This is a genomic window from Cupriavidus sp. 207A1 (genome assembly GCF_057798955.1).
Genome location: NZ_JBYOJO010000019.1, coordinates 1 through 56,324, shown reverse-complemented (window position 1 = coordinate 56,324; position 56,324 = coordinate 1). Strand labels below are relative to the sequence as shown.

General features: G+C 68.0%; 51 protein-coding genes (1 of these 51 running past the window's edge). 30 read left to right on the top strand and 21 right to left on the bottom strand.

Going from position 1 to position 56,324, the window contains the following annotated elements:
• Positions 1-2,036: the 3' portion of a DUF6600 domain-containing protein gene (locus AC3FMM_RS27505; RefSeq protein ID WP_488687744.1), read on the top strand. Its footprint begins 589 nt before the window's first position; 2,036 of the gene's 2,625 nt are visible here — the last part of the coding sequence; its start codon lies beyond the left edge, outside the window; its stop codon occupies positions 2,034-2,036.
• A gap of 94 nt (positions 2,037-2,130) precedes the next feature.
• Here AC3FMM_RS27505 and AC3FMM_RS27500 read toward each other — a convergent pair whose 3' ends face one another.
• The 6 genes from AC3FMM_RS27500 to AC3FMM_RS27475 all read right to left on the bottom strand — a co-directional run bounded on the left by AC3FMM_RS27500 (position 2,131) and on the right by AC3FMM_RS27475 (position 7,120).
• Positions 2,131-3,303, bottom strand: coding sequence for an ABC transporter substrate-binding protein (locus tag AC3FMM_RS27500; protein WP_326348264.1), 1,173 nt, complete (start codon positions 3,301-3,303; stop codon positions 2,131-2,133).
• A gap of 217 nt (positions 3,304-3,520) precedes the next feature.
• On the bottom strand, positions 3,521-4,228 hold the full coding sequence (locus tag AC3FMM_RS27495; protein ID WP_115713715.1) for an ABC transporter ATP-binding protein: 708 nt from the start codon (positions 4,226-4,228) through the stop codon (positions 3,521-3,523).
• Positions 4,215-4,979, bottom strand: a complete 765-nt coding sequence (locus AC3FMM_RS27490) for an ABC transporter ATP-binding protein (protein WP_012356559.1) — start codon at positions 4,977-4,979, stop codon at positions 4,215-4,217. The genes AC3FMM_RS27495 and AC3FMM_RS27490 overlap by 14 nt, the downstream gene beginning before the upstream one ends.
• Positions 4,972-6,003, bottom strand: a complete 1,032-nt coding sequence (locus AC3FMM_RS27485; RefSeq protein WP_115713714.1) for a branched-chain amino acid ABC transporter permease — start codon at positions 6,001-6,003, stop codon at positions 4,972-4,974. The genes AC3FMM_RS27490 and AC3FMM_RS27485 overlap by 8 nt, the downstream gene beginning before the upstream one ends.
• 10 nt (positions 6,004-6,013) lie before the next feature.
• Positions 6,014-6,877: a branched-chain amino acid ABC transporter permease gene (locus tag AC3FMM_RS27480; protein WP_488687743.1), complete on the bottom strand. Its 864-nt coding sequence runs from the start codon at positions 6,875-6,877 to the stop codon at positions 6,014-6,016.
• Between the two features lie 111 nt (positions 6,878-6,988).
• On the bottom strand, positions 6,989-7,120 hold the full coding sequence (locus tag AC3FMM_RS27475; protein WP_277343545.1) for a hypothetical protein: 132 nt from the start codon (positions 7,118-7,120) through the stop codon (positions 6,989-6,991).
• Between the two features lie 374 nt (positions 7,121-7,494).
• Between AC3FMM_RS27475 and AC3FMM_RS27470 the strand changes: the two genes are divergently transcribed.
• Together AC3FMM_RS27470 and AC3FMM_RS27465 are read left to right on the top strand one after the other, a co-directional pair.
• Complete coding sequence (locus tag AC3FMM_RS27470) at positions 7,495-8,574, top strand: glycosyltransferase family 4 protein (protein WP_115713713.1); 1,080 nt, start codon at positions 7,495-7,497, stop codon at positions 8,572-8,574.
• A gap of 32 nt (positions 8,575-8,606) precedes the next feature.
• Positions 8,607-10,817 (top strand): amylo-alpha-1,6-glucosidase, encoded by a 2,211-nt coding sequence (locus AC3FMM_RS27465; protein WP_488687742.1) that lies wholly within the window; start codon positions 8,607-8,609, stop codon positions 10,815-10,817.
• A 48-nt stretch (positions 10,818-10,865) separates the two neighbouring features.
• Here the strand turns inward: AC3FMM_RS27465 and AC3FMM_RS27460 are convergent, their stop codons facing one another.
• Positions 10,866-11,816: a LysR family transcriptional regulator gene (locus AC3FMM_RS27460; RefSeq protein WP_488687741.1), complete on the bottom strand. Its 951-nt coding sequence runs from the start codon at positions 11,814-11,816 to the stop codon at positions 10,866-10,868.
• Between the two features lie 126 nt (positions 11,817-11,942).
• Here AC3FMM_RS27460 and AC3FMM_RS27455 point away from each other — a divergent pair, with 126 nt between their 5' ends.
• The 3 genes from AC3FMM_RS27455 (at position 11,943) to AC3FMM_RS27445 (ending at position 15,321) form a co-directional block, all read left to right on the top strand.
• Positions 11,943-13,772 (top strand): gamma-glutamyltransferase family protein, encoded by a 1,830-nt coding sequence (locus AC3FMM_RS27455; RefSeq protein WP_488687740.1) that lies wholly within the window; start codon positions 11,943-11,945, stop codon positions 13,770-13,772.
• Positions 13,773-13,838: 66 nt separating this feature from the next.
• Positions 13,839-14,807 (top strand): Bug family tripartite tricarboxylate transporter substrate binding protein, encoded by a 969-nt coding sequence (locus AC3FMM_RS27450; protein ID WP_439897375.1) that lies wholly within the window; start codon positions 13,839-13,841, stop codon positions 14,805-14,807.
• A 1-nt stretch (position 14,808) separates the two neighbouring features.
• Positions 14,809-15,321 carry a GAF domain-containing protein gene (locus AC3FMM_RS27445; protein ID WP_488687739.1) on the top strand — a complete coding sequence of 171 codons (513 nt, stop codon included), beginning with the start codon at positions 14,809-14,811 and terminating at the stop codon, positions 15,319-15,321.
• A gap of 33 nt (positions 15,322-15,354) precedes the next feature.
• On the opposite strand, the gene AC3FMM_RS27440 is transcribed toward AC3FMM_RS27445, so the two are convergent.
• Positions 15,355-16,371 (bottom strand): hypothetical protein, encoded by a 1,017-nt coding sequence (locus tag AC3FMM_RS27440; RefSeq protein ID WP_473704869.1) that lies wholly within the window; start codon positions 16,369-16,371, stop codon positions 15,355-15,357.
• Positions 16,372-16,671: 300 nt separating this feature from the next.
• Between AC3FMM_RS27440 and AC3FMM_RS27435 the strand changes: the two genes are divergently transcribed.
• Positions 16,672-16,926, top strand: a complete 255-nt coding sequence (locus AC3FMM_RS27435; RefSeq protein WP_111516891.1) for a cytochrome c-type biogenesis protein — start codon at positions 16,672-16,674, stop codon at positions 16,924-16,926.
• 9 nt (positions 16,927-16,935) lie between these two features.
• A complete protein-coding gene (locus AC3FMM_RS27430; protein WP_326348258.1) occupies positions 16,936-17,322 on the top strand; it encodes a hypothetical protein in 387 nt (128 codons plus the stop codon).
• A gap of 34 nt (positions 17,323-17,356) precedes the next feature.
• Here the strand turns inward: AC3FMM_RS27430 and ppk2 are convergent, their stop codons facing one another.
• Entirely contained in the window at positions 17,357-18,268 is a 912-nt protein-coding gene (gene ppk2, locus AC3FMM_RS27425) for a polyphosphate kinase 2 (protein ID WP_115713706.1), read from the bottom strand.
• Between the two features lie 338 nt (positions 18,269-18,606).
• On the opposite strand from ppk2, the gene AC3FMM_RS27420 reads away from it, so the two are divergent.
• From AC3FMM_RS27420 to AC3FMM_RS27410, 3 genes are read left to right on the top strand one after another with little or no spacing between them, the layout of a single operon-like run.
• Positions 18,607-19,977: a DUF3300 domain-containing protein gene (locus AC3FMM_RS27420; RefSeq protein WP_488687738.1), complete on the top strand. Its 1,371-nt coding sequence runs from the start codon at positions 18,607-18,609 to the stop codon at positions 19,975-19,977.
• An 18-nt stretch (positions 19,978-19,995) separates the two neighbouring features.
• Positions 19,996-20,913, top strand: a complete 918-nt coding sequence (locus AC3FMM_RS27415) for a DUF2950 domain-containing protein (protein ID WP_326348257.1) — start codon at positions 19,996-19,998, stop codon at positions 20,911-20,913.
• A 20-nt stretch (positions 20,914-20,933) separates the two neighbouring features.
• On the top strand, positions 20,934-21,332 hold the full coding sequence (locus AC3FMM_RS27410) for a hypothetical protein (RefSeq protein ID WP_240991358.1): 399 nt from the start codon (positions 20,934-20,936) through the stop codon (positions 21,330-21,332).
• Positions 21,333-21,378: 46 nt separating this feature from the next.
• Here the strand turns inward: AC3FMM_RS27410 and AC3FMM_RS27405 are convergent, their stop codons facing one another.
• A complete protein-coding gene (locus AC3FMM_RS27405; protein ID WP_116314759.1) occupies positions 21,379-21,726 on the bottom strand; it encodes a hypothetical protein in 348 nt (115 codons plus the stop codon).
• A gap of 221 nt (positions 21,727-21,947) precedes the next feature.
• On the opposite strand from AC3FMM_RS27405, the gene AC3FMM_RS27400 reads away from it, so the two are divergent.
• Entirely contained in the window at positions 21,948-23,699 is a 1,752-nt protein-coding gene (locus AC3FMM_RS27400) for a SulP family inorganic anion transporter (RefSeq protein WP_414248668.1), read from the top strand.
• Positions 23,700-23,804: 105 nt separating this feature from the next.
• Here the strand turns inward: AC3FMM_RS27400 and AC3FMM_RS27395 are convergent, their stop codons facing one another.
• Complete coding sequence (locus AC3FMM_RS27395) at positions 23,805-24,581, bottom strand: DsbA family oxidoreductase (protein ID WP_488687737.1); 777 nt, start codon at positions 24,579-24,581, stop codon at positions 23,805-23,807.
• 230 nt (positions 24,582-24,811) lie between these two features.
• Between AC3FMM_RS27395 and AC3FMM_RS27390 the strand changes: the two genes are divergently transcribed.
• The 9 genes from AC3FMM_RS27390 (at position 24,812) to fabI (ending at position 35,526) form a co-directional block, all read left to right on the top strand.
• Positions 24,812-25,831, top strand: coding sequence for an AraC family transcriptional regulator (locus AC3FMM_RS27390; RefSeq protein ID WP_488687764.1), 1,020 nt, complete (start codon positions 24,812-24,814; stop codon positions 25,829-25,831).
• A 276-nt stretch (positions 25,832-26,107) separates the two neighbouring features.
• Positions 26,108-26,572: a MaoC family dehydratase gene (locus AC3FMM_RS27385; RefSeq protein WP_115701686.1), complete on the top strand. Its 465-nt coding sequence runs from the start codon at positions 26,108-26,110 to the stop codon at positions 26,570-26,572.
• A gap of 125 nt (positions 26,573-26,697) precedes the next feature.
• On the top strand, positions 26,698-28,416 hold the full coding sequence (locus AC3FMM_RS27380; RefSeq protein WP_488687763.1) for an alpha/beta fold hydrolase: 1,719 nt from the start codon (positions 26,698-26,700) through the stop codon (positions 28,414-28,416).
• An 84-nt stretch (positions 28,417-28,500) separates the two neighbouring features.
• A complete protein-coding gene (locus AC3FMM_RS27375) occupies positions 28,501-28,941 on the top strand; it encodes a phasin family protein (protein WP_115713699.1) in 441 nt (146 codons plus the stop codon).
• 63 nt (positions 28,942-29,004) lie between these two features.
• Entirely contained in the window at positions 29,005-29,838 is an 834-nt protein-coding gene (phaZ, locus tag AC3FMM_RS27370) for a poly(3-hydroxyalkanoate) depolymerase (protein WP_116314761.1), read from the top strand.
• Positions 29,839-30,141: 303 nt separating this feature from the next.
• A complete protein-coding gene (locus tag AC3FMM_RS27365) occupies positions 30,142-32,457 on the top strand; it encodes a DUF3141 domain-containing protein (protein ID WP_488687736.1) in 2,316 nt (771 codons plus the stop codon).
• A 75-nt stretch (positions 32,458-32,532) separates the two neighbouring features.
• On the top strand, positions 32,533-33,471 hold the full coding sequence (locus AC3FMM_RS27360) for a phosphate acetyltransferase (protein WP_115713697.1): 939 nt from the start codon (positions 32,533-32,535) through the stop codon (positions 33,469-33,471).
• A 4-nt stretch (positions 33,472-33,475) separates the two neighbouring features.
• Entirely contained in the window at positions 33,476-34,666 is a 1,191-nt protein-coding gene (locus AC3FMM_RS27355) for an acetate/propionate family kinase (protein WP_115713696.1), read from the top strand.
• Positions 34,667-34,743: 77 nt separating this feature from the next.
• The gene (gene fabI / locus AC3FMM_RS27350; RefSeq protein ID WP_488687735.1) at positions 34,744-35,526 is read left to right on the top strand and encodes an enoyl-ACP reductase FabI; all 783 of its coding nucleotides are present in this window, start codon (positions 34,744-34,746) and stop codon (positions 35,524-35,526) included.
• Between the two features lie 30 nt (positions 35,527-35,556).
• Here fabI and AC3FMM_RS27345 read toward each other — a convergent pair whose 3' ends face one another.
• Positions 35,557-36,108 carry a GNAT family N-acetyltransferase gene (locus AC3FMM_RS27345; RefSeq protein ID WP_115713694.1) on the bottom strand — a complete coding sequence of 184 codons (552 nt, stop codon included), beginning with the start codon at positions 36,106-36,108 and terminating at the stop codon, positions 35,557-35,559.
• 165 nt (positions 36,109-36,273) lie between these two features.
• Here AC3FMM_RS27345 and AC3FMM_RS27340 point away from each other — a divergent pair, with 165 nt between their 5' ends.
• Positions 36,274-37,815, top strand: a complete 1,542-nt coding sequence (locus AC3FMM_RS27340) for an MltF family protein (RefSeq protein ID WP_116314124.1) — start codon at positions 36,274-36,276, stop codon at positions 37,813-37,815.
• A gap of 72 nt (positions 37,816-37,887) precedes the next feature.
• On the opposite strand, the gene AC3FMM_RS27335 is transcribed toward AC3FMM_RS27340, so the two are convergent.
• A complete protein-coding gene (locus tag AC3FMM_RS27335; RefSeq protein WP_488687734.1) occupies positions 37,888-39,366 on the bottom strand; it encodes a DASS family sodium-coupled anion symporter in 1,479 nt (492 codons plus the stop codon).
• A gap of 56 nt (positions 39,367-39,422) precedes the next feature.
• A complete protein-coding gene (locus tag AC3FMM_RS27330; protein WP_488687733.1) occupies positions 39,423-40,370 on the bottom strand; it encodes a lactate/malate family dehydrogenase in 948 nt (315 codons plus the stop codon).
• Between the two features lie 529 nt (positions 40,371-40,899).
• Here AC3FMM_RS27330 and AC3FMM_RS27325 point away from each other — a divergent pair.
• The 8 genes from AC3FMM_RS27325 to AC3FMM_RS27290 all read left to right on the top strand — a co-directional run bounded on the left by AC3FMM_RS27325 (position 40,900) and on the right by AC3FMM_RS27290 (position 49,093).
• A complete protein-coding gene (locus tag AC3FMM_RS27325) occupies positions 40,900-41,253 on the top strand; it encodes a cyclophilin-like fold protein (RefSeq protein ID WP_326348248.1) in 354 nt (117 codons plus the stop codon).
• Positions 41,254-41,330: 77 nt separating this feature from the next.
• Positions 41,331-41,831, top strand: coding sequence for a (R)-mandelonitrile lyase (locus AC3FMM_RS27320; protein WP_488687732.1), 501 nt, complete (start codon positions 41,331-41,333; stop codon positions 41,829-41,831).
• Positions 41,832-41,931: 100 nt separating this feature from the next.
• Entirely contained in the window at positions 41,932-42,612 is a 681-nt protein-coding gene (locus tag AC3FMM_RS27315; protein WP_488687731.1) for a carboxymuconolactone decarboxylase family protein, read from the top strand.
• Between the two features lie 191 nt (positions 42,613-42,803).
• Positions 42,804-45,134 carry an FdhF/YdeP family oxidoreductase gene (locus AC3FMM_RS27310; RefSeq protein WP_488687730.1) on the top strand — a complete coding sequence of 777 codons (2,331 nt, stop codon included), beginning with the start codon at positions 42,804-42,806 and terminating at the stop codon, positions 45,132-45,134.
• 129 nt (positions 45,135-45,263) lie between these two features.
• Positions 45,264-46,109, top strand: a complete 846-nt coding sequence (gene fdhD / locus AC3FMM_RS27305; protein ID WP_473704781.1) for a formate dehydrogenase accessory sulfurtransferase FdhD — start codon at positions 45,264-45,266, stop codon at positions 46,107-46,109.
• Positions 46,103-47,314 (top strand): molybdopterin molybdotransferase MoeA, encoded by a 1,212-nt coding sequence (locus tag AC3FMM_RS27300; protein WP_115713685.1) that lies wholly within the window; start codon positions 46,103-46,105, stop codon positions 47,312-47,314. The genes fdhD and AC3FMM_RS27300 overlap by 7 nt, the downstream gene beginning before the upstream one ends.
• A 71-nt stretch (positions 47,315-47,385) precedes the next feature.
• The gene (locus AC3FMM_RS27295; protein WP_115714280.1) at positions 47,386-48,831 is read left to right on the top strand and encodes an aminotransferase-like domain-containing protein; all 1,446 of its coding nucleotides are present in this window, start codon (positions 47,386-47,388) and stop codon (positions 48,829-48,831) included.
• A gap of 1 nt (position 48,832) precedes the next feature.
• Entirely contained in the window at positions 48,833-49,093 is a 261-nt protein-coding gene (locus AC3FMM_RS27290; RefSeq protein WP_115683408.1) for a helix-turn-helix domain-containing protein, read from the top strand.
• Between the two features lie 26 nt (positions 49,094-49,119).
• Here the strand turns inward: AC3FMM_RS27290 and moaA are convergent, their stop codons facing one another.
• The 7 genes from moaA to AC3FMM_RS27255 form a co-directional block, all read right to left on the bottom strand.
• Entirely contained in the window at positions 49,120-50,232 is a 1,113-nt protein-coding gene (gene moaA / locus AC3FMM_RS27285) for a GTP 3',8-cyclase MoaA (protein ID WP_488687729.1), read from the bottom strand.
• 111 nt (positions 50,233-50,343) lie between these two features.
• Positions 50,344-51,165, bottom strand: coding sequence for an HlyD family secretion protein (locus AC3FMM_RS27280; RefSeq protein ID WP_116314132.1), 822 nt, complete (start codon positions 51,163-51,165; stop codon positions 50,344-50,346).
• Entirely contained in the window at positions 51,162-51,374 is a 213-nt protein-coding gene (locus AC3FMM_RS27275; RefSeq protein ID WP_116314133.1) for a DUF1656 domain-containing protein, read from the bottom strand. Before AC3FMM_RS27275 ends, AC3FMM_RS27280 begins: the two co-directional genes overlap by 4 nt.
• Positions 51,361-53,433 carry an FUSC family protein gene (locus AC3FMM_RS27270; RefSeq protein ID WP_488687728.1) on the bottom strand — a complete coding sequence of 691 codons (2,073 nt, stop codon included), beginning with the start codon at positions 53,431-53,433 and terminating at the stop codon, positions 51,361-51,363. Before AC3FMM_RS27270 ends, AC3FMM_RS27275 begins: the two co-directional genes overlap by 14 nt.
• A 4-nt stretch (positions 53,434-53,437) precedes the next feature.
• The gene (locus tag AC3FMM_RS27265; protein WP_116314135.1) at positions 53,438-53,587 is read right to left on the bottom strand and encodes a DUF2474 family protein; all 150 of its coding nucleotides are present in this window, start codon (positions 53,585-53,587) and stop codon (positions 53,438-53,440) included.
• Positions 53,587-54,594 (bottom strand): cytochrome d ubiquinol oxidase subunit II, encoded by a 1,008-nt coding sequence (gene cydB / locus AC3FMM_RS27260; RefSeq protein ID WP_116314763.1) that lies wholly within the window; start codon positions 54,592-54,594, stop codon positions 53,587-53,589. Before cydB ends, AC3FMM_RS27265 begins: the two co-directional genes overlap by 1 nt.
• Before the next feature lie 13 nt (positions 54,595-54,607).
• Entirely contained in the window at positions 54,608-56,062 is a 1,455-nt protein-coding gene (locus tag AC3FMM_RS27255) for a cytochrome ubiquinol oxidase subunit I (protein WP_115713679.1), read from the bottom strand.
• Positions 56,063-56,324 lie beyond the last annotated feature (262 nt).

The following is a 56,324-nucleotide window of genomic DNA, read 5'->3' as shown; positions in this document are numbered from 1 at the left end:
TGGTCTACGGCGACAGCCGCACCATCGAGCTGCAGCGCGGCGACCGCATGCGCTTTGCCGGCACCGACCTGGCCGATGCCGGCGGCGGAGCGGTGCCCGAAGACGCGTTCGACCGCTGGACCGCGGCGCGCGACGCGCGCGAGGACGCTTCGCAGTCGGCGCGCTATGTGCCGCGCGAGATGCCGGGCTACGCCGCGCTGGACGGCTATGGCGACTGGCAGGAAGACCCGGGCTACGGCGCGATCTGGTTCCCGCGCGTGGTCAGCGCGGGATGGGTGCCGTACAGCGCCGGCCATTGGGCCTGGATTGCGCCCTGGGGCTGGACCTGGATCGATGATGCGCCGTGGGGGTTCGCGCCCTCGCACTATGGCCGCTGGGCGTATGTGGGCTCGCGCTGGGGCTGGGTCCCCGGGCCGCGCGTGCGCCCCTGCTATGCCCCGGCGCTGGTGGCCTTTGTCGGCGCCGCCGGCCCCAACTGGAGTGTGCGCGTCGGCAGCGGACCGGGCGTGGCCTGGTATCCGCTGGGACCGCGCGACGCCTACCGGCCGGTCTATCGCGCCAGCCCGACCTACGTCGCCCGCATCAACCGGGTTACGGTCAACAATTTCGTGATGGGCGACCGCCGCCCGCCGCCTTATGCCAACCGCAGCGTGCCCGGCGCCATCACCGGCATGCCGGCGCGCAATTTTGTCGAGGGACGGCCGGCGCGTGGCCTGCACCGCCCCGAATGGCGCAACGTGCCGGCGGGCGAGGCCCACGGCGCGCCGCCGGTGGCGCCGGTCAAGGGCAGCCTGGTGGGCGCGGCGCCGCCGCGGCCGCTGCCGCCGCAGGCGCGCCACGGCTTCGAGCGCCAGGCCATCGCCGCGCGCGCGCCCGGCCGCCCGGCCCCGGAAGACCTGGCGCGGCGCCTTGCGCGCGAGGGCGGGGTCGTGCCCGGGGCGGGACCGGCCTGGCGCGGCGGCAACGAACGCCGGCCCGGCCGCGACGCACGACCGGTGCCGGACGTGCGCATGAGCCAGGCCGCGATCGCATCGCGCGACCACGCCCCAGTCCAGCAGCGCCCCGGGCGTATCGATGCCGACGGCGACGGCCGCGTGGATCGCAACGATGCGCATGCGCGGGGCGAGCCGTGGCGTGGTCCTGGCCGCGGCCAGAGCACCCGGCCCGACGAGGCGCGCGGCTTTGCCGGGCAGCCGGACGTGCCCGGCGACGCCCAGCGGCAGCAACAGGCCATGCAGCGCGAACAGCAGCGCCAGCAGATGGAGCAGCAGCGCGCGCTGCGCGAGCAGCAACGGCAGCTGGAAGAGCAGCGCCAGCAGCGCATGCCGCCGCGCCAGTGGGCCGACGGGCAGGAACGCCCGGATCCGGCGCGGCAATCGCAGGAGATGCAGCGCCAGCGCTTCGAACAGCAGCGCCAGATGCAGGAAGCGCAGCAGCGCCAGGCCGAACAGCAGCCGCGGCAGATGCAGGAGCAGCAGCGCGCGATGCAGGAGCAGCAGCGCCAGCAAGCCATGCAGCGGCAGGCGGACCAGCAGCGCCAGATGCAGGACCAGCAGCGCGCGGTGCAGGAGCAGCAGCGCCAGCAGGCGATGCAGCGGCACGCGGAGCAGCAGCGCCAGATGCAGGACCAGCAGCGCGCGGCACAGGAACAGCAGCGCCAGCAGGCGATGCAGCGGCAAGCGGAGCAGCAGCGCCAGATGCAGGACCAGCAGCGCGCGGCGCAGGAACAGCAGCGCCAGCAGGCCATGCAGCGCCAGGCCGAGCAGCAGCGCCATATGCAGGAGCAGCAGCGGGCCATGCAGGAGCAGCAACGCCAGCAGGCCATGCAACGGCAGGCCGAGCAGCAGCAGCGCCAGCAGGCCATGCAGCGCCAGGCCGAGCAGCAGCAACGGCAGATGCACGAGCAGCAACGCCAGATGCAGGAGCACCAGCGCCAGCAAATGGACCAGCAGCGGCAGATGCAACAGCAGCAGCGCGCGCAGCACGAGCGTGGCCAGATGGAGGCGCGCCAGGGCCGCGACGGCGATCGCCGCTAGTCACGCCTGGCCGTCGCAATGAAAAACCCCGGCATGCCGCGAGGCATGCCGGGGTTTGTGCTGGCGCGGTGCCGTACCGGCAGCGTGTGCCGCCTTACTTCGCCAGTTCGGACAAGCGGACCTGCGAGATCTTGCCGTTCTGCACCCAGCCGACCACGGTGTCGGCCATCGAGCCGCCCTTGGCGTCGATGCCGTCGACTTCGTTGGGATTGACCTCCTTGGCCAGGCCCTTGACCGCATCCGGCATCTTCGCGCGGATCGCCGCGGCGTCGCTGGTGGTGCCGGCCAGCTTCATTGCCCCGGCCAGCGCATACACCATGGTGTAGTTCAGCGACATCTCGGTGGTGGCATCGCGCCCGTCGTGCAGCTTCTTGTACCGGGCGTTGAAGGCCTGCGTGGCGGGGCGGCTGTCGTTGACCAGCGGCAGCACGCCGATCGAGCCCTCCAGCATGCCCAGGCCGTTGGTGACGCGGGCCATCTCGTCCATCTTGGCCTGGTCCATCACGATAAAGCCGCCCTTGAAGCCCAGCTCGCGCGCCTGCTTGACCACCAGCGCGGTCGGCTCCGACGGACCGCCGACGAACATCACGTCCGGCTTCTCGCTGATGGCGCGCGACACGCCGCTGTAGAAGTCGGTGGCCTTGGTGTACGACATCGGGTTGTTCGCCACCACCTTGCCGCCGGCGGCTTCCCACGCCGGCAGGAAGGCCTGCACCCAGGCCTTGGCGTAGTCGTGGTCGGCCGGGGCCAGCGCCACGTTCTTTCCGTAGCGCTTCATCTGCGCCTTGATGAACGGCTCGATATAGCCGGTATAGGCCGGCGGGATGCGGATGGTCAGCTTGTTGCCGGCATCGGTGATGCGCGGCACGCTGGAATAGGCCATCACCAGGAACTTCTCCTGCTCGTTGAAGGCCTGCAGCGCGAAGATGCCGCCCGAATGCGGCACGAACACCGCCGGGGTCTTGTGCTGCTGCACCAGGCGGCGCCCGTTGATGGCGGCCTCGGCGGGCGAGTACTTGTCGTCCAGCGCCACCACCTCCAGCTTGACCTTCTTGCCCTTGACTTCCAGGCCGGAGGCATTGATCTCGTCCACCGCCATCTGCACGCCCGACAGCACGTTCTTGCCATACAGCGCGGCGCCGCCGGACAGCGGTCCGGTATAGCCGATCTTGACCACTTCCTGCGCCAGCGCGGCGCCCGAAGCCAGCATCGCGGCCACGGCGGTGGCGGCCAGCGGGATGATGCGGCGCATGAGGTTGTGTTGCATGGTGTTGTCTCCTGAAAGTACTGCGCTTGTCTTGTCTGCTGTGTAGTGCTCGACCGCCTGTTTGCTCCCCTCTCCCGCTCGCGGGAGAGGGGCAGGGGGTGAGGGCAGGCAGTGGTCATGCCAACGCGAAACTTCGTTGCGACGCCGGCCCTCACCCCAACCCTCTCCCGCAAGCGGGAGAGGGAGTACCCAATCGGGATGGAAAAGGCCTTCGCTTCTATCCCCCGATGTACGCCTTGCGAATCCCTTCATCCTTCAGCAACGCATCCCGATCCCCCTCCATCACGATCCTGCCGCTCTCGATCACGTAAGCGCGATGCGCAATCCCCAGCGCCGCATAAGCGTTCTGCTCAGCCAGCAGCACCGTGGTCCCCGCGCGGTTGATGCGCTGGATGATCTCGAACATCTGCTTGACCACCAGCGGCGCCAGCCCCAGCGACGGTTCGTCGAGCAGCAGCGCGCGCGGGCGGCTCATCAGCGCGCGTCCCAGCGCTACCATCTGTTGCTGCCCGCCGGACAGCGAGCCGGCCGCATCGTCTTTTTTCTGCCGCAGGATCGGGAACAGTTCATAGACCTCTTCCAGCGTCCTGCGGATGCCCGCGCCGTCGCGCCGGTGCACATACGCGCCCAGCACCAGGTTCTTCTCCACGCTCATGGCCGGGAACAGCTTGCGTCCCTCGGGGCAATGCACCAGTCCCGCCTGCACGATCTGCGACGGCTTCATGCCGGACAGCTCGCGCCCGTCGAAGCGCATGCTGCCGCCGCTGATGCGGTGGATCGCGCTCATCGCCAGGAAGATCGAACTCTTGCCGGCGCCGTTGGCGCCCAGCAGCACCACCAGTTCGCCGGCGCCGGCGTGCAGGGTGATGTTGTCCAGCGCGCGGAAGCTGCCGTACGACAGCGAGACGCGTTCAAGCTGCAACATGGTCGGCTCCCAGGTAGGCCTCGATGACATGCGGATCCTGCTGGATCTGCGCGGGCGTGCCTTCGGCGATCTTCTCGCCGTAGTTCAGCACCATGATCTTGTCGGCCAGGCGCATGATCATGTCCATCTTGTGTTCGATCAGGCAGACGGTCTTGCCATGGCGCACCATCTTGCGGATCAGCTCGGCCAGGCCGACGGTCTCTTCGGGGTTGACGCCGCCGGCGGGCTCGTCGAGCAGCAGCAGTTCCGGGTCCGTCGCCAGCGCCAGCGCGAACGCCACGCGCTTGCGCGCCTCCTGCGTGATGTCGGCCGCGACCTCGTGCGCCAGGTGCGACAGGCCGACGAAGTCGAGCGCGGCCTCGGCCTTGTCGCGGCACAGCCGCTCTTCCTCGCGCAGGCGGCGGGTGTTGAACAGCACGTCGCCCAGCCCGGAACGGGTGCGCAGCCGGTGGCCGACGATCAGGTTGTCGAGCACGGTGGCGCGGTCGAACAGCGCCGTCGCCTGGAAGGTGCGGGCCACGCCGAGGCGCGCGATCTGGTCGGCGCGCAGGCCGGCCACGTCCTGGCCCTTGAACAGGATCTGGCCGGAGGAGGGCGCATGGGTGCCCGCGACCAGGTTGAAGAAGGTGGTCTTGCCGGCGCCGTTGGGGCCGATGATGGCGTTGATATGGCCCTGCTCGAAGGTCACCGAGACATCGTGCACGGCGGTCAGGCCGCCGAATTTCTTGGTCAGGTTGCGGATCTCAAGCATGGTCGGCTCCGGCGCGGGTGGTCGGTACAGCGGCGGTGTGGCTCGCGGCAGCGGGCTGGGCCAGCTTGCCGCGGCGCTCGGCGGCGGCCTTGCGCGCCTGCTTCTTCAGGTAAGAGCCGACGATGCCGTCGGGCACGAAGATGATCAGCAGCACCAGCACCGGCCCGAACACCAGCATGCGGTAGTCCTGCATGAACTGCAGCGACTGCGTGATCCACGGCACCAGCACCGCGCCCAGCAGCGGCCCGAACAGCGTGCCGATGCCGCCCACCAGCATCGACATCACCATGTCGAAAGTCAGGTCGGTGCGGGCGATGTCCGGGCCCAGGAAGCGCACCTGTCCCGCGTACAGCGCGCCGGCAAAGCCGGCATAGCCCACCGACAGCACGAACGACAGCACCTTGGTGCGCATCAGGTTGATGCCCAGCGCCTCGGCCAGCGCGTCGCTGTTGCGCACGGCCATGAAGCTGCGGCCCAGCAGCGAGGTGACGATACGGTGCATCAGGAACACGCCGACCGCCAGGAAGGCCAGCACCAGGTAATACTGCGCCTGCACGCTGTCGAAGCCGAGCGGCCCGATCGCCGCCGGCACCGGGATGCCGATCAGCCCCACCGTGCCGTGCGTCAGGCTTTCCCACTTCTCGATCAGCAGGTAGATGATGTAGCCCACGCACATGGTGAAGATCGAGAAGTAATGGCCCTTCAGGCGCAGCGACACCACGCCGACCACATAGCCCAGCACCATGCACAGCACCCCGGCCAGCACGAAGGCCAGCCAGAACGGCACCTGGTAGTCGACGGTCAGGATCCCCAGCGTGTAGGCGCCGATGGCCATGAAGCCGCCGTGCGCCAGGTTCAGCTGACCGGTATAGCCGGTGATCAGGTTCAGCCCGAGCGTGGCAATGGCATAGATGAAGGCCAGCGTCATCACGGTCAGGTAGTAGCTGTTGGGCGTGACCAGCGGGAACGCGATCGCCAGCGCCAGCAACAGCATCCAGCCGGTCTTTCCTTGCAGTGCTTTCATGTCTTGCTCCTCAGGCTGCCTTGCCGGCAAACAGGCCCTGCGGCCGGATCGACAGGATCACCACCAGCAGCACGAAGGCGATGATGTCCTTGTAGTCGGTGGAAACGTAGAAGCCGCCGAAGCTCTCGGCCATGCCGATGATCAGCCCGCCGACGATGGCGCCGGGGATGCTGCCCATGCCGCCGAGGATGATGATGACGAAGGCCTTGGTGATCACCAGGTTGCCCATGCTGGGGTAGACCAGGTTGATCGGCGCGTACAGCGTGGCGGCGATCGCGGCCAGCGCGCCGGAGATGGCGAACACCAGCAGCGTTACGCGCGTGGCGTCGATGCCGACCAGCGCCGCGCCTTCACGGTTCTGCGCCATCGCCATGATGGTGGCGCCGGTCATGGTGCGGGTCAGGAACAGGTGCAGCAGCACCATCAGCGCAAAGGCGGCGCCGATGATCAGCAGGCGCTGCAGCGGCGCGGTCAGGCCGAACACATCGACGATCTGGCCATAGGGCGTGGGCATGCGGTGGAAGTCCGCGCCCCACAGCGCCTGCGCACCGGCCTCCAGGAACAGCAGGATGCCGATGGCGGCGATCATGTCGTGCAGCTCGGGCGAATTGCGCAGCGGGTGGAACACCAGCCGGTCGGCCAGCATCGACAGCACCGCCACCACCAGCGCCGCGCCCAGCATCGCCAGCCAGTAGTTCACGCCCAGCGCCGTCATCAGGTAGTACGACACGTAGGCGCCGGCCATGTAGAAGGCGCCGTGCGCGAAATTGGGCACGTGCAGGATGCCGTAGACCAGCGTCTGGCCAAGCGCCACCAGGCTGTACACGCCGCCCAGCGTCAGGCCGTTCAGGAACTGTTGAAGGAACAATGCCACGGGGGTACCTCTTACGGTTCGGGAAAGCAGGCACGCGCCGGCAATGGCCGTGCGTGTTCCGTCGCGGCGACGCCAGGTGCGGCCGCGCAGGTGAAACTCGGGCGCTGTGGGTCAGGCCGACGGCAGCGCGGGTTGTCGTGCCGGAGTGCGTGCGACGGTGCGGGCGTTGTTGCGCGGAAGCGCCACGTCCACGTGCGGGTCGAGGCAATGGTGGTGCGCAATGCGGTGCTGCGGATGCTGCATGGCGGTGTCTCCTGTGCGATGCGGCGCGATGGCCGCCCGGCAAGCCGGACGACCTTGCCGTCCGGTGACGCCGTGTCGGGAAAGCGTTCCCGCACGATCGTTCGTTTTCGCCGACTTTTGCATAGGCGCGCGGGCACCGTCAAGGAAAGCGGCCCGCTATTCCGCACCGCGAAATAGCAGCGGCCGCGCCTCCGGGTAAGCCCTGACGGGCAGGGCCGTCATCATCGCTGCGCTACATGGTTTCCATGCCGCGCCTGCATGGTCCGGACCAGCTTGAAAAAGCCCCCGCCGCTTTCTATGGTGCCTTCATCAGCCCCAAGGCACTGTCGCGGCTATCCACCCTGCAGTTTGCTGATGACCAGGGGGGAGAGCCGATGAAGATTGCGCAGATTGCACCACTAGCCGAACGCTGCCCGCCCAGCCTGTATGGCGGCACCGAGCGCATCGTTTCGTACCTGACGGAAGAACTGGTGTGCCAGGGCCACGAGGTCACGTTGTTCGCCAGCGGCGACTCGGTCACCGGCGCCGAACTGGTGCCGTGCTGCGACATGGCGCTGCGCCTCGATGCGGACGTCGGCGACCATCTGCCCTACTACGTGATGATGCTGGACCGCGTGATGGCGGCCGCCGCGCGCTTCGATGTCCTGCATTTCCATATCGACATGCTGCAATGCCCGCTGCTGCGGCGCCTGCCGGTGCGCGCGGTGACCACCTTGCACGGGCGGCTGGACTTGCCGGAGCTGCAGCCCTTCTATGCGCATTTCCCGCAATTCCCGCTGGTGTCGGTCTCCGACGCGCAGCGCGCGCCGATGCCGCCGGTGAACTGGGTAGGCACGGTGCACCACGGCATCCCGGCGACGCTGCTGGACTACTGCGCCAATCCGGCGGGCGACTACCTGGCATTCCTTGGCCGCATCTCGCCGGAAAAGCGGCCCGACCATGCCATCGAGGTGGCCGCGCGCGCGGGTTTGCCGCTGAAGATGGCGGCCAAGGTCGACCGGGTCGACCGCACCTACTGGCAGGAAGTGATCCGCCCGCTGGTGGCGGCGCATGCCGAAGTCGAATACATCGGTGAAATCGACGAGTCTGCCAAGTCGGCGTTCCTCGGCAATGCGCGCGCGCTGCTGTTCCCGATCGCCTGGCCCGAGCCGTTCGGCCTGGTGATGATCGAGGCCATGGCGTGCGGCACGCCGGTGATTGCATTCGACTGCGGTTCGGTGCCCGAGGTGATCGAGCCGGGCATCAGCGGCTATATCGTGCACAGCGTCGACGAAGCGGTGGCCGCTGTCGCCAGCGCGGCGACGCTGCCGCGCGCCGGCGTGCGCGCCGCGTTCGAAGCGCGCTTTACCGCGGAGCGGATGGCGCGCGACTACGTGCGCATCTACCAGGGCTTGCCCAACCCCGGCGACGCGGGCGAGACACATGGCGAGGCCGACGGACTGGCGCTCGCATAACCGCACACGACCACTGCTGGAGAGACCCCCTCATGCCTGCAGAATCCTCGGAACATCCCAACCGCTCGGTGGCGGTCGCCGGCGCCGGCGACGTCGCGCAGTTCTATATCCCCGCGGCGGCGTCGCTGCAGGAGCGGCGCCCGCGCACGCTCAAGCATGGCGACACCTTCGCGCTGTTCGACCATAACGGCGACGCGATCGGTGCGCCGGGCAGCCCCGAGGGGCTGTTCCATTTCGACACGCGCCACCTGTCCTTCCTGCGGCTGACGGTGGAAGGGCAGCGTCCGATGCTGCTGTCGTCGACGCTCCGCGACGACAATGCCGCGCTGACGTGCGACCTGACCAACCCGGACCTGTTCGACCAGGAGGGCGCGTTGTGGCTCGAGCACGACCTGATCCACCTGCGCCGCTCGCGCTTCCTGTGGAACGGCGCCTGCTATGAACGCCTGAGCGTGCGCAACTTCGACGACCGGCCGCGGCGCGTGTGCATCGACATCGCCTTCGATGCGGACTTTGCCGACCTGTTCGAAGTACGCGGCACGCAGCGGCTGCGGCGCGGCACCCTGCACCCGCCGCAAGTCGACGGCGCCGCGGTCACGCTCAGCTATACCGGCCTGGACGAGGCGCGGCGCGAAACCCGGCTCTCGTTCGATCCGAAGCCGCAGGAGCTGAGCGGCAGCCGCGCCAGCTTCACGCTGCTGCTCAAGCCGTCGTGCATGCAGCTGCTGCGCATGGAGATCCGCTGCCAGTCGGTGGAGCATGAAGAGCGCGGGGCCCAGTCCTTTCTCGGCGCGCTGCTGCAGTCCCGGCGCGAGCTGCGGCGCTCGTCCGGGCGCGCGGCGTCGATCACCACCTCGAACGAGCTGTTCAACGAAGTCGCGCGGCGCAGCATCTCCGACCTGTACATGCTGCTGACCAACACCGTGCACGGACCTTACCCGTATGCCGGCATCCCGTGGTTCAGTACGGTATTCGGCCGGGATGCGCTGATCACCGCGTTGCAGACGCTATGGCTCGATCCCGAGATCGCGCGCGGCGTGCTGCAGTACCTTGCCGCGATGCAGGCCGAGACCGTCGATCCTGGCGCCGATGCCGAGCCCGGCAAGATCCTGCACGAGATGCGCCATGGCGAAATGGCGCGGCTGGGCGAGGTGCCGTTCGCGCTCTACTACGGCAGCGTCGATGCCACGCCGCTGTTCGTGCTGCTGGCCGGCGCCTACCTGCGGCGCACCGGCGATGTCGACACCGTGCGCGCGCTGTGGCCCCGACTACAGGCCGCGCTGGACTGGATCGGCGAGTACGGCGACCGCGATGGCGACCTGTTCGTCGAATACGGCCGGCAGTCGCCGGAGGGCCTGATCAACCAGGGCTGGAAGGACAGCCGCGATTCGGTGTTCCACGAGGACGGGCGGCTCGCCGCCGGCCCGATCGCGCTGGCCGAGGTCCAGGCCTACACCTACGGCGCCTGGCAGGCCGCGGCGCAGATCCGCGCGGCGCTGGACGACAGCGAGGGCGCCGCTCGCTATGCCGCCAGGGCGGAAGTGCTGCGCGACGCCTTCGACAAGCACTTCTATGACCCCGCGCTGGGCACTTACGTGCTGGCACTGGATGGCCAGAAGCAGCCGTGCCGCATCCGCGCCTCCAACGCGGGGCATACGCTGTTTACCGGCATCGCGCTGCCGGAGCGCGCGCCCTCGGTCGTGGGCACGCTGATGCAGAGTACGTCGTTCTGCGGCTGGGGTATCCGCACCGTCGCCGCGGACGCGGCGCGCTTCAACCCGATGAGCTACCACAACGGCTCGGTCTGGCCGCATGACAATGCCCTGATCGCGGCGGGCATGGCGCGCTACGGCTACCACCCCGAAGCGAGCCGCATCTTCGAGGGCCTGTTCGCGGCCTCGAGCTATATCGACCTGCGCCGCCTGCCCGAACTGTTCTGCGGCTTCGCGCGGCAACGCAGCCAGGGACCGACCTTCTATCCGGTGGCGTGCGCGCCGCAGGCCTGGGCCGCGGCCGCGCCGCTGCTGATGCTGCAGGCCTGCCTGGGCCTGGACTTCGACACGCAGGAACCGGCGATCACGTTCGAGAACCCGTCGCTGCCGCCTTTCCTGGACGAGGTGGTGTTCCGCAACCTCGGCGTCGGCGGCGGCAGCGCCGACGTCGCGGTGCGACGTTCCGGCGAGCGCGTGGTGGTAGACGTGCTGGAGCGGCGCGGGCCGGTGCGGGTATTGACGCGGAATTAGGCTCTGGCGGTGAGCGGGCGCGGGCCTTGCCGGGGCGCGCGCCGCGCGCTACGCGAGGTCTGCCGGCAGCGCGCGCAGGCACGCCACCAGCGCCGCGACCACATCGTCCTCCACCGGCTGGCGCCGCCACATCAAGCCCACCGGCGGCAGGTCCCAGCTCAGCGCATGCGGCAGCACCGCCGCGCCCCTGGCCTCGGCCAGTTCGCTGGCAACGGCCCTGGGCACGATGGTCGTCGCCGCCGGATGCCTGCGCATCAGCGTGGCCATGGTCTTGATCGAATACGTCTCGACCATCGGCGTCGGCTGCGCCACCCCCGCGACCGCGAAGATGGTGTTGATGGTGCGCCGTATCGGCGTGTTGGGCGGCGGCAGGATCCAGTCGCGTTCGGCCAGCCGGTGCCAGTCGAGCGCGCCGCGCGCCAGCCGGGTGGCGGCCGCGGTGGGCACGACCAGCGCCGGCTCTTCGCGATACAGCGGCTGCTGCACGATGTCCGCGCCCGGCGCAAAGAAGGTGCGCGCGATGACGCAGTCCAGTTCATGCTCGCGCAGTGCGCCGACCAGCTCGTCGGTGGTGCCTTCGCGCACCAGCACCGACACCCGCGGGGTCTGCGCCAGGCCGAAGGTGCAGGCCGCATCGAGCACGCCGCGGCTGATGTAGGGAATCACGCCCAGGCGCAGCCGGCCCGACAGGCCAGCTTCGATCGCCGCCAGTTCGCGCCCCAGCGCATCGGCATCGGCCAGTGTCAGCCGGGCGTGCGCCAGCACCGCCAGGCCGGTGGGCGTGGGCTCCAGTCCGCGCCGGGTGCGGGTGAACAGCGGCACCATGAAGATGTCTTCGATCTCGCGCAGGGTCTTGGTGACGGCGGGCTGCGACAGGTTGAGCTCGGCCGCCACGCGCGACACCGAGCGCTGCCGCGCCAGCGCGAGCAGCAGCGGCAGGTGGCGCAGGCGCAGCCGCGATACCAGGTTGTGGACCAGCTTGTCGGGGGCGATGGACACGGGGGCTTGCTGCGCCGGGGGCGGGCGCGATAACGGTATTACCACATGGTAATACCACAATAACCAAACAGGCACGACTGGTTATTCCGCAAACCTATACTGGCCGGCATCACAGGAGCCTTGCCCATGTTCACCACCCGTCCCGAGATTGTTGGCACCTTTGGCGTTGCGGCGTCGACGCACTGGCTGGCCACGCAGACCGCCATGGGCGTGCTGGAGCGCGGCGGCAACGCCTTCGATGCCGCGGTCGCCGCGGGCTTCGTGCTGCAGGTGGTCGAGCCGCACCTGAACGGCCCCGGCGGCGAAGTGCCGATCCTGTACTGGAGCGAGCGCGAGCGCGCCATGCGCTCGGTGTGCGGGCAGGGCCCGGCGCCGGCGCTGGCCGATCCTGCCGCGCTGCGCGCCATGGGGCTGGACCTGGTGCCCGGCATCGGCCTGATACCGGCCGCCGTGCCCGGTGCCTTCGGCGCATGGCTGACCATGCTGCGCGAGCATGGCAGCTGGACCCTCGCCGAGGTGCTGGCGCCTGCCATCGGCTATGCGCGCGACGGCTTTCCGCTGGTACCGCGCATCGCGCGCGCGATCCTGGCGGTGCAGGCGCTGTTCCGCGACGAATGGCACAGCTCGGCCCAGACCTGGCTGCCCGACGGCAAGGTGCCGCGCCCCGGCAGCCTGCACACGCTGCCGGTGCTGGCGGCCACCTACACCCGCATCGTCGAAGAGGCCCAGCGCCGCAGCGATACCCGCACCGGGCAGATCGACGCGGCGCTGGATTGCTGGTACCGCGGCTTCGTGGCGCAGGAAATCGATGCGTATTGCCGCCATACGCCGGTGCGCGACACCACCGGCGACAAGCACGCCGGACTGCTGCGCCTCGAAGACATGGCAAGCTGGACGCCCGGGATCGAGGCGCCCGCGACCCTGGATTTCGGCCGCTATACCGTGGCCAAGTGCGGCATCTGGAGCCAGGGTCCGGTGTTCCTGCAGCAACTGGGCATGCTGCGCCATGCCGGCCTGGAGCAGCATGCGGCGGATTCACCCGAGTTCGTGCACCGCATTGCCGAGGCCGCCAAGCTCGCCATGGCCGACCGGCTGGCGTGGTACGGCGATCCGCATTTCGCCGCGAGCCCGCTGGCGGGTTTGCTGGACGATGGCTACCTGGCTGCGCGCGCACAGCGCATCGGCGCGCAGGCGGCGCTGTCGCTCGAGCCCGGCACGGTCAACGGCATTGCGCCGCGCCTGCCCGACCTGGCCGCGGCCGCGCGCACGCTGCAGCGCGCCGACGTGCGCTTCGGCGTGGGCGAGCCCACCTTTGCCGAACTGCCGCCGGTGGCCGAGTGGGCCGAACAGGAGATCTTTGTCGGCGATACCTGCCATATCGACGTGATCGACCGCCACGGCAACATGGTCGCGGCCACGCCGTCGGGCGGCTGGCTGTCGTCGAGCCCGACCATCCCGGCGCTCGGCTTTGCGCTCAATACCCGCCTGCAGATGACGTGGCTGGAGCCGGGCCTGCCCAATACCCTGGCGCCCGGCAAGCGGCCCTGCACCACGCTGTCGCCATCGCTGGCGCTGCGCGACGGCGAACCCTACATGGTGTTCGGCACGCCCGGCGGCGACCAGCAGGACCAGTGGTCGCTGGCATTCTTCCTGCGCCATGCCGTGCATGGCATGAACCTGCAGGAGGCGATCGACGCGCCGGCCTGGCATGTCGACCACTTCCCGGCTTCGTTCTGGCCGCGCCAGACCGTGCTCAACCGCATCAGCATCGAATCGCGCTTCCCGGACAGCACGCTGGCGGCACTGCGCGAGCGCGGCCACGACGTGCGCGTGGGCGAGCCGTGGTCCGAGGGCCGCATGTCGGCCTGCTCGCGCCAGTTCGACGCCCGCGGCCGGCTGGTGCTGCGCGCCGGCGCCAATCCGCGCGGCATGCAAGGCTATGCCGCCGGACGCTGACGATCCAACTGGTTCCACTCAATAGACAGACAGCAACGAAGACGGAGGAGTAACACCATGCGATGGATGACCAAGACCCTGCTGGGCGGCATGGCCGCGCTGGCGATGTGCCTGGGCGGCGCCGCACGCGCCGCGGACAGCTGGCCGCAGAAGCCCATCACGCTGATCGTGCCGTGGGCCGCCGGCGGCTCGACCGATATCCTGGCGCGCGTGCTGTCAGAACACCTGACCCGCTCGCTCGGCCAGCCGGTGATCGTCGACAACAAGCCCGGGGCCTCCGGCAATATCGGCTCGGCCATGGTGGCGCGTGCCAGGCCCGACGGCTATACGCTGCTGGTCGGCTCGATGAGCACGCACGCGATGAACCCGGCGCTGATGCCGAACATGCCGTTCCGCGGTGTGGAGGATTTCACGCCGCTGGGCCTGCTGGCCTACGTCACCAACACGCTGGTAGTGCATCCGTCGGTGCCGGCGCAGAACGTCAGGGAGCTGATCGCCTACGCCAGGGCCAATCCGGGCAAGCTGGCCTATGCCAGCGCCGGCCCGGGTTCGACCAACCACCTGAGCGCGGTGCTGTTCGAGAAGATGGCCGGCGTGCAGATGCTGCACGTGCCGTACAAGGGCGGCGCGCCCGCCGTGGTCGACACCGTGGCGGGACAGACCCAGCTGCTGTTCTCGGCCGGCACCCAGACGCTGCCGCACGTGAAGGGCGGCAAGCTGCGCCTGCTGGCCGTCACCGAGGGCAAGCGCTCGCCGTTGCTGCCCAATGTGCCGACCGTGGCCGAAACCGTGCCCGGCTATGAACTGGCGGTCTGGTACGGTGCCTTCGGTCCTAAGGGCATGCCGGCAGAGCTGGCCGCGCGCCTGAACCGCGAGATCAACGCGGTGATGTCGCTGCCCGAGGTCAAGTCCAAGATGAACGCCATCGGCGTCGAGACCGCGACCTCCACGCCGCAGCAGTTCGGCGCCATCCTGCAGCGCGACGCCGACCGCTACGGCAAGCTGATCCGCGAACTCGGCATCAAGGGGGAATGACATGAGCCTGCTGCGCACCGCCTCGCTGGTGGCGGCGGCCAATGTGCTGTGCGACCAGCTGCAGCAGGCCCGCGATCCCGGCGCCGCGTTCGATGCGATCGGCACCGCCACGCTGCAGGCGCTGGGCCCCGGCTTGCTGACCATCAATGCCTGGCACGCCGGGCCGGCCCAGATCGAACGCCTGTGGTCGTCCCACCCATCCGCTTATCCGGTCGGCGGACGCAAGCAGAAGGGCGACAGTCCGTGGCGGCGCCACTTGCTCGAGCGCGGCGAAGTCTTTGTCGGCGAGGGCGATGCCGCGCTGGCGGCGGTGTTCGACGACGTGCAGGTTATCCGCGCGCTCGGCTGCACGGCGGTGGTCAATGTGCCGCTGTGCTGCCAGTCGCGCGTGATAGGCACCTTCAACTATCTGGCGGATCGCTCCGCATGGTCGCCGGCGGAGGTGGCAGCGTTGCGTGTGCTGGCGGCGCTGGCCGGGTCCGCCGTGCGGGACTGCCTGGAGGCGCGGGCATGAACGCGGCCATCTGATCCACGCGCTTCCCCGCCTTCAGAGCAGCCGTGCCGCCTCATCGAGCAGGGCGCCGGATGACAGCATGTCGCCACGGTCGAAGCGCACCAGCGCAAAGGATCGCACCAGCGGCGGATCGCCCGGGATGCGTGCGGTAAGCAGCTCGATCTCGTGCGCCGGCGCCGTGCTTTCCGCTGCCAGCAGCACGTTCATTGCGCTGAGCCGCAGGTGTCTCGACTCAATGGACAGGAAGTCGCGCGCGTTCGTCAGTACCTCGGCCAGGCATTCCAGCTGGCGTTCAAGCGCCCCGGCATCCTTGCCGAGCTGCGCCAGTTCGCGGTCATTCTCGGCGACCTGTGCGCGCAGCGTGGCTTGCTCGGGTCCGCCATCGCCATCGCCGCCGAGCACCGAGCGCATGCCGGTGCCTTGCCGCTCGAGCAGGCGCAGGCGCGCCACGAGCAGCGCCTGTTCGCGCTCGAGCACGTTGCGGCGCGACTTGCCGGCTGCGACGCGGGCCAGGCTCTCCAGGGTCAACTGGTCGAACAGCCGCCGCACGATTTCCTCGCGCAGGGCCGCTTCGGTGCAGGCAATGATCCTGACCTTGTGATCGCTGAAACTGATCACGGTCTGGGGCACGTCCGAGCGCATGACATCGCCTTCCAGCGCCACGCCTAGCGTGCGCCGCTCGGCCATTGCCATGCCGAGCACAGCATAGGCCTGCGCCGAATCGGCCGACTGCGCAAAGAATTCGCGCAATTCGGGAGACCGGCTGAAGCCCAGTTCCACGTCATGGGGCGTGCCGAAAAAGGCGTGAATATAAGGGTCGCTGGCCCAGGCTTCCTTGCTGGCGTCGCGCGCGGCGGGAAGTTGCTGGACGAGTCCCCGCACATAATCGAGTGCCTGTTCCAGCGCGGGCCGGATCCGCTGTTGGTAGCGCGGCACCAGCCGCAGGCGCGGACTGAGACAGGTCACGCGTTCCGTCAGTTCGGCAAGCTCCCGCGATTCGCGTGCGGGGACCTGCGTTTTGCGCCGGCGCATCCACCCCAGGAAGCCCATCAGCATGCTCCTGCATTGTCCCGCCCATGCCGCTCGCGCGGTTTCGTGCCGGCGGTCCGGTTGGCCAGCATGTCGTGGCAGCCGCAGGTACCCCTCCGTTGGCAGGGGGTTATGCGGCGATGCCGTGCCTTGATTGCCTGTTCAATCTATGATTCATTGACGCAGTGCGCCAGGACTTTGATGACGATGCGTATGCAAGGCTATGGCTTTTCGCGCATCAAAGTGCACCGGCCGATCCGTCCTGGCATGTCTTCGGGCAGACCGGCGCGGTAGCGGTCGCGCAACGCCAAGGAGTTGACCATGAGTTCAATGATGCTGGTGAATATCGACGCGGGGACCACCGATGACGAAATCCGCGACTTTCTGGTGCGCTACGGACTGCCGGCATTCGACGACATCACCCGGGTGGAGGGCGATGGCTCGCGGCCGGCCGTGACGCTGCATTTCAACGAAGTCGATGCCGGCACGTTGCGCGGACTGGTGCCGCGTATCAACCATATTTTCTGGAAGCAGCGCAAGGTCGACGCCATGGTGCTGGCCGAGCGCTTCGAGTAAGGAGGCGCCATGGCCATGCGCTGCCGGCGCGTAGCCGCCGCCACCGGGCTTGCCGCGGCCGTGTCGGCGTGGCCGGCCTGGGGCTACTTTGACCACTACCTGTCAGGCACCATCGTCGGCACGCTGGGCCAGGCCCAATTGAATTCCGCGTGGGGCGTCTTTGGCAAGACCATGGACGAGGCCGCCGACGGCGCAAGCGTTGCGTTCAGCTTGCCGGCCGACCAGCGCCATCGCGCGGTGGAAGGATCGTTCACGCCGTTGCAGACGCGCACGGATCGCGGCGACGCCTGTCGCCAGGTGCGCAGCGAGTTCCGCCGCGCCGGGCAGTCGGAATCGTGGACCGGTTGGTATTGCAAGGAACAGGGCGGCTGGAAGTCGCGCAAGCTGCCGGACTAGCGCTGGGCCGGGTCAGCCCCGGGGGCGCGCGTGGCTAGTAGCGTTCCTCCACGTAGCGGTATGGGTAATTCGGCTCGCGGTAGCCGCCGGCTTTCTGCCTGGCAGGCAGCTTGACCGCCTTGCGCGGGATCTGCTCGTACGGGATCTGCGCCAGCAAGTGGGTGATGAGGTTCAGCCGGGCGCGCCGCTTGTCATTGGAATTGGCCACGTGCCACGGCGCGTAGTCGGTATCGGTGGCGGCAAACATGGCGTCGCGCGCGCGCGAATAGTCGTACCAGCGGCTGTACGAGCGCAGGTCCATGTCGGTCAGCTTCCACAGCTTGCGCCCGTCGTGGATGCGCGCCTGTAGCCGGCGCGTCTGCTCCTCCTGGCTGACCTCGAGCCAGTACTTGATCAGGATGACGCCGGAATTCACGATCGCGCGCTCGACCAGTGGCACGGCGCGCAGGAATTCCTCGGCCTGGGTTTCGGTGCAGAAACCCATCACGCGCTCGACGCCGGCGCGGTTGTACCAGCTGCGGTCGAAGATCACGACCTCGCCGGCCGCGGGCAAGTAAGGCAGATAGCGTTGTACATACATCTGGGTCTTCTCGCGCTCGGTAGGCGCGGGCAGGGCGACCACGCGGAACACGCGCGGGCTGACGCGCTCCGTGAGCGCCTTGATGGTGCCGCCCTTGCCGGCACCATCGCGCCCTTCGAACACGATGCACACCTTGATGCCGCGCGCCTGCACCCACTGTTGCAGCTTGACCAGCTCGACATGCAGCGCAAACAACTCCTTGCGGTATTGCTTCTCGGACAGCCGCCCGGTCTCCTTGCCGGGCTCGGCAGGCTCGTCCGTGGCCTCATTTGCACCGGTCGCGGGGTTGTCCCTATCGGTCTCGCGCAACGGCTCGTCGATGTCGTGCTTGTCGTGGTGCTTGCCCTTGCCCTTGCCTTTGGCCATGGTTTTTCCTCCGCCTTGCAATGCTGCTTTCTGTTTCCGCCGTGCCGCCGCGCGCGCAGTCATCCGGCGCGGAATGGCGGATCTTTTTCGCAATGGAAGCCAGGCGTCCACGGAATCAGACGCGAATCAATTTTATGTACAAATTTCTGGTAGTGGCGGTGCGCGCCGTAAATCGGTTGAAATCCCATAAATGTCGTACTACCTTCATATCGCGTATTCAGCATGAACGCGCGCGTCGCATCGGCGCGCAGCGGTAGCCCGCACCCATCGCATTCGACAACGGCATGCGCCGCACGCCCATGCCGCACAAGCGCCGCACCCGGTCGCGAGGAGGGAATATGGCCTTTCTGGTGAAACGGCTGCTTGGGTCCGGCCGGGCATGGCTGCTGGCGGCGCTGATGGCCGTGGCAGCTGGCGCCGGCGCGCAGGGCGCGCCGGCGGGCGGCCAGGGACAGACCCCTTCCTTCAAGCCCGAGGAGATCGAGGCGCTGGTCGCGCCGATCGCACTGTATCCCGATTCGGTGCTTTCGCAGGTGCTGATGGCCTCCACCTATCCACTGGAGATCGTTCACGCTGCGCGCTGGCTCAAGGCCAATCCCGGCATCAAGGGCGATGCCGCGGTCAAGGCGGTGGCCGACCAGCCATGGGATGTCAGCGTGAAGTCCCTGGTGGCATTCCCGCAGGCGCTCGAGCCCATGAACGACAAGCTCGACTGGACCCAGAAGCTGGGCGATGCCTTCCTGGCGCAGGAAAAGGACGTGCTTGCCGCGGTGCAGCGCCTGCGCGCGCGGGCGCAGCAATCGGGCAACCTCAAGAGCACCGAGCAGCAGACGGTCATCGTCGAGCCCGCCACCAGCAGCGCCAGCGGCACGCAGAGCGTGGTGCGCATCGAGCCGGCCGACCCGCAGGTGATCTACGTGCCGGCGTACAACCCCACGGTGGTCTACGGGGCCTGGAGCTATCCGGCCTACCCGCCGTATTACTGGCCGCCGTATCCCGCCTACTATCCGGGCGCGGCGCTGGCCACCGGCCTTGCCTGGGGCGTCGGGCTGGCCGCGGCCGGCGCCATCTTCGGCAATTGCAACTGGGGCGGGGGCGACGTGAATATCAACGTCAACCGCGCCACCAATATCGACCGCAATTTCGACCGCACCAAGGTGCAGGCCGGCGGACGCTGGCAGCACGACGCCAGCCACCGCCAGGGCGTGGCCTACCGGGACAACGCCACGCGCGAGAAATTCTCGCGCGATGTGCCGGGCGCGGACCGCCGCAATGATTTTCGGGGCCGCGAAGGCGGAGCCGGCGGCCGCGGCGAGGTCGCCGATCGTGGCCAGCGCGATCGCTCGGGCGGTCTCGAGCGTACTGGCGGCGGCGAGCGCGCGGCCTTGTCGGATCGTCCTGGCGGTGGCGACCGGGGCGGCGCGTCCGACCGCGCCGGCGTCTCCGACCGTTCCGGCGTCTCCGACCGCGCCGGCGTCTCCGACCGCGCCGGGGCTTCCGACCGCTCCCGCGGCGGCGGGGGCGGAGGCGGGCGCGACAACGCCTTCCAGGGCGTGGGCGGTGGCGCTGCTTCGCAGCGCGACTTCGACCGTGGCCGGTCCAGCATGCAGTCAGCCGGCGCGCACCGCGGTGGCGGCGGCTTCGGCGGCGGTGGTGGCGGCCGCGGCGGCGGCGGCTTTGGCGGCGGTGGCCGCGGCGGCAGGCGCTAAGTGCAGGGAGCCTCGATCATGACCTCACCTCTCGCGCTTGCCTTGCGCCATCCGGTCCGGTATCTGGGCTGGCTGCCCGGCCTGTTCCTCGTGCTTGCCATGGCGTACGGGCCGGCGGCGCGCGCGCAGAAGCCCTTCGAATCGGCCGAGGCAGCGATGAACGCGTTCGGCGACGCTGTTGCCCGCCAGGACGACACTGCCATGAAAGTGCTGCTGGGCAATGATTTTCGCCAGCTGATCCCGCCTGTGGGCGCGGAAGTCCGGCAACGCTTCCTGGAGCAATGGCAGGTCGCGCACGCGCTCCAGCCGGTCGACGACAGCCACGCCCGCATCGCCGTGGGCAACGACGGCTGGACCCTGCCGGTGCCGCTGGTAAAGGGCGCCAGGGGCTGGCAGTTCGATACCCGCGCCGGGGTCGAGGAGATGCGCCTGCGCCGCGTCGGGCGCAATGAACTCGCGGTGATGCAGACCATGCTGGCGATCTACGATGCCCAGAACGAATATGCCCAGACCGACCACGACGGCGATGGCGTGCTGGTCTATGCGGGCCAGCTGGCGAGCACCGCCGGCAAGCGGGATGGCCTGTACTACCCGACTCGCGACGGCGAGCCGCCCAGCCCGCTGGGTGCAGCTTTCCTTACCGCCGGCAAGGGCAAGGCGGGGCAGGGCTACTATGGCTACCACTACAAGCTGCTGACCGCGCAGGGCCCGCATGCGCCCGGCGGCGCTTACAACTATGTGGTCAACGGCAAGCTCTTCGGCGGGTTTGCGGTGCTGGCCTGGCCGGTGAAGTACGGCGATACCGGCGTGCAGAGCTTTATGGTCAGCCACGACGGCCAGCTGTTCGAGCGCGACCTCGGGCCCGACAGTGCGGCCCAGGCCGCGAAGATCCGGTCGTTCGACCCCGGCCCCGGCTGGAGCCGGGTGACGCCATGACGTGCGCTACAAGGGGGGCCATGAAGCGTGCCATCAAGCGCGCCATCAAGCGCGCGGGCGCTGTGCCGGGTGTCGTGGCCGCGGCTGGCGTGGTGCTGTGGCTGTCGGCGTGCGCCTACCCTTACCCGGTCGAGCCGGTGGCGATGGTGCCAACCACCTACCCCGGCTCGCAGCCCACGCGCTACGACCGCGCCTTTGACGCCGCGGCCGGCGCCCTGCAAGACCAGGGCGTCACGATCCGGGTGCAGGACGCAACCGCCGGCACCATCGCCGGCAGCCGCAACAACCGGCCGGTGTCGGCAAGCGTGCGGCGCCAGGCCGACGGCACGGTGCGGGTGCAGTTCGACGGCGGCGACCCTGATGACCCGGGCCTGATGCAGCGCATCTCGCGCAGCTATGACGCGCGCATGGGGCGCTGAGCCGGCCTCCCTTGCCACGCCGGCGCGCGCGCGGCCCGCGCCGCGGCTACGTGCAGTTGGCCCGGTAGGCTTCCTGCAACGACTTGCGGGACTTGTCGCGCTCGATCTTGGGGATCGTGCGTCCCTGGGCTGTCTGCGTGGCCGGCCCGGAAGACTGGTAGGAGCGCTGTTTCGGGGTGGCGTTGTACTGCGCCTTCAGCGCTTCGCATTTGGCCCGCCTGGCCTGGTCCGGGTCTTCGCTGGCGGCAGCCGGCGGGCGGTAGGGGCTGGCGCCGCCCTGCACGGCCTCGGCGATGGCGCCGGCGGCATCCGGCGCCGAGGCATGCTGTGCGCTTGCGGCGGTGCAGCCCAGCGCCAGCAGCGCCACGGCCATGCATTGTCTGGAGATCAGCATGAAAGACCCCGGTTGCGATCGGCGATGCCGCATGGCGGTGCCGCGGGCCGCGAGCACCATTGCCCGATCGTCCGGCCCGACAACCATGATATGTGCCAAGGCGTGGATTGCCAGTGCCTTGTTGCCGGCGCACGCGCCTCCTGGTCCGGCACGGCCCTGACACGCATCCGGCGCCTGTAGTCCACGCAAGCGGTAGCGCGCCTTCACCCAGGACAGCCCCCATGCAGACTGAACCGCTTACCCCGCCCGGCGAGCGCAGCGCACGGCGCGAGCCTGGCTGGTGGCGCTGGCTGCCCGGCCTGACCATGCTCAGGACCTACCAGGCCGCCTGGTTGCCGCGCGACCTGGCGGCCGGCCTGGTGCTGACCACCATGCTCGTGCCGGTCGGCATTGCCTATGCCGAGGCCTCGGGCGTGCCCGGCGTGTACGGGCTGTATGCCACGGTCGTGCCATTGCTGGTCTATGCCGTGTTCGGTCCCAGCCGGGTCCTGGTGCTGGGGCCGGATTCCGCGCTGGCGGCGCCGATCCTCGCCGTGGTGATCCAGGTCTCCGCTGGCGATCCCGCGCGCGCGATCGCCGCGGCCAGCATGATGGCGGTGGTCTCGGGCGTGGTCTGCATCGTGATGGGGCTGCTGCGGCTGGGATTTATCACCGAGTTGCTGTCCAAGCCGATCCGCTACGGCTACATGAATGGCATCGCGCTGACGGTGCTGGTCAGCCAGTTGCCCAAGCTGTTTGCCATCTCGGTCGACGAGGGCGGGCCGCTACGCGAGATCCTGGCGCTGGGCCGGGCCATCCTGGACGGCCAGACCAACTGGTACAGCTTTGCAGTCGGCGCCGGCAGCCTGGTGCTGATCCTGCTCCTCAAGCGCTTTGAGCGGCTGCCCGGCATCCTGATCGCGGTGGTCCTGGCCACCATCGCGGTAAGCGTGTTCGGCCTGGACCGGGCCGGCGTGAAGGTGCTCGGCCCGATCCCGCAGGGCCTGCCGCAACTGGCGCTGCCGTGGCTCAGCGGCGCCGACCTGGTCAAGATCGTGCTGGGCGGCTGCGCCGTGGCGCTGATTGCGTTCGCGGATACCAGCGTGCTGTCGCGCACCTATGCGGCGCGCTACCACAGCCGGGTCGACCCGAACCAGGAGATGGTGGGCCTGGGCGCCGCCAACCTGGCCGCGGGCTTCTTCCAGGGCTTCCCGATCAGCAGCAGCGCCTCGCGCACGCCGGTGGCGGAGGCCGCCGGGGCGAAGACGCAGCTGACCGGGGTGGTCGGCGCGCTGGCCGTGGCGGTGCTGCTGCTGGTGGCGCCCAACCTGCTGCAGTACCTGCCCAGCAGCGCGCTGGCGGCAGTGGTGATTGCCGCCGCGCTCGGGCTGTTCGAGTTTGCAGATCTCAGGCGCATCTATCGCATCCAGCAATGGGAGTTCTGGCTGTCCATGGTGTGCTTTGCCGCGGTGGCGGTGTTTGGCGCGATACCGGGCATTTGCCTGGCCGTGGTGATTGCCGTGATCGAGTTCCTGTGGGATGGCTGGCGGCCGCATTTTGCCGTGCTCGGCCGTGTCGAAGGGCTGCGTGGCTACCATGACGTGCAACGCTATCCGCATGCGAAACGCATCGACGGCCTGCTGCTGTTCCGCTGGGATGCGCCGCTGTTCTTTGCCAATGCCGAGCTGTTCCAGGAGCGGCTCATGGAGGCGGTGGAGGACTCGCCCACGCCGGTGCGCCGCGTGGTGGTGGCCGCCGAGCCTGTCACCAGCGTGGACGTGACCTCGGCCGACATGCTGCGCGAGCTGATCCGGACGCTGCACGAGCGTGGCATCGCGGTGCACCTGGCCGAGATGAAGGATCCGGTGCGCGACAAGCTGAAGCGCTTCGAGCTGCTGGAGCTGATCGGCGAGAAGAACTTCCACGCCACCGTCGGCGGCGCGGTGGATGACTACGTCGGCAAGGGCAGGGCGCCTGCGGCCGGCGCGGGGTGAGCCGCGGCCGTTCGGCAACGAGGTGCGCCGCTTTTCCGGGTGTCTTCGCGTATCAGGGGTGGGAGGATTTGTCGGGCCTTGGCCTTGCGGCCAGCGCTCAAGTCCTTAGCCGGCCGCCAACGTGGCGCGCCGTTTGGCACGTGCCAGCGCCTGGTGCATGGTTTGGAGCAGCACCTCGGGCGGCCGCGCACCCGACACGCTCTGCGTGCCGTTGAACATAAAACAGGGAACGCCGAGACCGGGGCGCGCCGGCGGGTCGAGCGGGCCGTGCACCGATGGCAGCCAGTCCAGGTCATGCGCGCCGGTGCTGTCGGCATGCTCCGGCAAGGCGATGCCGCACGAAGCCGCGGCCTGCCGCAGTACCTGCGGGTCGCCGATATTTTCGGCGCGAATGAAGTAGCGCTGGAACAGTTCTTCGATCAGCAAGCCAGCCACGCCAGCGCCCGCCTGCTGGCGCGCATGGCGCACCAGCCGGTGGGCCAGCAGCGTGTTCGGGAAGGTTTCGATGCGCTCCAGTGCCAGCGTGAGGCCGGCATCCTTTGCCGCGGCACGCACCTGCGCCTGGCGCATCGCCACGGCCTCCGGGCTGCCCAGCCGCGCCAGGTAGAACTCGCGGTACGGCAGGCCGGCAGGCGGGGTCGTGGGGATCAGCGGATAAGAACGCCACGCCACCTGCACGGCGACGTCCGGGCGCTCGCGGCCAAGCCAATCGATGGCGGTTTCCAGGTGCTTTTTGCCGATCCGGCACCAGGGGCAGATCAGGTCGAAATAGGCCTCGACCGAAAGCGTCGCCGGTTGATCCGAGGGCAACGACTGGCGCCTGGCACCGTTGTCGGGGTGTGGGGAATTGTCGGGGCATTGCATGCGTTGGCTCTTGATCATGTCATCGGTGCGCGCGCCTGCCGGGTATCCGGCGGCGCGGTCCGGCGGCTTTTGTTGCCGTCTGCGGTGAGCACGGAGTTTGGTCCAATGGTCCGACGGAATTTTGACGATTCGGGACGATCAATTGACATTTCGTGACAGGCAGGGAAAACACGATGTCCGGCGGGCCCGTGGCAGCTTGCGCGTTCGCCGGCGGCAGCCGCAGAATGCGCCGACCTCTTTCCCGCGGCATGCATTGCCGGCGCGCTAGCGTGAACGCTTTGTCTCCTACCGTCCCCATCTCCGTCGTCAACGGCTTTCTTTGCGGCGCCAACCCCATGGCGATCGCGCGGCTGGCGGAGCGCTCCGGCATTGCGGCCGAACTGCTGGCGGAGCCGGCGGCGCGCGTGACGCAAGAGCAGTTCGCCACGTTGTACCGGCTGCTCGCGCACGAACACGACGATGAAATGCCGGGCATCTTCAGCCGCCCGCTGCGCAATGGCACGCTCAAGTACCTGTGCCTGAGCTTGCTGGATGCGCCAAGGCTGGAAGTGGCGCTGCACCGGTTCGGGCAGTTCTTCCACCTGATCCTCGACGATTTCCGCGTCGAGTCGCGGCGCGATGGGGCTTCGGGCTATGTGGAGCTGATGGAGTATCCGGCGTCGCCCGCCGTGAGCATGCTGGGCCGCGAACTGATGCTGAAGCTGGTGCATGGCGTCACGTCGTGGCTGGTTCGCAAGGAGATTCCGCTGCAGGCGGTGGAACTGCCATCCGGCCGGCCGCCGCTGGCCAGCGACCATCTCTACCTGTTTCCCGGTCCGGTGCATTTCGGCTGCCAGCGGACCCGCATGATCTTTGACGCGGCTTACCTCGACATGCCGGTGCGCCAACGCAAGCCGGATCTGGAGAAATTCCTGGCGCGCGCGCCCGAGGACTGGATCTTTGTCTCGTTCGACGAGCAGATGACCTGTCATCGCGTGCGGCAGTACGTGGCCGAGCGCCTGCCGGAACCGCCCACGATCGAGGCCGCGGCGCTGGCGCTGCATTGTTCGGTGCGCACGCTGTGCCGCCGCCTTGCCGCGGAAGGCACCACCTTCCAGGCCATCAAGGACGATGTCCGGCGCGATATCGCCATTCAGCGCCTGACACGCTCGGCGGATCCGATCGCGGCCATTGCCTTCGACGTGGGCTTCGACAATCCCACCGCGTTCCATCGTGCCTTTCGCCACTGGACCGGCAGCACGCCGAATGCCTACCGCCGCGCGCCGTAGCCGCGTATCACAGCCGCGTATCACAGCCGCGTATCACGGCGGAGTATCGCAGCCAGGCAATGTGCCGACTATGCCGGCCGGCGACTGACCGTTTCCGCCATCACGGGCGGCTTCGCGTGCGCATTGCGCGGCTGCCGCGGCACACGCGCGCAAAGCGGCAGGTTTTGTCAGCGATTGGGCCGGATTTGGTAGCCGCCCTGGCGCGCGCCGCCACTACGATGCCGGCATCAGATCCGCGCGGGCCAACGCGCGGCACCGAATCAAGCGAGGGGACATATGGCAATCGAAGGCTACAGCATGGCAACGCTCTGCGCGTTCGTCGGCAAGGAACTCGGCGTGTCCGAGTGGATGGAAGTGGACCAGGCGCGCATCAACGCGTTCGCGGAATGCACGGAGGACCGCCAGTGGATCCACGTTGACGTCGAGCGCGCCCGCAAGGAAAGCCCGTTCGGCGGCACCATCGCCCATGGCTACCTGACGCTGTCGCTGCTGGCGGGAAAGCTGACCGGCATGGGCGTGGTGCCGGGCGACGCGCGCGCCGCGGTGAACTACGGCCTGGAGAAGACTCGCTTCCTGGCGCCGGTCAGGGCAGGCGGGCGCGTGCGCAACCGCGTCAGGCTGTTGGCCGTCGATGACAAGGGCGACGGCCGCGTGCTGTTGCGCATGGAGAACACGATGGAAGTCGAGGGTGAAGCCAGGCCGGCAATGGTGGCGGAAGCCCTCGCGCTTGTCATGGCATGAAGCGGGACACGACACCGGAACAGGGCAGAAAACAAGGCAGAGGCAGGAGCAGCAACATGACAACCGCATCCAGGGCGCGCGCGCCGGCCAGCAAAGCCGGCAGGAACCGGCAGGCCGCGACGGTGATGGCCGCCACCGCGGCCGGGGCCATCGAAGCCGTCGAAGCCGTCGAAGCCGTCGAAGCCGTCGAAGCCATCGACGTGAACCCGGCGCTGGCCGGTCCCAATCCATTCGTCGGCCTGAGGCCGGAGGACTTCGTCAGCGCCGCGCAGCAGATCGGCGCGCAGTGCGTGCAGGAGCCGGTGCTCGTGCTCGAGCAGCAGGCGCAACTGGCGCACGATCTCGTCAGCGTACTGGATGGTTCGGCGCCGTTGCCGTCGGCGCGGGACCGGCGCTTTGGCGATGCCGCCTGGCGCGACAACCCGTTGTACCGCATGTCGCTGCAGGGCTACCAGGCCTGGCGAGACGCGTTGGGCGGCTTGGTGCGGCGCTCGGTGATGGACGCGCGCAGCAAGCACCGCGCGCAGTACTTCACCGAGCTGGTGATCGATGCGCTGGCCCCGACCAATACCCTGCTAGGCAACCCCGCCGCGCTGAGAAAGACGGTGGAGTCGTGCGGGATGAACCTGGTCAGCGGGCTGGCCAACCTGGTTGCCGATACCCTGGGCAACGGCGGCATGCCGGCCCAGGTGGACAAGGAAGCCTTCAGCGTCGGCCAGAACCTGGCGACGACGCCGGGCGCGGTGGTGTTCCGCAACGAACTGCTGGAACTGATCCAGTACGCGCCGTCCACGGCCCGCGTGCATGCGCGGCCGCAGCTGATCGTGCCGCCGCAGGTCAACAAGTTCTATGTGTTCGACCTGGCCCCCGGCAAGAGCATGGTGGAGTACCTGCTGGCGCGGGAGCTGCAGGTATTCATCGTCAGCTGGCGCAATCCCACCGCGGCGCAGCGCGACTGGAACCTGGATACCTATGTCAGCGCGCTGATCGAGGCGATCGGGGCGATCCGCGACATCACCGGCAGTGCCGACGTCAACCTGCATGGCGCCTGCTCCGGTGCGATGACCATGGCGGCGCTGATGGGTTATTGCGCCGCCAGCGGCGAAAAGCTGGTGCATGCCGCGACGCTGATGGTATCGGTGTTCGGACTCGATGCGCAGTCGCAGCTCGGGCTGTTCAGCACGCCCGAGGCCGTCACCGCAGCGCGGCAGGGCAGCCAGGCGCTCGGCGTGCTCGACGGCGCGGCGCTGGGACGCATTTTTGCCTGGCTGCGGCCGAACGACCTGGTGTGGAATTACTGGGTCAACAACTACCTGCTCGGCAATGCGCCGCCGGCCTTCGATGTCCTCTACTGGAACAACGACACCACGCGGCTGCCCGCCGGCCTGCACGGCCAGTTCCTCGACATGCTCACGCTGAACCAGCTCGCCACGCCGCGCACGCTGCACGTGCTGGGCCACGCCATCACGCTGTCGGACGTGACCTGCGACAAGTATGTGCTGGCCGGCATGACCGACCACATCACGCCATGGAAGGCGGTTTACCGGTCGATGCGCGCCTTTGGCGGGCGCACCGAGTTCGTGCTGAGTTCCAGCGGCCACGTGCAGAGCCTGGTCAATCCCCCCGGCAACCCGAAGGCGAAGTTCTTCCGCGGCGGCGCGCCGGCCGCCGATCCGCAGGCCTGGCTTGACGACGCGACCGCCGTGCAGGACTCGTGGTGGGAACACTGGAGCCAGTGGCTGCAGGCGCGCTCGGGACCAAAGCGCCGCGCGCCCGACGTTCCCGGCAGCGCGCAATTCGCACCCTGTGGCGATGCGCCCGGACGCTATGTGACCGAAGCGTGATGCGCAGCCCATGGACGCCGGCCCATGCCGCAGCGGCCAACCCCAGTTTCGATTTTTGCAACCCAACCGTGAGGAGATACCCAGATGGAATCGACCAACACCGCGGACGCCGCCGCCCGGCAGGCGTCCCAGGCCCCGCACCGCAAGCTGCTTGACTTCGTCCGGCACAATCGCCTGGACCCGGCCGCGATCCTCGAGTCGCGCCGCAAGGACATCGAGGCGCTGGCCAGCATCAACATCACGCTGCTGAGCGGCCTGCAATCGGTGGTGCGCCTGCAGGCCGAGTACCTGTGCGACACCGCCGCCGACCTGCAGGCGCTGGCGCGCGGCGGCCAGCCCGCCGAGGGCAAGCCTTCCGCCACGGTGGCGCAAGCGCTGCCGCGCTCGCTGCACAAGGCCGTGGCCGGCCTGCGCGGGCTGAGCGATACGCTCTACAAGACCCAGGCGGACAGCATCGCCACGGTCGGCCGGCGCATCGCAGAGAACGTCGAGGAGGTCAAGGGCATCCTGCGCCCCAAGGCATGAACGCAGGCGGGCAAGGCCGGCGCGCCGGCCATGCCCGCGCGCCAACGTCTCCAGGACGAACCGATGACAACCATCAATGCCGGCACGCCAGCCGGCCACAAGCTCCGGGTCCGGACCGTGGATCTGGACGGCCAGGTACTGCGGGCCGGCATCCGGCCGGGCCGGGACGCCGGCCCGCCGCTGCTGGTCTTCAACGGCATCGGCGCCAACTTCGAACTGCTCAGGCCCTTTGTCGACGCACTGCCCGACATCGAAGTGATTCTCTTCGACGTTCCCGGCGTGGGCGGCTCGCCCGCGCCGCTGATGCCTTACCGCTTCTCCAGTCTCTGCGTGCTGGCCGACCGGCTGCTGTCGCGCCTTGGCTACGATGGCCAGGTCGATGCGCTGGGCGTGTCGTGGGGCGGAGCGCTGGCGCAGGAGTTTGCCCGGCTTCAGGCCCACCGTTGCAGGCGCCTGGTCCTGGCGGCGACCTCGCCCGGCGTCATCATGGTGCCCGGCAGGCTGTCAGTGCTGACCAAGATGATCGGCCTGCGCCGCTATACCGATCCGCAGTACCTGCGCCGCGTTGGCGCCGACCTGTATGGCGGCGCCTTGCGCCATGACCCCGCATGGCTCGACCAGCACGGCCGGCACATGCAGCCGCCGCGCGGACGCGGCTACCTCTACCAGCTGCTGGCGGCCTGGGGCTGGAGCAGCCTGCCCTGGCTGGGCGCGCTGAAGCAGCCTACGCTGGTGATGCACGGGACCGACGACCCGATCGTGCCGCCGGTCAATGCCAGGATCCTGGCCGCGGCCATTCCCCACGCGGCGCTGCAACTGGTCGACGACGGCCACCTCTTTCTTGTGACCGGCGCCGACAGCGCGGCCAGAACCATCGGCCGCTTCCTGCGCGCATAGTCAACCGCTTCAGCGCACGCCTTGACGCACGCAGCACGACCCCCCGGATGGGGGGCGCATGGTGTGATTCGTGAGCTGGGCATCACCCTGTCGGGTGGGCGGTTTTACTTATCTCGCATTTGGAAAAATTTCATCTCTGCCGCGGGACCGGCTCCCATTAAAGTTGGTCAGAGCAAGAATATGTAGGCACCCGGGATACACCCGCGGGGCCGGTCCAGGGTGTGGCGGGACAACCCGGGCAGGCTGAAGGGGGAGTATCCACCATAGGCACTGGATATTGCAGGATTCCTGGCGGAGGACGGCATGGATGCAGGCAAGCAACTGGCTCACGCGCGTGAAGTGGGCGTCAAGACGGGCGTCGTGCTGCAAAAGCGGCTGAGGAACGCGCAGGAGGCCTACATACATCGTGTGCAGCAGGCCATGGGCGAGGACAACGCGGCCCCCGCGCCGGCAAAGTGGACCGCCGGCCTCGATCCGATGAACGGCTATGCCTACGCGGTCGACAGCATGCAGCGCGCCATCCTGTTCTGGGACACGCTCAGGGAGCGGGGCAACCACTTTGTGGAAAACGCTACGCACGGCCTCAAGCCGGTCCTGCACTTCGACTACGAAACCGTGATGGATGGCCGCCAGTTCGCGCGGCCAGTCAACTATGCACTGCTGAAAATCACGCCGCCCGAAGGCGTGACCATCGATGACAGCCGCCGCCCCTATGTCATCATCGATCCGCGTGCCGGGCACGGCCCGGGTATCGGCGGGTTCAAGGACGATTCGCAGGTGGGCGTGGCGATGCGTGCCGGCCACCCGGTCTACTTTGTTATCTTCTTCCGTGACCCGGAGCCGGGGCAGACGCTGCTCGACGTATGCGAGGCGGAGCAACAGTTCATCCGCAAGGTGCGCGCCCTGCATCCGGACAGCGCCAAGCCGGCCATCATCGGCAATTGCCAGGGGGGCTGGGCCGCGATGATGCTCGGTGCATCGGACCCGGACGACACCGGCCCGATCGTCATCAACGGTGCGCCGATGTCGTACTGGAGCGGTGCCTGGAGCGCGGGCGAGGGCGACAACCCGATGCGCTATTCCGGCGGCCTGCTGGGCGGCACCTGGCTGGCATCGCTTACGGCGGACCTCGGCAACGGCAAGTTCGACGGCGCCTGGCTGGTCCAGAACTTCGAGAACCTGAACCCGGCCAACAGCCTGTGGGACAAGTACTACAACCTGTACCGCAAGGCCGACACCGAGCCGCCGCGCTTCCTCGAGTTCGAGCGCTGGTGGGGCGGCTACTACCTGATGAACCGCGAGGAGATCGAATGGATCACGCGCAACCTGTTCGTCGGCAACAAGCTGTGGAGCGGCGACGTCAAGGCGGCAGGCGGCAAGGGCTTCGACCTGCGCGAGATCCGGGCGCCGATCGTTCTGTTTGCCTCGATGGGCGACAACATCACGCCGCCGCAGCAGGCCTTCAACTGGGTCGTTGACGTCTATGGCAGTACCGATGAAATCAAGGCGCGCGGCCAGGTGATCGTCGGGATGATGCACCGGAGCGTGGGCCATCTTGGCATCTTCGTCTCCGGCAAGGTCGCAAAGAAGGAGCATGCCCAGATCGTTTCGGTGCTCAAAAGCATCGAACTGCTGCCCCCGGGCCTCTACGGCATGGTCATCCATGAACACAAGCGCGGCGATGGCATCGAATACGAGGTCGAGTTCGAGGAACATTCGCTGGAGGAGCTCGCCGGCCGGCTCAACCGCTTCGAGCGGGCCGACGAGAAACCGTTCGAGGCCGTTGCCGCGCTGTCGGACTTCAACCAGCGCGCCTATGAACTGTTCGCGCAACCGTTGGTCCAGGCCATTTCGAACGAGGCGTCGGCACGGATGCTGCGCGAGTTCCATCCGCTGCGGGTGCAGAACTGGGCGTTCTCGGACCTGAATCCCTGGATGGCCTGGCTGAAGCCCGCGGCCGAGGCGGTCAGGGCGAACCGCCAGGCCATGGCGGATGACCATCCGCTGAGGCAGCAAGAACAGGCGGGGGCGGAAATGCTCAGTGCCGGCCTCGACGCTTACCGCGCCGTGCGCGACGCGATGACGGAGGCATCGTTCTTCAACCTGTACGCCAACCTGTTCTCGTTCCTGTCGCTGGACAAGCCTTCCGCGCCGGCAGCCATGGCGCCGCAGGAACCGCCGGAAGTCAGGGCCGCGCTGGCCTCGGTCGGCGAGGGCGGCTACACCGAGGCGATTGCCCGGCTGGCCTGCCTGCTCAATCGCAAGGGCGAGCCCTTGCCGCTGTCCCGGCTGGAGCTGCGCAAGGAGCTGGTGACGGACTACGCGGACTTCCTGCCCGAACTGCCCCCTGACGCCTGGCGCAAGACCCGGGGCCAGCAGGAGCTGATCACCCGGTACGCGCCCGAGCAGGCGCTGGAGACGCTGCCGGCCTTGCTCAGGCACCAGGCTGACCGCCAGCGGCTGCATGCGCTGGCAGAAAAACTGCGCACCGACGAGCGCCTGCTTGGCACCAGCCCCACGGCGGAGCAGGCTGCGATGCTGGGGCGGATCCGGGCGGTGCTGGCGCCGAAACCCGAGCGCGGGCGCGCCGCGGGCGCACCGCTCACCCGTGCGTCCTAGGGCGATGCGGTACGAGACCACGTGGGTACCCAGCGCCGCCCGCCGACCACGCTGAAACCAGAGCAGGAGCATGCCGTGAACGCCAGACATGAGAAGTACCAGCGGCTGATCGACTATTGCAAGACCATCCCGCCCACCCCGACCGCGGTGGCGCATCCATGCGATCACGCGTCGCTGGAAGGCGCAGCCGAGGCGGCCCGCATGGGCCTGATCGCGCCGATCCTGGTCGGGCCGCGCAGCCGCATCGAGGACGCCGCGCGTGCCAGCGGCATCGACCTCGGCGCGTACCCGATCGTCGATGCGCCGCACAGCCACGCGGCGGCTGCGGCCGCGGTGCAACTGGTGCGCGAAGGCAAGGCCGAGGCCATCATGAAGGGCAGCCTGCACACCGACGAGCTGATGGGGGCGGTGGTCGGGGCCGACAGCGGCCTGCGCACCGCCCGGCGCATCAGCCACTGCTTCGTGATGGACGTGCCCGGGCACGAGGACGCGTTGATCGTGACCGACGCCGCCGTCAATATCGCCCCGACCCTGTCCGAAAAGGCCGATATCCTCCAGAACGCGATCGACCTGGCCCACGCCCTGCAACTGAAGGAAGTCCGCGTGGCGATCCTGTCGGCCATGGAGACCATCAATCCCAAGGTGCCATCCACCATCGAAGCCGCCGCGCTGTGCAAGATGGTCGACCGCCACCAGATCACCGGCGCGGTGGTCGACGGCCCGCTCGCGCTGGACAATGCCATCAACCTGGATGCGGCACGCATCAAGAAGATCGATTCGCCGGTGGCCGGGCGCGCCAACGTCTTGCTGGTGCCCGACCTGGACGCCGGCAACATGCTCGCCAAGAGCCTGACGTTCCTTGCCGGCGCGGATGCCGCCGGCATCGTGCTGGGCGCGCGCGTGCCCATCATCCTGACCAGCCGTGCCGACACGGTGACGACGCGGCTGGCGTCGTGCGCGGTGGCTGCCCTGGTCGCCAAGGCGCGGCGAGAGTCCACCCAGGTGGCGGGGTGACGTCATGGCAGAGATCATCCTGGTCCTGAACGCAGGCTCGTCAAGCCTCAAGTACCGCGCCTACGATGTCCATGACAACGCACTGAGGCTGGTACTGCGCGGCAGCATCGAAGGGCTTTACACCGCTCCGGCGTTTCGCGCGGCCGATGCGGCCGGCGCCGAAGTCGAAGCCAGGCAGTGGGATGCCGGCACCCAGCTCGGGCACGAAGGCGCTATCGCCTACCTGGCGGATTTCCTGCGCGGCCATGGGGAAGGGCATACGCTCGCCGCGGTGGGGCACCGGGTGGTGCACGGCGGCGTGCGCTTCACGCAGCCGGCAAGGGTGACCGATGCGCTGCTGGCGGAGCTCGACACGCTTTGCCCGCTCGCGCCGTTGCACCAGCCGCACAATCTCAAAGCCATCCGCATTCTCGCGCAGCGGCGTCCGGCCTTGCCGCAAGTGGCGTGTTTCGACACCGCCTTCCACCGCGCGCAGCCCGAAGCGGCGCAGGCGTTCGCGCTGCCGGTGGAGATTACCGGACGCGGCGTCAGGCGCTATGGCTTCCATGGATTGTCCTACGAGTACATTGCCAGCGTCCTGCCGCGCATCGACGCCGCCGCGGCCGCGGGCCGAACCGTCGTCGCCCATCTCGGCAATGGCAGCAGCATGTGCGCACTGGTGGCGGGGCGCAGCGTGGCCAGCACCATGGGCTTCACCGCCGTGGACGGGCTGCCCATGGGAACGCGCTGCGGCAGCCTGGATCCGGGCGTGATCCTGTACCTGATCGGCGAGCTCGGCATGGATGCCGGGGCCATCGAGGACCTGATCTACCGCAGGTCGGGGTTGCTCGGCATGTCCGGCGTGTCGAGCGATATGCGCGCACTGCTTGCCAGCGACGACGCGCGTGCCCGCTTTGCGGTCGAGGTGTACACGTACCGCATCGCGCGCGAGCTTGGCTCGCTCGCCGCGGCCGCGCAAGGACTGGACGCGCTGGTATTTACCGCGGGCATCGGCGAGCATGCGGCACCGGTTCGCGAGCGCGTGTGCCGGCAGGCGGCATGGCTGGGCGTAAGCATCGATGCCGCGGCCAATGCGCGTAACGGGCCGCGGATCAGCGAGGTATCGGGCAAGGTACCCGTCTGGGTCATCCCGACCGACGAGGAGTTGATGATCGCCAGGCATACCCGGGAGATCATCGCGACGCCCGCGCCATGACCGCCGAACCGGCAGAGCAGTGGACCGACGGGGCGCGATGGGCGCCGCGTCAGCAATGAACCTTCAGGGGACGCGACATGACACCCGAGAACAGACAGCCGATTCTCGCCAATGCCAGGGCACTCGTCTGCGGGATTGCGAACACGCATTCCATTGCCTACGGTTGCGCCAGGGCCTTCCACGAACTGGGCGCGGAAGTTGCCATCACCTATGCCGGCGAAAAAGCCCGTCAATATGTCGAGCCGGTGGCAGAGGAACTTTCCGCCCCGATCTTCCTTCCGCTGGATGTGACCAGCGAGGCGGAAATCGATGCGCTGTTCACGCGGATCCGGGACCAGTGGGGAAAGCTCGATATCCTGTTGCATTCGGTGGCCTGGGCCCCGAAGGACGACCTGCAGGGCGGCCTGCTCAATTGTTCGGCGGAAGGCTTCGCCCGGGCCATGGACGTTTCCTGTCACTCTTTCATACGCATGGCCCGCCTGGCGGCGCCGCTGATGCGCGATGGCGGCACGATGTTCACCATGAGCTATCACGGCGCCAACAAGGTGGTGCCGAACTATAACGTCATGGGACCCGTGAAAGCGGCGCTCGAAGCGGTGTCGCGCTACCTGGCGTACGAACTTGGCCCGCAGGGTATCCGCGTGCATGCGATCTCGCCAGGGCCGCTCCAGACCCGCGCCGCATCGGGCCTGAAGGATTTCGACCTGATGCTCGCCGACGCGGTGCAGCGCGCGCCGCTCGGCGAACTGGTCGACATCATGGACGTGGGCTACACCTGCGCGTTCCTGGCCACGCCGTACGCCCGGCGGCTGTCGGGTGAAACCTTGTATGTCGATGGGGGCGTCAACATCATGGCCTGAGCGCCGGGTGTGACCGGGCGCCCGCGCCAGTTATTGCCCGCTGGCCTGCAACGCCAGCGTGACGACACGCAGCGTGGCGTCGTCGGGGCACGGTGTGTCGGCAAATCCCAGGCGCTTCGCCAGGCGTCGCATGGGGGTATTCGACGACAGCACATAGCCGTCCATGCGCCGATAGCCGCGGCGCCTGGCAACATCGATCAGTACCCGCAGCAACTGGCTGGCGAGGCCCAGCCCATGCCAGTCGTCACTGACCGTCACGGCGAACTCGCAAGCGTCGCTGCCCGGTGCGGCAGCATAGCGGGCGCCGCCGACGATGGCGGGCGCGTCGTTCTCCGTGGCGATCGCCACCAGGGCAAACTCGCGCTCCGGCGACGGATGCGTCGCCTGCTCGAGCATTGCCTCCGGCAGTTGCCGCATGGCCGCCATGAAGCGGGTATACCGCGCATCGGCGGACAGCTGGTTGAACGCGGCCAGCAGGCCGGCCTTGTCACGTTCGCCGATCTCCCGCACCAGGAGCTCGCGACCGTCGCGCACGGTGACGTTGAATGGTGCAAATACGGTTGCCGGATCGCGCTCTTGCATGGGCAGTGAAGATAGATGAGGTGAGCAGGGAATAACCTGGGCGGATCCAGTTCATAGTAGTTGATGCGCAATGCCGGTGCCGGCACACGCTTGCAACTCCCCATTTCATGCCTAGACTCCATATGAGCAACCCGTGCGCTTGCTTGCACGGCTTGCGATCCCGCCATGTCCGCTGTCCGCCCTTCCCGTTGGCTGGCAGGCCTTCTTCTGTACGGCCTGATGGGCGCGCTCAGCCTTTGCGGACCCTCTGCCGCAGCCCAGCAAGCTCCGCCATCGCCAAATCCGCCAGCGTCGTCCCCTGCCGCCACCGCCGCGACCGGCCAGGCCACTCCCGCCACGCCGCGCGGCCTGAACCTTGCCAACAAGCCCCGTACCGGCGACTTCGACGTGATGCTCAAGAGCCGCGTCATTCGCGTGCTGGTGCCGTACAGCCGCACGCTTTACTTCAGCGACAAGGGCCGCGAGCGCGGACTGACCGCCGAGCTGGTGCGTGACTTCGAGCGTTACCTGAACAAGAAATACGCCGACCAGCTCGGCAAGCGCCCGCTGACCATCGTCATCATCCCGACCACGCGCGACCGGCTGCTGCCCGACCTGATGGCGGGGCTTGGCGATATCGCCGCCGGCAACCTCACCGAGACCGAAAGCAGGCTCAGGCAGGTGGACTTCACCGCGCCGCGCGACCGCAAGCCGGTGCGCGAGCTGGTGGTCACGGGGCCAAAGGCGCCGCCGTTGCAGCGCCTCGACGATCTTGCCGGAAAGACCGTGCATGTCCGTCGCGCCAGCAGCTATTTCGAAAGCCTGACCGTGCTGAACGACGGCCTGCGCCGCGCCGGCAAGGCGCCGGTCAAGCTGGTCATGCTGCCCGACGCGCTCGAGGACGAAGACGCGCTCGAGATGCTCAACGCGGGCGTGCTGCAGATCCTGGTGGTCGATGACTGGAAGGCTGCGACGTGGGCGCAGATCCTGCCGAACGTCAAGGTGCGCGATGACCTGGCCGTGCGCGATGGTAGCTATACCGGCTGGGCCTACCGCAAGAACAGCCCGCAGCTGCGGCAGGCAATCGAGGACTTCTACCTCAATGTCGTCAAGAAGCAGGGCGGAGCGGAGTACCGGCTCAAGCAGACCATGCTGCGCATCAAGCAGATCAAGAACAATACCGACGATGCCGAGTACAAGCGCTTCCAGCAGACCATCGCCTTCTTCGAGAAGTACGGCAAGGACTATGGCTTCGACCCGCTGATGCTGGCCGCGCAGGGTTTCCAGGAATCACAGCTGAACCAGGAGGCGCGCAGCCATGTGGGCGCGGTCGGCATCATGCAGATCATGCCGGCCACCGGCAAGGAACTGAATGTCGGCAATATCCGGATGGCCGAGGCCAACGTCCACGCCGGCGCCAAGTACATGGACCGGCTGATGACGAAGTACTTTCCCGACGCGCATTTCTCGGAAGCGGACCGGCCGCTGTTCGCCTTCGCCAGCTATAACGCCGGGCCGGGCAATATCGCCAAGATGCGCAAGGAAGCGGCGGCGCGCGGACTGGATCCCGACAAGTGGTTCAACAACGTCGAGATCGTGGTGGCGGAGAAGATCGGCATCGAGACCACCACCTATGTGCGCAATATCTTCAAGTACTACGCGGCGTACCGGCTGATGCAGGACATGCAGGCGTCGCGCGAGCGCGCGATCAGGCAGGTGCAGAAATAGCGGCGGCAGCCAAACCATAGAGGGCCTCCTGGCAACTACCTGCGGGACCGTTGCTGGCAAGAGGGCTGCGCCTCAGACATGCCCGAGCAACTTCCACCAAAGCGGACCCACGACCAGCCAGATGACCATGTAGATCAGGCTCATGAAGAACCCGGCCTTCCACCAATCTCCTTGCGAAACATAGCCAGCGCCAAACATTACGGGACCGGAACCGATGCCGTATTGCGTCAGACAACCGTTGATGTTGCTCAGAATGCCAAGGGCCACGGCTGCGGTGAAGGGAGGGATGCCAGCGGCAACCATCAGTGCCATCGACAGTGGAAACAGAGCGCTGATATGTGCCGTGGCGCTGGCGAAAAAGTAGTGTATGTAGCAGTAGATTGCCGCCACCAGCATATAGACAGCCAGCCTCGGGAAGCCCTCGAGATAGGCGCCGAATTCCTTGCCGAACCACTTGACCATGCCGTATTCGTTGAGCTTGGACGCAAGCATGATAAGCAAGCCAATCCAGATCATGGTGTCCCACGCTGACTTCTCGTCGAGGGCATCCTGCCAGGTCAGCACACCGGTGATGAAAAGCAGCGAGACACCGATGGCAGCGGCGAGCGTCGCACTGATCTTCAGGTACTCGCCAAAAATCCAGAGGACCAGCAAGCCGATGAAGATCGCGCCCATGATGATCTCCTTGGAGGAGATGCTCCCCATCGCAGCAAGCTCTCTCTGCGCCAGCGCCGTCGCATCGGGCGTTTTCCGGATCTCCGGCGGGGCAATCCACAGCATGGCCAGGGGAATGATCGCCAGGCATAGCAACCCCGGGACGGATGCAGCCACCGCCCACTCAAGCCAGCTGATCGAGACCCCCTGGTCTGCGGCCAGCTTGACGGAAAGCGGATTACCTGCCATCGCGGTGATGAACATCCCCGCCGTAATGATATTCGCGTGGAAGGCACAAAGGATCAGATAGCTTCCTACCTTGCCCCGGGATTCGGGATCGCCGGCATGGCTGCCAAGCACTTCTGCGATCGCACGGGTAATCGGCAGCATGACTCCGCCGGCGCGGGCGGTGATGCTTGGCATGGCGGGCGAAATCAGCAGTTCGGTCATGGCCAGTCCGTAACCCAAGCCCACTGTCCGCTTGCCCAATAGTCGCATGAAGAGCAACGCGATCCGACGCCCCAGACCGGTCTTGATTACGCCGCGGGAAATGAAGAAGGCGAGCAGCACGAGCCAGACCAAATCGGTACCCGTGGATCTGGTCACGTCTGCAAAAGACACGACCCCAACCAGCACGCCTGCGGTTGCGCCAATGATGGCGACTGCCGCCATCGGCAGCGGTGCTGTCATGATGCCGGCAATGGTGGCAACGAATACTGCAAACATGTGCCACGCTTTTAGCTCTAGCCCGGCCGGCGGCGGAAGGAACCACAAAATAATGCCGATGCCAAGCGGGACCAGGAATTTCCAGGTCTTGCCAAGTTGACTGGCGGGAAGCGTTGGCTTCGTCGCGGGAGTACTCGACGGCGGCGTTTTCTTGGCATGAGACAGAGCCATGATTTGCCTCCTGATGGCATTGTATTTTGACGAGTTTCCAGCCTGAAGCCATGCATCTACAGGGCTGCCCGGACGCTGTCGGTTGCCGCTTTGACGATGCTTGCGCTGCGTTGCAGGGACGTACGCTCAATGGCGTCAAGGTCCGGGTAGGCCAGCAGTTGGGCGCCGGTGCTATTGAGCACCAGCGGCAGCGACAGACATACCTCGGAAATTCCTTCGATTTCGGCATGCACAATACCGACCGTGATGATCAGGTCGGTGTTGTGCACGAGAGCCTCGCAGATGCGGCCGATCGCACTGGCGATGCCATAGTGGGTGGCACCTTTTCCTTCCTTGATCAGCTTGGCTGCTTCGTGGACGGAACGCAGAATCAGATCGCGGCTGGCAGGCCCGAGCTCCTTGCCGGTCTTGGTCAGGAATGCGTCGAGGGGCATCCCGGAAACCGTCGCCCCGGACCAGGCGATCAGTGCGGACTCGCCGTGTTCGCCCAGGACGTACGCATGAATCGCCGGTGCGACGACGCCCAGGCGCTCGGAGAGCAGCGAGCGCAGTCGCCCCGTATCGAGCGAGGTGCCAGTACTAATGACACGCGCCCGCGCGCAACCGAGGCGGTCAAATACGACAGCGGCAAGAACGTCGCAGGGGTTGGCGGCAATGACGTAAATTGCATTGGGTGCGAGCCCGGCCACCCGATCGACAATTTCGAGCGCGACTTCCGCATTCGTCTTGGCCAGGTCCAGGCGTGTCTGGCCCGGTTTCACACCGACGCCGGCCGTTATCACGATGATATCTGCGTCGCGGGCGTCTTCGTATTCACCAGCGTGGAAGCGATTGTGCCCCCAGAACGCCGCGGCATGGGCCAGGTCGAGCACCTGTCCTTCCGCCCGGACTCGCGCGAGGTCGATGACGACGATCTCTGCGCTTGGAATGGCCAGAGCCGTAAATAGTGCCGCTGAGCCGCCCACCAGGCCCGCCCCAACAATGACAATCTTGGGCTGACGCATCGCATGCCTCCGTTGGGACATGTATTCAACGGCCCGACTTATCGGCATCCACGCCTTTCAGTGGTGAAGATGCCACGGCGCGCGAATGCCCCTAAATTGCATTGACATGGTATGGCCGGGATGGACGGATATGCCGCTCGATGTTAAGTCTTGCTGGTTGCGCCAGACGCAAGGGAGGCGTAGCTGTCGAATTCGCCGTATGAACACTAGGGCAACCATGCACCATTTTCAACCCCACCTCACAGCCGGTCCGCGCACTCACGGGAGCTCTGATTCGTCCCGCGTATCAGCCAGTCGGCGCGCGGCCATTGATTAGCCCGGCTTATAAAGCCTTTAAGCATCCATTTGCTACTCAGTCCGGCATGAATCCGCGAAGATGCGGCGGATGACAACGCGTCGATTTGCTCCCTGGACCCCTTTGCAGCGCCGGGCGCCGCGGCTGCTCGCCAGTGCGCTGCTTGCCCTGCCAGCTTGCTTGCCGACCCAGGCCATGGCCTGGTTGCCGCAGTCCAGTTCGAACCAGACCCTCATGAAGATTCGCCTGACCGTCAACGGCCAGAGCGCCACCGCCACGCTGTACGACAACGCTACCGCGCGCGATTTCGCCGCATTGCTGCCGCTATCGCTGACGATGGAGGACTACGCCACCATCGAACGCGTCGCCGGCCTGCCGCGCAAGCTGTCCACGCAGGGCGCGCCTGATGGCATGGCTCCCGTGGCCGGCGAGCTGACCCATTACGCACCGTGGGGCAACCTGGCGATTTTCATCCAGGGCCGGTCCTATGCGCGCAGCCTGCTGCCGCTTGGCAAGGTGAACGAAGGCTTGCCCATCCTGGCACAGCCGGGGCCATACCAGGTACGGATCGAGCGGGTTGAACCCTGACGCGTGCCGCGCGACGTAGAGGCCGTGTGGCCCGTGTCATTGGCCACCGCCCCGGTTTTAATCCATCAAGGAGGCTCATGCACGACCTCAAGACCCTGGCCCTGTGTGCCACCGCGCTGCCATGCGCAGTCGCCTGCGCAGCAGGTCCGCAGGCAAGTTCGCCGCCGGGCGCACCCGCCCAGCAGATCGCACGCGCCGGCAGCCAGCCGTCGATGGCCGGTCCCGCCGACTACTTTACCGGCCGGGCGCGGATCGATCCGGTCTGGCCGGCCGACTCGCATATCAACGCCTCCGGCGGGCTGGTGACGTTCGAGCCCGGCGCGCGCTCGGCCTGGCACACGCACCCGGCCGGGCAGCGACTGGTGGTGATATCGGGCGTGGGACTCACGCAGGAATGGGGCAAGCCGGTGCAGGAGATCCGTCCCGGCGATGTGGTCTGGTGTCCCCCCGGTGTCAAGCACTGGCACGGCGCTGCGCCCTCCACCGCGATGACCCACCTTGCCGTCACCGGCACCGTGGAAGGAAAGAACGTCACATGGATGGAGAAGGTCACCGATGCGCAATACAACGCCCGCTAGGCTGCGCCGGGGTTTGCGGGCCGGCGTGATCGCACTGGTTATCGGCTGCGGCCTTGTCGCCGCGAGCCGTGCTGCCCCGGCAGCGGAGGAGTCCCGCAACATGACCAGCACGCCAGCAGCCGCACCTAGCCCAGCTGAAACCCTGACCGCGCGCCAGCAGGCCATCGTGCCGATCGGCGCGCTGGGTGCCGCAGGCGACATCGCCAGGCTGAACGGTGCCTTGAACCAGGGGCTGGATGCCGGCCTGACGGTCAATGAGGTGAAGGAAATCCTGGTGCAGCTATACGCCTACGCCGGCTTTCCGCGCAGCCTCAATGCGCTGGCCGAACTGATGAAGGTGGTGGAAGGGCGCAGGCAGCGCGGCATCCGGGACGCAGCCGGCACCTTGCCCAGCCGCCCCCCGCCGCAGGGCGACGCGCTGCTGGCCGCGGGAACCGCCAACCAGACCCGCTTGTCCGGCGCGCCGGTCAAGGGCGCGTTGTTTGACTTCGCCCCGGCCATCGATGACTACCTGAAGACCCACTTGTTCGGCGATATCTTCGAGCGCGACAACCTCGACTGGCAAAGCCGCGAACTGGCCACGCTCGGCATGCTGTCGGCGCTGCCCGGCACCGAGTCGCAGCTGCAGGCGCATATGCGTATCAGCCTGAACGTCGGCCTCACGGCCGCTCAACTGCGGCAGCTTACCCGCGTACTTGCCGAACGCGTGGATGCCGACAGCGCCCGAAGGGCCGGCGGAGCCCTGGCGCGGCATCTGGCCACTGCCCCTGGCGCGAAGTAGAACGGTTGCCGCGGCTGCGTCGCGGCCGCTTCGGGGCACACCACAAAACTGTACTCCCTGCCCGCCCTCCGCTTTGTACACACCGGCCAGGCCGCCGGAAATCTACTCTGGTGTCACCGCAACGCTCCGGCCGTCCTGGCTCCGCAAGACAGGACGGGCCGGGCGGCGCCCCGTTACAGGACACCAAGCCAATGAGCACCCCCAAGCCTGAAACAGGCCACATCGCCCCCTATACCCATCCCGCCGCCGGCTGGGGCGCGCTGAAGTACGTTGCCATCAACCTGATCAAGGAGAAGGTGGCCGGCGGCAACTACAAGATGCTGTTCAAGCAGAACCAGGCCGACGGCTTCGACTGCCCCGGCTGTGCCTGGCCGGACCGGCAGCATGCCTCGACCTTCGAGTTCTGCGAAAACGGCGTCAAGGCGGTGGCGGCCGAGTCGACCAGCATGCGCGTGACCCCGGAGTTTTTCGCGCAGCACACGGTGACGTCGCTGATGGCGCAGACGGACTATGAGCTGGAGCAGCACGGGCGCCTGACGCAGCCGATGGCCTACGATGCGCAGACCGACAAGTACCGGCCGATCGCCTGGGACGAGGCCTTTGCGCTGATCGCGCGCCACCTGCGCGCGTTGCCGGATCCGAACCAGGCCGCGTTCTATACCTCGGGCCGCGCCAGCAACGAGGCCGCGTTCCTGTACCAGCTGTTCGTGCGCGCCTATGGCACCAACAACTTTCCCGACTGCTCCAATATGTGCCACGAGGCCACTAGCCGTGGCCTGCCGCAGACCATCGGCGTGGGCAAGGCCACCGTGGTGCTGGATGACTTCGAGCATGCCGACACTATCCTGCTGTTCGGCCACAACGCGGCCACCAACCATCCGCGCATGCTGGGCGAACTGCGCGAATGCGCCCGGCGCGGCGCCACCATCGTGTCGATCAATCCGCTGCGCGAGCGCGGCGTGGAGCGCTTCACCAGCCCGCAGCACCCGGTGGAGATGCTGACCGGGTCCAGCACCAAGATCGCGTCGATGTTCGTGCAGCCCCGGCTGGGCGGCGACTTTGCGCTGATCAAGGGCATGGCCAAGCGCCTGGTCGAGCTGGACGACGAGGCCATCCGTCACGGCCGCGAGCGCCTGATCGACGTGGACTTCGTGCGCGAGCACACCGTCGGTTTCAGCGACTTTGTCGATGACCTGCGTGCCGAAAGCTGGGCCGACATCGTTGCCGAGTCGGGCGTGCCGCAGCAGGATATCGGAGCGCTCACGCAGGTCTATGCGCGCGGCAAGCGCGTGATCGCCTGCTGGGGCATGGGGCTGACGCAACACAAGCATTCGGTGCCGACGGTGCAGATCCTGTCCAACCTGATGATGATGCGCGGCAATATCGGCCGCCCGGGAGCCGGGCTGCTGCCGGTGCGCGGGCATTCCAACGTGCAGGGCGACCGCACGGTGGGGATCGAGGAGAAGCCCGAGCCGGAATTCCTCGATCGCCTGCAGGCCGCCTTCGGCTTCGAGCCGCCGCGCCAGCATGGCTATGACGTGGTGCACACCATCTCGGCGATGCTGGCGGGCAAGGTCAAGGTCTTTGTCGGGCTGGGCGGCAACTTCTCCACCGCCACGCCGGATACGCCGCGCACCTTCGCGGCGCTGCGCCAGTGCGACCTGACCGTGCACATTGCCACCAAGCTCAACCGCAGCCACCTGGTGCACGGCAAGGAAGCCCTGATCCTGCCGACGCTGGGCCGCACCGAGATCGACCAGCAGGACGGCGTGGCGCAGGGCGTGACGGTCGAGGACTCGGTCTGCATGGTCCATATCTCCTTCGGCATGAACGCGCCGGCATCGCCGCACCTGTTGTCGGAGATCGCCATCGTCGCGCGCATGGCGGCGGCCACGCTGGGCTCGGAGACGATCGACTGGCTCTGGTATGCGCAGGACTACGCCCGCATCCGCGATGCCATCGAGCAGGTGATCGACGGCTTCGACAGCTATAACGAGCGCGTGGCGGTGCCGGGCGGCTTCCACCTGACCCCGCCGGCGTGCCACCGGGTCTGGCATACGCCATCGGGCAAGGCGCAGTTCCTGGTCAACCGCATCGACAAGGACACCCCCATCAACCGTGCGCGCCAGCAGTATGGCGACCGGCTGATGGTGATGATGACCACGCGCTCGCACGACCAGTACAACACCACGATCTATGGCCTGGACGACCGCTACCGCGGGGTGTTCGGCCTGCGCCGGGTGGTCTTCATCAACGCCGCGGACCTGGCGCGGCTGGGCCTGGAGGCGGGGCAGCACGTCGACATCACCAGCGTCTGGGACGACGGCGTACAACGCCGGGTCGAGGACTTCGTGCTGGTCGAATACGACATCCCGCAAGGGTGCGTCGGGGCGTACTACCCCGAGACCAATCCCCTGGTGCCGCTGGAGAGCACAGGCGATGGCTGCGGCACGCCCACGTCCAAGTCGGTGCCGGTGCTGCTGACGCCGTCACGGCACCAGCCCGAAGTGGTGTCACGCTGATCTTCCCGTGCACCGCTGCGACGAACGCTAGCCACGACCCCGGATGAACGCTCCCCTCTCCCGCCGTGCGGGAGAGGGGAGGAACCACGCGCGTGCAAGGCTGCATCAATATTCTTCAAGAGACTCCAGATGGAATCCACCGAACTGGCCGGACACACCGGCTTTGAAACGCGTGACATCGTGCGGCACAAGCGCTGCGAGACCCAGCCGGCTACCGACAACGTCGCCGAAGAATTGCCGGTGGCGCTGGTGTACAACGGCATCTCGCATGCGGTGATGATGTGCACGCCGCTGGACCTCGAGGCCTTCGCGGTCGGCTTCTCGCTGACCGAGGGCATCGTCGCACGCAACGCCGAGATCCACGATCTCGAGGTGCGCATGCATGCGCACGGCGCCGAAGTGCAGATGGAGATCAGCGAACACGCCTTCGCCACCATGCGCGCGCGCCGGCGCGCGCTGGCCGGACGCACCGGCTGCGGCGTGTGCGGTCTCGAAAGCATCGCGCTGCTGGACCTGGAGCCGGCGCGCATGCCCGAGCCGGCTGCCCCGATCGTGCCGTCGCGCGCCATGATCGATCGCGCCGTCGCCGCGCTGCCGTCGCACCAGCGGCTGATGCAGGCCACCGGCGGCGTCCATGCCGCGGCCTGGTGCGATGCCGGCGGCGAGATCCTCCATGTGTTCGAGGATGTCGGCCGCCACAATGGCCTGGACAAGCTGATCGGCCACCTGGCGATCCAGCGCGTGGACATGGCGGACGGTTTCGTGCTGCTGTCCAGCCGCGCCAGCTATGAACTGGTGCGCAAGGTCGCGCGCATGAACATCCAGATGCTGGCGACGATCTCGGCACCGACCGCGCTGGCCATCCGCATCGCCGAGCAGGCCGGTGTGCGCCTGCTCAGCTTCTGCCGGCAGGACGGTTACGTCGACTACACCAGTGCGTCTATGCAAGGCACGCGCGGAGACGCGGCATGCTGAACTTCGACGAGGCCCAGGCCGTCTTCGCAATGTGCGCGCAGCCGGTGCGCGAGACCGAGACCGTGTGGCTGGGCCTGCTGACCGGCCGCGTGCTGGCCCGCGACGTGGCCGCGGTGATCGATACGCCGGCGGCCGACCGCAGCGCCATGGATGGCTATGCGGTGCGCTGCGCGGACTGCCGCGCCGATGCCTGCCTGCCGCTGCAGCAGGTGGTCTATGCCGGCACCCGGCCGCAGCCGCTGCTGCCCGGCCATGCCATCCGCATCTACACCGGCGGCGTGATCCCGCCCGGCGCCGACGCCGTGGTCGCGCTGGAGGATGCCGACGAGACTTACCAGGGTATGGTGTGCGCGCGCCCGCCGCTGCCCGGCCAGCACATCCGCCGCCAGGGCGAGGATGCGCGCCGGGGGGACCAGCTGCTGTCGGCAGGCACCTTGCTGCATGCCGGCCATATTGCCGCGCTGGCATCCCAGGGCGTGGCCGAGGCCGAAGTCTGCCGGCTGGTCGAGGTGGCGATCCTGACTTCCGGCGACGAGGTCGCCGTGCACGACGAGCCGAGCGACGTGTACCAGGTGCATGACGTCAACGGCCCCATGCTGGAATCGCTGGTGCAGGCGATGGGTGCGGTGGTCAGCTGCCACCGCCATGTGCGCGACGACGAGCGCGCGCTGCACGACATGCTGCGCGAGCTGGCCGGCGCCGCCGACCTGGTGCTGGTCACCGGCGGGGCCTCGGTCGGGCAGCGCGACCTGGTGGCGGCGGCGCTGGCTTCCGCCGGTGGCGAACTGCTTTGCCGGGGCGTCAACATGAAGCCCGGCAAGCCGGTCACGGTGGGGCGCCTGCGCGGCAAGCCCGTGGTGTGCCTGCCGGGTAATCCCGCTGCCGCCTATGCCACCTTCGCGCTGCTGGTGACGCCCTTGCTGCGCCGCCTGCAAGGACGGTCGGAGCTATTTCCGCCAGTCGGCCGGGTCAGGGCGGCATTGGCCGGAACGCGACCGCACCGCGGCGATGCCTTCTGGCGCGTGGGCGAGATCGGCAATTTCGGGGGGCGCGACAGCTTCGTGCAGGTCAATGCACAGCAGGGCGCGGCGTCCGTATCCGCGCTCGGCCAGGCGTGCGGCTTCGTGCGGGTGGAACCCCAATGCGCCGGATCCCTGCAAAACGTGCCGCTGCCGTACTATGATCTCCAGCGTTGGCTCAGCTGATGCCGGCGGCGCGTGGCCGGCGCAGGCAGCGGGCCGGGGCCGCAGCGGACGGCAAGCAAGGGGAGCGCGGCGTGAAACTCTATGAAAAGCTGGCTGCGGATATCGAGGCCCTGGTGCAACAGGGCGTGCTGCTGCCCGGCGAGCGGATTCCCTCGGTGCGGCAGACCAGCCAGCACCACCGCATGAGCATTACCACCGTGATCCGCGCCTACGTGCTGCTGGAGAGCCGCGGCATCATCGAAAGCCGGCCGCAGTCCGGCTACTTCGTGCGCGCGCGGGCGGGCGAGCCGGTGGCCGCGCTGCGCCCGTCGCGGCCCAGCGCCAAGCCTTCGGCGGTGGATGTCAGCGCGCTGGTGCTGTCGACGCTGCGCTCGATCCGTTCGGACGAGGCCGTGCCGCTGGGTTCTCCCTATCCGGATCCTTCGCTGTTCCCGTGGCAGCGCATCAACCAGTACGCCAACAATATCGCGCGCCGCTATGCCAAGTGGACCATGCTGGACGACCTGCCGCCCGGCAGCCCCGAGCTGATCCGGCAGATCTCGCGCCGCTATCTCGAGAACGGCTACGCCATCGACCCGAACGAGGTCATCGTCACCATCGGCGCGACCGAGGCGATCAACCTGTGCCTGCAGGCGGTGGCCAGGCCCGGCGATACCATCGCGGTGGAGTCACCGACCTACTACGCCATGCTCCATGCCATCGAACGGCTGGGCATGCGCGCCATCGAGGTGGCGACCGATCCCGCCGATGGCATCGACATCGATGCGCTGGCGCGGCTGATCGATGAAAAGGGCGTGGCCGCCTGCATGGTGATGCCCAACTTCCAGAACCCGCTCGGCTTCCAGATGCCGGACCAGAACAAGCGCGCGCTGGTGACGATGCTGACCGCGAAGGACATACCGGTCATCGAGAACGACGTCTACGGCGAACTTTATTACGGCGAGGCCCATCCCAGTTCATTGAAGGCCTATGACGAGGCCGGCATCGTGTTGCATTGCTCCTCGTTCTCCAAGACCCTGACCAATGCCTACCGCATCGGCTGGGCGCTGCCGGGGCGCTACCGCGAGGCGGTGGAACGGCTCAAGTTCCTCAATACGCTGACCACGCCGGCGATTCCGCAACTGGCGATCGCCGAGTTCCTGAAGAACGACGGCTACGATTTCCACCTGCGGCGCGTGCGCAAGGCCTATGCGCAGCAGGCCAGCATCATGGCGGCCACGGTGCGCCGGTTCTTCCCGGATGGCACCACCACCTCGCAACCGGCGGGGGGCTACGTGCTGTGGGTGCAGCTGCCCGCGGGCATCGACGCGATGGAGATGTACCACGCCGCGCTGGAGCACCGCATCACCGTGGCGCCGGGGCATATGTTTGCGCCGGGCGCCACCTATCGGCACTGCATCCGGCTGAATTACAGCGGGGAATGGTCGCCCGGCATCGAATCCGCCGTGCAGACGCTGGGCAAGATCGCGCAGCACCTGCTGGCGCGCAGCCGCGAGCAAAGTGAGGATGAACGCTAGCATGCAGGACGCCGACATCGATCCCGCCATCGTTGCGGTGCTCCAGGTGCTGTGCCAGGCCGGCCGCGACGGCGGCGGCCCCTGGTCGCTTGCCCGGATCGCCAAGCGTTCCGGCCTGCCGATGAGCGTGCTGCGGCGCGTGCTGACGCAGCTGCAGGCGGCCGGACTGGCCGACATGTCGATCGACGAAGCGGGTCGCGGCCATGCGAGCCTGACCCCGGCCGGCGCCGAGCTCGCCGCACAGGTTTTCCCCGAAGCCTGACATCGTGCCGGCTCCGGGGCCGCGGCTCAGCCGCCCACCAGCGACATGCGTACCGTGGGATATTGCCGTTTGCCGCTGGCAAACCTTTCCGCGCGTATTCCGGCGCGCAGCTCCGAATAACGGTCGCCGCGCGCCTGCCATGCCTGCCGGATCGCCTGCGCCAGGTCTTGCTCCGGGCACGCGGCGCCCAGATGCTGGCGCAGGTCGACCGACCGGGTGGCAAACAGGCACAGGTGCAGCCGGCCATCGACCGACACGCGGGCGCGGGTGCAATCGCCGCAGAACGGCTGCGACACGCTGGAGATAAAGCCCAGCTTCAGGCTGCCATCGGCCAGCAAGAAATTGCTGGCGGTCTCGCCAGCGCGCCTGGCGAGCGGCAGCAGCGCATGCGCGCGCTCGATCGCAGCGCGCAATTCCTCCGACGGCACTACGCGCGCTTGCGACCAGCCGCTGGGACCTTCCACGTCCATATACTCGATAAAGCGCAGCGTGACGCCGCTGCCGCGAAAGTGTTCGACCAGCGGCAGCACCTGGCCGTCATTGGTGCCGCGCTCGACCACGCAGTTGACCTTGACCGGGGCCAGGCCGGCGGCGCGGGCTGCGTCGATGCCCTCCAGCACGCGGCTAACCGGAACTTCCACATCGTTCATGGCGCGGAAGATGCCGTCATCCAGGCTGTCGAGGCTGACCGTGACCCGGTCCAGCCCCGCGTCGCGCAGTGCGCGGGCCTTGCGCGCCAGCAGGCTGCCGTTGGTGGTCATCGCCACAGCCACCGGCTTCCCCTCGCGCGTGCGCATCGCGGCAATCCGTTCGACCAGTGACTCGATGCCCTTGCGCAGCAGCGGCTCGCCGCCGGTCAGGCGCACCTTCTCGACGCCCAGGCCGACAAAGGCGCGCACGATGCGCAGCAGTTCGTCATCGGATAGGCGTTGCGCGGGCGTGAGGAACGGATAGTCGCGCCCGAAGCGCGACTTGGGCATGCAGTAGGTGCAGCGGAAATTGCACTGGTCGATCACCGACAGGCGCAGGTCGCGCAGCGGGCGACCAAGCTGGTCGAGCACGGCGGGCGTGACGGGGCCCGGCACGGCGGCGGGATGGCCGGACGTGGCCGGCAAGGCTTGCACAGGCGCTGCTTGCATGGGGAGTCTCCATAAGCGTATGCGGTCCATCGTAGGTGCCGGCGACCGCGCAGCAGGCGTACAAAGGGGCCGGCGTGCAAGCAGAACAGTTGCGGCCCGAGCGCTGCGGCGTCAGGGGTGCGGCTCGCGGATGCGTACCGTGGCGGTCTGGCCGGCAATCAGCTGGACGCCTTCCGGGACCGGATCGAGCGCGATGCGCACCGGTATCCGCTGCGCCAGCCGCACCCAGTTGAAGGTCGGGTTGACGCTCGGCAGCAGGTTCGGGCCGAGTGCGCGGTCCTGGTCCTCGATGCCGGGCGCGATGCTCTGCACCTGTCCGTGCAGCGGCGCGCGCTGCCCCATGACATGCACTTCGGCGGCGCTGCCGATCCGGATGGCGGGCAGCTTGGTCTCCTCGAAATAGCCCTCGACGTATTGCGAGCCGCTTGCCACCATCGACAGGGCCGGCTTGCCGCGGGTGGCGAAGTCGCCGGCGCGCGGCAGGCGGTCACTGACCTGGCCGTCGACCGGGCTGGTGACGCGGCAACGCGCCAGGTCCAGCGCGGCGACGTCGACCGCGGCCCGAGCCTGGTCGAGGCGCGCCTGTGCGGCGGCTACGGCGGCCGCGTTGCGGAGCCGCCGCGCCAGCGCCAGCGCCGCGCGTGCCGACGCAGCCTCGGCCTGCGCCTGCTCCAGGCGCAGGCGGAAGCGCTCCGGATCCACCTCGAACAGCACCTGGCCGCGTTGCACCCGCGCGTTGTCGCTGATCAGCACGGCCGTGACGGGACCCGAGACATCGGGCGCGACCTGGATCACCGCGGCGCGCACGTGGCCGTCGCGGGTCCATGGCGCCGCGGTGTAGTACTGCCAGAGGTGCCAGGCGGTCATCGCCGCGGCGGCCACCGCGGCCAGGGTCACAGCAACCGGGACGAGCAGCGAGAGCTTGCGAATCATGATGGGGCCTGCCAGACGAGCGCGACGATGGCGCCCAATACGAGGATGTACAGCGAGAGGTTGAACAAGGACCGGTGCCACACGATGCGGTAGAAGGCGACCCGGACCAGCACGGCACGCAGTGCGGCGGTGACCGCGAACGCGGCCAGCATCCACACCACGGTGGCGGGCACGAACACGCCATACAGGTCGAACTCAGTGGCGTGCATGGCGTCTTTCCTGGTCATGGGGATAGAGAGCAAGGCGCAGCGTGGCGAGCGCCGTCAGGGTGGAGCGGGAGCTGCCGTGCGCGGACGTGGCCAGCGCCGCGAAGGCCGCGTCGATCTGCGCAGCCAGCGCCGGCGCGGGCGGGATGGCATGGCCGGCACGCGCGCAGTGGCGGTAGTGCCGCGCGACCCCGGCAAGCACGCGGGCGACTGCGCGATCCGTGGCGCGCCGCAGCGCCAGCACGGCAACTTCGACCAGGAAGTCGGCCAGCGCATTGGCCGCCTGCTCATGGCTGGCATGGTTGCGGCGCGTCAGCGGCGGCCACTGGCGCAGCAGGCGGTCGAGCAGGCGGCCGCGCAGCCGCGCGCTATTGACCGGCGCGCGCGGATGGGCGGCCAGCGCGATCTCGTTCCAGTTGGCGCGCGCCAGCCGGTATGCCACCAGCTGCTGGCCAAACGGCTGCATCAGCACCGCCCACAGCGCGGCGAACACCAGTGCCGCCAGGCTTGCCAGGCTGCCGTTGAAAATGCCGGCAAAACTCGCCGTTCCCAGGTTCTGCGGCCCCGGGAACGACGCCGCGGTCACGGCCAGCAGCACGCCGAACAACGCGAAGCGCGGCTGCGTGGTCATCGCGCCGATCACCAGGTAAGGCCCGAACAGCAGCGCGGCGAGCGAGCCGAAGTCATGGGCCAGCTGCAGCACCACGAACTGGTAGTACCAGGACAGCAGCGCGCAGGCCACGCTCCACGCGATCACGCGGCCAGCCACCAGTCGCGGCTCGGGCGTGCAGGCGATGAAGCAGCTGGCCAGCGCCGCCAGGCCGACCGGCACGGCGCCGTCCACCCAGCCGGATGTCATCCACAGCAGGCCGGCCACCAGCGTCGCCGAGCCCGCCGTGGCGGCGCGGAACAATAGCTGCGCGTGGTCATGATGGCGCGCCTGGCCGGCCGGCTCCACGCGGTAACGCAGCGCCGCGGGCTCGCTGCCGCGCTGGCGCAGGCTGGCCTGCAGCAGGCGGCAGTCCTGCCAGAGGTCGCCCAGTTCATCGAGGTAGTCGAAGGTCGCCGCGACCAGCCGCGCGTGCCAGTCGGCGGGCGCGGTCGGCGCCGTGCCCGCCGGGTACCACGACGGCGGCGGGCGCGACGCGCCGGCCGCACCGGCGATCCAGTTAAGCATGGCGCGCAGGCGCTGCGCGACGTGCTCCGGCATGCCGGCGCGATGCCGGCGCAACGCGTCCGCGGCATCGGCCAGCGCCAGCACCAGTGGCAGCAGCGCGGTCATGCGCTGGTGCAGCGCGCGTGCGCGCCGCAGCATCTGCGCGTTGCCGGATTCATAGGCGAGCTGGGCCATCTGGGTTTCCAGCGCGAGGATATCGGCGGCGAGCGTGCTGAAGCTGTCGTGGCGTTGCCCCGCGCTGGCGCCGCCGGCCAGCATGTCGACGCTCCAGCGCGAGGCGTGCTCCATCCATGCCGCCGCGCGCGCGGCCAGCGCCGGCGCGGTGCGCGATGGGAACACCACCGCGCTGACCACGCTGGCGCAGACGATGCCGATCACGATCTCCTCGATCCGCGTCAGCGCGACGTCGAACACCGTGCCGGGGTGGGTCACGGTCGGCAGCGCCACGATCGGCAGCGTATAGGCGGCCAGCAGGCAAATGTAGTTGCGCGGTGCCGGCTCCAGCAAGGACAGGTAGAGCAGGGTGCCGGTCCAGCAGGCGATTGCCGCCATCAGCAGCACGGGCTGGTCAACCAGACAGGGCACCAGCGCCACCGCGCCGATGGCCCCCAGCAGCGTGCCGATGACGCGGTAGGCGCCCTTGGCATGCGTCGCGCCGGCGAGCGGGCTGGACACCAGGTAGACCGTCGCCATGGCCCAGTAGGGCCGCGGCAGGCCCAGCGCCAGCGCCGTGCCGAGCGCCAGCATCGCCGCGCCGAACACCTTGAGGGAATGCAGCCAGGGCGCAAGATCGGGAGCGCCCGCCCACGCCGCGGCGAGCGCGCCGGCCATCCCGGCAGGGCGTGGCCGTGGCGTGACGGGAGAAAGCGGGCGGGAAGCGGACATGGCGTCAGTGCGCGAGGCCCGCGGCGCGCATCAGCAGCTTCATCAGGCTGGCGCAGGCGAACACCGTGCCGACCCCGGCCAGCCACAGCGCCAGCAGCCAGCCGAGTCGGGCCGCCAGCGGTGCGCTCGGCGTCTTATGCGGAGTCCTGGCCATCAGTGGTACCCCTCGCCGCGCCGGACCTTGCCGCGGAACACGTAGTACGACCACGAGGTGTAGGCCAGGATGATCGGCACGATGAAGAGCGTGCCGACCAGCGCGAAGCCCTGGCTTTGCGGCGGCGACGAGGCGTCGAAGATCGAGACCGACGGCGGGATGATGTTGGGCCAGATGCTGATGGCCAGCCCGGTATAGCCCATGAAGACCATCAGCAGCGCATACAGGAACGGCGACACATTGGGCTGCCGGCGCAGCGACCGGTAGATGCCCCAGGCCGAGCCCAGCACCAGCAGCGGCACCGGCAGGAAGAACAGCAGGTTGGGCAGCGCGAACCAGCGCTGCGCGATCTCCGGGTGGGTCAGCGGCGTCCAGATACTGACCGCGCCCACCATCGCCAGCATCACGCCGGTCAGTACGTTGGTCACGCGCAGCATGGTCCACTGCAGCCGCCCTTCGGTCTTCATGATGAGCCAGGTGACGCCGAGGAACGCGTAAGTGATCACCACGCCAACGCCACAGAACAGCGGGAACGGCGCCAGCCAGTCGAGCGCGCCGCCGCTGAAGGTGGTGCCGTCCATGGCGATGCCGTCGATATAGGCGCCCAGCGTCACGCCCTGGAAGAAGGCAGCGACCACCGAGCCCCAGGTGAACGCGGCGTCCCAGTACGGGCGGCTGCGGTCGCTGGCCTTGAAGCGGAATTCGAAGGCGACGCCGCGGAAGATCAGCCCCAGCAGCATGAACACCAGCGGCAGGTAGAAGGCGCTGAGCAGCACCGAATACGCCAGCGGGAAGGCGCCCAGCAGCGCCGCGCCGCCCAGCACCAGCCAGGTTTCGTTGCCGTCCCACACCGGCGCGACCGTATTCATCATCACGTCGCGGTCATGGCGGTCGCCGACGAAGGGGAAGAGGATGCCGATGCCGAGGTCGAATCCGTCCATGATGACGTACATCATCACGCCGAAGAAGATCAGCGCAGCCCAGATAACGGGAAGGTTGATACCCATGTCGATCACCTGTTCAGGATTCGCGGCGGCCGTGCGGGGCCATCGCGTTGGGAGTGGAAGCGGTGGCGAGGGCGGCGGGAACGACGCTGCCGGGGCCGTAGGACGGCCGGTCGTCCGGATGGGGGTGCGGGTGGTGCGTATCCGGCGCCGGGCCGGCGCTGGCCAGCCTGAGCATGTAGCGGATGCCCACGCCGAAGCAGACGAAATAGACCACCACGAACAGCGCCAGCGACAGCGCCACCGGCCCCGCCTGATGCGCGGACACGGCATCGTGGGTGCGCAGCAGTCCATAGACCACCCATGGCTGGCGCCCGATCTCCGTGGTCATCCAGCCCGCCAGCAATGCGATCAGGCCGGTGGGCCCCATCGCCACCGCCAGACGCAGGAACGCGCGCGAGCGGTACACCGCGCCATTGCGGCGCAGGATCCAGCCGAGCAAGCCGAACAGGATCATCGCCACGCCCAGGCCCACCATGGCGCGGAAGGTGAAGAACACCACGGTGGCGTTGGGACGGTCCGCTTTCGGGAAGTCCTTGAGCCCGCGGATCTGGCCGTCCAGGCTGTGTGTCAGGATCAGGCTGCCCAGGCGCGGGATCTCGATGGCGTAGCGGGTTTCCTCGCGCTCCATGTCGGGAATGCCGAAGACGATCAGCGGGAAGCCGCCCTTGTCGCCGCTGGGCGCGGTATTCCAGTGCCCCTCCATCGCCGCGATCTTGGCGGGCTGGTGCGCCAGCGTGTTCAGCCCATGCGCGTCGCCCACCACCGCTTGCAGCGGCGCGGCCACCAGCACCATCCACAGCGCCATCGACAGCATCTTGCGCGCGGCGGGAACGGCGCGGCCATGCAGCAGCTGCCAGGCCGACGCCGCCGCCACGAACAGCGCCGTGGACAGCAGCGCCGCAATCACCATGTGCGCGAGGCGGTAAGGGAACGACGGGTTGAAGATCACCTCGAGCCAGTCGGTCGGCACCACCTTGCCGGCGACGACGACGTAGCCGGCCGGCGTATGCATCCAGCTGTTGGAGGCCAGGATCCAGGTCGACGAGATCAGCGTGCCCAGCGCCACCATCACGGTCGCGAAGAAGTGCAGACCCGGCCCGACGCGGTTCCAGCCAAACAGCATCACGCCGAGGAAGCCGGCTTCCAGGAAGAACGCCGTCAGCACTTCGTAGGTCAGCAACGGGCCGGTGATGCTGCCGGCGAACTGCGAGAAGCCGGACCAGTTGGTGCCGAACTCATAAGCCATGACCAGGCCGGAAACGACGCCCATGCCGAAGTTCAGCGCGAAGATCTTGATCCAGAACTGGTACAGGGTCCGGTACACCGGGTCTTTGGTGTAGAGCCAGCGCGCCTCCAGGAAGGCCAGGAAACACGCCAGCCCGATGGTGATGGCGGGAAACAGGATATGAAAGGAAACCGTGAATCCGAACTGGATCCGGGCAAGGTCCAGCGCTGTGAGTCCGTGCATCGATGTGCTCTCCGTGGGGTTGCCGCCGGCACGACTGCATGTCGCGCGACACTACGGACAAGGGTAGGGATGACGGCGTGGCTGGCAGGGATACAGTTTTCGCGGATCTGTTCAAGCTCAGTTGTCGAGGCTGAGACTTGATGGCCCACGAATCCCGACTGTTTTTCTCCCCTTTCCCGCTTGCGGGAGAGGGGCGGGGGTGAGGGCCGGCGCTGGCAATAGCAAGGGCATGTGCTTCGTGGCAGCGCCCGGGCCCCACCCC

Excerpts from the sequence above, each read along its gene's own strand:
- AC3FMM_RS27320 (WP_488687732.1), top strand. The coding sequence starts at position 41,331 with ATGCACGACCTCAAGACCCTGGCCCTGTGTGCCACCGCGCTGCCATGC.
- AC3FMM_RS27385 (WP_115701686.1), top strand. The coding sequence starts at position 26,108 with ATGGCAATCGAAGGCTACAGCATGGCAACGCTCTGCGCGTTCGTCGGC.
- AC3FMM_RS27255 (WP_115713679.1), bottom strand. The coding sequence starts at position 56,062 with ATGCACGGACTCACAGCGCTGGACCTTGCCCGGATCCAGTTCGGATTC.
- AC3FMM_RS27475 (WP_277343545.1), bottom strand. The coding sequence starts at position 7,120 with ATGCAGCATCCGCAGCACCGCATTGCGCACCACCATTGCCTCGACCCG.
- AC3FMM_RS27495 (WP_115713715.1), bottom strand. The coding sequence starts at position 4,228 with ATGTTGCAGCTTGAACGCGTCTCGCTGTCGTACGGCAGCTTCCGCGCG.
- AC3FMM_RS27300 (WP_115713685.1), top strand. The coding sequence starts at position 46,103 with ATGCTGAACTTCGACGAGGCCCAGGCCGTCTTCGCAATGTGCGCGCAG.
- AC3FMM_RS27465 (WP_488687742.1), top strand. The coding sequence starts at position 8,607 with ATGCCTGCAGAATCCTCGGAACATCCCAACCGCTCGGTGGCGGTCGCC.
- AC3FMM_RS27435 (WP_111516891.1), top strand. The coding sequence starts at position 16,672 with ATGAGTTCAATGATGCTGGTGAATATCGACGCGGGGACCACCGATGAC.
- AC3FMM_RS27265 (WP_116314135.1), bottom strand. The coding sequence starts at position 53,587 with ATGGCCAGGACTCCGCATAAGACGCCGAGCGCACCGCTGGCGGCCCGA.
- AC3FMM_RS27365 (WP_488687736.1), top strand. The coding sequence starts at position 30,142 with ATGGATGCAGGCAAGCAACTGGCTCACGCGCGTGAAGTGGGCGTCAAG.
- AC3FMM_RS27485 (WP_115713714.1), bottom strand. The coding sequence starts at position 6,003 with ATGAAAGCACTGCAAGGAAAGACCGGCTGGATGCTGTTGCTGGCGCTG.
- AC3FMM_RS27390 (WP_488687764.1), top strand. The coding sequence starts at position 24,812 with ATGCATTGCCGGCGCGCTAGCGTGAACGCTTTGTCTCCTACCGTCCCC.
- ppk2 (WP_115713706.1), bottom strand. The coding sequence starts at position 18,268 with ATGGCCAAAGGCAAGGGCAAGGGCAAGCACCACGACAAGCACGACATC.
- AC3FMM_RS27380 (WP_488687763.1), top strand. The coding sequence starts at position 26,698 with ATGGCCGCCACCGCGGCCGGGGCCATCGAAGCCGTCGAAGCCGTCGAA.
- cydB (WP_116314763.1), bottom strand. The coding sequence starts at position 54,594 with ATGGGTATCAACCTTCCCGTTATCTGGGCTGCGCTGATCTTCTTCGGC.
- AC3FMM_RS27430 (WP_326348258.1), top strand. The coding sequence starts at position 16,936 with ATGGCCATGCGCTGCCGGCGCGTAGCCGCCGCCACCGGGCTTGCCGCG.
- AC3FMM_RS27345 (WP_115713694.1), bottom strand. The coding sequence starts at position 36,108 with ATGCAAGAGCGCGATCCGGCAACCGTATTTGCACCATTCAACGTCACC.
- AC3FMM_RS27315 (WP_488687731.1), top strand. The coding sequence starts at position 41,932 with ATGACCAGCACGCCAGCAGCCGCACCTAGCCCAGCTGAAACCCTGACC.
- AC3FMM_RS27330 (WP_488687733.1), bottom strand. The coding sequence starts at position 40,370 with ATGCGTCAGCCCAAGATTGTCATTGTTGGGGCGGGCCTGGTGGGCGGC.
- AC3FMM_RS27470 (WP_115713713.1), top strand. The coding sequence starts at position 7,495 with ATGAAGATTGCGCAGATTGCACCACTAGCCGAACGCTGCCCGCCCAGC.
- AC3FMM_RS27375 (WP_115713699.1), top strand. The coding sequence starts at position 28,501 with ATGGAATCGACCAACACCGCGGACGCCGCCGCCCGGCAGGCGTCCCAG.
- AC3FMM_RS27455 (WP_488687740.1), top strand. The coding sequence starts at position 11,943 with ATGTTCACCACCCGTCCCGAGATTGTTGGCACCTTTGGCGTTGCGGCG.
- AC3FMM_RS27335 (WP_488687734.1), bottom strand. The coding sequence starts at position 39,366 with ATGGCTCTGTCTCATGCCAAGAAAACGCCGCCGTCGAGTACTCCCGCG.
- AC3FMM_RS27280 (WP_116314132.1), bottom strand. The coding sequence starts at position 51,165 with ATGATTCGCAAGCTCTCGCTGCTCGTCCCGGTTGCTGTGACCCTGGCC.
- AC3FMM_RS27310 (WP_488687730.1), top strand. The coding sequence starts at position 42,804 with ATGAGCACCCCCAAGCCTGAAACAGGCCACATCGCCCCCTATACCCAT.
- AC3FMM_RS27405 (WP_116314759.1), bottom strand. The coding sequence starts at position 21,726 with ATGCTGATCTCCAGACAATGCATGGCCGTGGCGCTGCTGGCGCTGGGC.
- phaZ (WP_116314761.1), top strand. The coding sequence starts at position 29,005 with ATGACAACCATCAATGCCGGCACGCCAGCCGGCCACAAGCTCCGGGTC.
- AC3FMM_RS27290 (WP_115683408.1), top strand. The coding sequence starts at position 48,833 with ATGCAGGACGCCGACATCGATCCCGCCATCGTTGCGGTGCTCCAGGTG.
- AC3FMM_RS27355 (WP_115713696.1), top strand. The coding sequence starts at position 33,476 with ATGGCAGAGATCATCCTGGTCCTGAACGCAGGCTCGTCAAGCCTCAAG.
- fabI (WP_488687735.1), top strand. The coding sequence starts at position 34,744 with ATGACACCCGAGAACAGACAGCCGATTCTCGCCAATGCCAGGGCACTC.
- AC3FMM_RS27340 (WP_116314124.1), top strand. The coding sequence starts at position 36,274 with ATGTCCGCTGTCCGCCCTTCCCGTTGGCTGGCAGGCCTTCTTCTGTAC.
- AC3FMM_RS27275 (WP_116314133.1), bottom strand. The coding sequence starts at position 51,374 with ATGCACGCCACTGAGTTCGACCTGTATGGCGTGTTCGTGCCCGCCACC.
- AC3FMM_RS27490 (WP_012356559.1), bottom strand. The coding sequence starts at position 4,979 with ATGCTTGAGATCCGCAACCTGACCAAGAAATTCGGCGGCCTGACCGCC.
- fdhD (WP_473704781.1), top strand. The coding sequence starts at position 45,264 with ATGGAATCCACCGAACTGGCCGGACACACCGGCTTTGAAACGCGTGAC.
- AC3FMM_RS27500 (WP_326348264.1), bottom strand. The coding sequence starts at position 3,303 with ATGCAACACAACCTCATGCGCCGCATCATCCCGCTGGCCGCCACCGCC.
- AC3FMM_RS27400 (WP_414248668.1), top strand. The coding sequence starts at position 21,948 with ATGCAGACTGAACCGCTTACCCCGCCCGGCGAGCGCAGCGCACGGCGC.
- AC3FMM_RS27445 (WP_488687739.1), top strand. The coding sequence starts at position 14,809 with ATGAGCCTGCTGCGCACCGCCTCGCTGGTGGCGGCGGCCAATGTGCTG.
- AC3FMM_RS27410 (WP_240991358.1), top strand. The coding sequence starts at position 20,934 with ATGAAGCGTGCCATCAAGCGCGCCATCAAGCGCGCGGGCGCTGTGCCG.
- AC3FMM_RS27440 (WP_473704869.1), bottom strand. The coding sequence starts at position 16,371 with ATGGGCTTCCTGGGGTGGATGCGCCGGCGCAAAACGCAGGTCCCCGCA.
- AC3FMM_RS27270 (WP_488687728.1), bottom strand. The coding sequence starts at position 53,433 with ATGTCCGCTTCCCGCCCGCTTTCTCCCGTCACGCCACGGCCACGCCCT.
- AC3FMM_RS27415 (WP_326348257.1), top strand. The coding sequence starts at position 19,996 with ATGACCTCACCTCTCGCGCTTGCCTTGCGCCATCCGGTCCGGTATCTG.
- moaA (WP_488687729.1), bottom strand. The coding sequence starts at position 50,232 with ATGCAAGCAGCGCCTGTGCAAGCCTTGCCGGCCACGTCCGGCCATCCC.
- AC3FMM_RS27325 (WP_326348248.1), top strand. The coding sequence starts at position 40,900 with ATGAAGATTCGCCTGACCGTCAACGGCCAGAGCGCCACCGCCACGCTG.
- AC3FMM_RS27395 (WP_488687737.1), bottom strand. The coding sequence starts at position 24,581 with ATGATCAAGAGCCAACGCATGCAATGCCCCGACAATTCCCCACACCCC.
- AC3FMM_RS27420 (WP_488687738.1), top strand. The coding sequence starts at position 18,607 with ATGGCCTTTCTGGTGAAACGGCTGCTTGGGTCCGGCCGGGCATGGCTG.
- AC3FMM_RS27450 (WP_439897375.1), top strand. The coding sequence starts at position 13,839 with ATGACCAAGACCCTGCTGGGCGGCATGGCCGCGCTGGCGATGTGCCTG.